Source organism: Chryseobacterium sp. PMSZPI (genome assembly GCF_002835665.1).
In the GTDB taxonomy this organism is placed as follows: Bacteria; Bacteroidota; Bacteroidia; order Flavobacteriales; family Weeksellaceae; genus Chryseobacterium.
Map to the genome: position 1 here is coordinate 57,672 of NZ_PIZV01000002.1, position 57,671 is coordinate 115,342.

48 protein-coding genes (1 of these 48 only partly in view) are annotated in these 57,671 nt (G+C 34.3%); 28 read left to right on the forward strand and 20 right to left on the reverse strand.

All coding sequences use genetic code 11. The features are described from left to right. The 3 genes from CW752_RS00485 to CW752_RS00495 form a co-directional block, all read left to right on the forward strand. Window positions 1–762, forward strand: the 3' portion of a protein-coding gene (locus tag CW752_RS00485; RefSeq protein ID WP_101237840.1) for an acyl-CoA reductase. The gene continues 273 nt to the left of window position 1, outside the view; only the last 762 of its 1,035 coding nucleotides appear in the window; the start codon falls outside the window, past its left edge; its stop codon occupies window positions 760–762. A 179-nt stretch (window positions 763–941) separates the two neighbouring features. Beyond that, window positions 942–1,406: a peptidylprolyl isomerase gene (locus CW752_RS00490; protein WP_101237841.1), complete on the forward strand. Its 465-nt coding sequence runs from the start codon at window positions 942–944 to the stop codon at window positions 1,404–1,406. 71 nt (window positions 1,407–1,477) lie between these two features. Continuing rightward, window positions 1,478–2,167, forward strand: coding sequence for a Bax inhibitor-1 family protein (locus CW752_RS00495; RefSeq protein WP_101237842.1), 690 nt, complete (start codon window positions 1,478–1,480; stop codon window positions 2,165–2,167). Between the two features lie 138 nt (window positions 2,168–2,305). On the opposite strand, the gene CW752_RS00500 is transcribed toward CW752_RS00495, so the two are convergent. The 4 genes from CW752_RS00500 to CW752_RS00515 form a co-directional block, all read right to left on the reverse strand. Continuing rightward, entirely contained in the window at window positions 2,306–2,554 is a 249-nt protein-coding gene (locus CW752_RS00500; RefSeq protein WP_101237843.1) for a DUF6952 family protein, read from the reverse strand. Continuing rightward, window positions 2,554–2,862: a thioredoxin family protein gene (locus CW752_RS00505; protein ID WP_101237844.1), complete on the reverse strand. Its 309-nt coding sequence runs from the start codon at window positions 2,860–2,862 to the stop codon at window positions 2,554–2,556. The genes CW752_RS00500 and CW752_RS00505 overlap by 1 nt, the downstream gene beginning before the upstream one ends. Before the next feature lie 171 nt (window positions 2,863–3,033). Then, entirely contained in the window at window positions 3,034–3,666 is a 633-nt protein-coding gene (locus CW752_RS00510) for a peroxiredoxin (RefSeq protein ID WP_101237845.1), read from the reverse strand. Between the two features lie 149 nt (window positions 3,667–3,815). After that, window positions 3,816–5,009 (reverse strand): pyridoxal phosphate-dependent aminotransferase, encoded by a 1,194-nt coding sequence (locus CW752_RS00515; protein ID WP_101237846.1) that lies wholly within the window; start codon window positions 5,007–5,009, stop codon window positions 3,816–3,818. Between the two features lie 272 nt (window positions 5,010–5,281). On the opposite strand from CW752_RS00515, the gene rsmG reads away from it, so the two are divergent. The 4 genes from rsmG to CW752_RS00540 all read left to right on the forward strand — a co-directional run bounded on the left by rsmG (window position 5,282) and on the right by CW752_RS00540 (window position 11,913). Next, window positions 5,282–5,917, forward strand: coding sequence for a 16S rRNA (guanine(527)-N(7))-methyltransferase RsmG (gene rsmG / locus CW752_RS00525; protein WP_101237848.1), 636 nt, complete (start codon window positions 5,282–5,284; stop codon window positions 5,915–5,917). 62 nt (window positions 5,918–5,979) lie between these two features. Further along, window positions 5,980–6,384, forward strand: a complete 405-nt coding sequence (locus tag CW752_RS00530; RefSeq protein ID WP_101237849.1) for a hypothetical protein — start codon at window positions 5,980–5,982, stop codon at window positions 6,382–6,384. A gap of 169 nt (window positions 6,385–6,553) precedes the next feature. Further along, complete coding sequence (locus CW752_RS00535; protein WP_101237850.1) at window positions 6,554–9,241, forward strand: PD-(D/E)XK nuclease family protein; 2,688 nt, start codon at window positions 6,554–6,556, stop codon at window positions 9,239–9,241. Window positions 9,242–9,546: 305 nt separating this feature from the next. Continuing rightward, the gene (locus CW752_RS00540; RefSeq protein WP_101237851.1) at window positions 9,547–11,913 is read left to right on the forward strand and encodes a patatin-like phospholipase family protein; all 2,367 of its coding nucleotides are present in this window, start codon (window positions 9,547–9,549) and stop codon (window positions 11,911–11,913) included. Window positions 11,914–12,005: 92 nt separating this feature from the next. On the opposite strand, the gene CW752_RS00545 is transcribed toward CW752_RS00540, so the two are convergent. From CW752_RS00545 to CW752_RS00560, 4 genes are all read right to left on the reverse strand, one after another. Then, window positions 12,006–13,964, reverse strand: a complete 1,959-nt coding sequence (locus CW752_RS00545; RefSeq protein ID WP_101237852.1) for a T9SS type A sorting domain-containing protein — start codon at window positions 13,962–13,964, stop codon at window positions 12,006–12,008. Between the two features lie 160 nt (window positions 13,965–14,124). Next, entirely contained in the window at window positions 14,125–15,303 is a 1,179-nt protein-coding gene (locus tag CW752_RS00550; protein ID WP_101237853.1) for an acyl-CoA dehydrogenase family protein, read from the reverse strand. Between the two features lie 129 nt (window positions 15,304–15,432). After that, on the reverse strand, window positions 15,433–16,221 hold the full coding sequence (locus tag CW752_RS00555; RefSeq protein WP_101237854.1) for an NUDIX hydrolase: 789 nt from the start codon (window positions 16,219–16,221) through the stop codon (window positions 15,433–15,435). A 16-nt stretch (window positions 16,222–16,237) separates the two neighbouring features. Next, on the reverse strand, window positions 16,238–17,431 hold the full coding sequence (locus tag CW752_RS00560; protein WP_101237855.1) for an MFS transporter: 1,194 nt from the start codon (window positions 17,429–17,431) through the stop codon (window positions 16,238–16,240). 177 nt (window positions 17,432–17,608) lie between these two features. Here CW752_RS00560 and CW752_RS00565 point away from each other — a divergent pair, with 177 nt between their 5' ends. From CW752_RS00565 to CW752_RS00580, 4 genes are read left to right on the forward strand one after another with little or no spacing between them, the layout of a single operon-like run. After that, complete coding sequence (locus CW752_RS00565; RefSeq protein WP_101237856.1) at window positions 17,609–20,524, forward strand: SusC/RagA family TonB-linked outer membrane protein; 2,916 nt, start codon at window positions 17,609–17,611, stop codon at window positions 20,522–20,524. Window positions 20,525–20,535: 11 nt separating this feature from the next. Beyond that, on the forward strand, window positions 20,536–22,065 hold the full coding sequence (locus CW752_RS00570; protein ID WP_101237857.1) for a RagB/SusD family nutrient uptake outer membrane protein: 1,530 nt from the start codon (window positions 20,536–20,538) through the stop codon (window positions 22,063–22,065). Window positions 22,066–22,068: 3 nt separating this feature from the next. Beyond that, window positions 22,069–23,487 carry a glycoside hydrolase family 30 protein gene (locus CW752_RS00575; protein ID WP_101237858.1) on the forward strand — a complete coding sequence of 473 codons (1,419 nt, stop codon included), beginning with the start codon at window positions 22,069–22,071 and terminating at the stop codon, window positions 23,485–23,487. Between the two features lie 9 nt (window positions 23,488–23,496). Next, on the forward strand, window positions 23,497–24,936 hold the full coding sequence (locus tag CW752_RS00580; RefSeq protein ID WP_101237859.1) for a glycoside hydrolase family 30 protein: 1,440 nt from the start codon (window positions 23,497–23,499) through the stop codon (window positions 24,934–24,936). A gap of 87 nt (window positions 24,937–25,023) precedes the next feature. Here the strand turns inward: CW752_RS00580 and CW752_RS00585 are convergent, their stop codons facing one another. The 6 genes from CW752_RS00585 to CW752_RS00610 form a co-directional block, all read right to left on the reverse strand. Beyond that, complete coding sequence (locus CW752_RS00585) at window positions 25,024–25,611, reverse strand: hypothetical protein (protein WP_133121630.1); 588 nt, start codon at window positions 25,609–25,611, stop codon at window positions 25,024–25,026. Window positions 25,612–25,650: 39 nt separating this feature from the next. Beyond that, the gene (locus CW752_RS00590) at window positions 25,651–28,044 is read right to left on the reverse strand and encodes a fibronectin type III domain-containing protein (protein WP_185117544.1); all 2,394 of its coding nucleotides are present in this window, start codon (window positions 28,042–28,044) and stop codon (window positions 25,651–25,653) included. A 584-nt stretch (window positions 28,045–28,628) separates the two neighbouring features. Further along, window positions 28,629–30,956, reverse strand: a complete 2,328-nt coding sequence (locus CW752_RS00595) for a T9SS type A sorting domain-containing protein (protein ID WP_101237862.1) — start codon at window positions 30,954–30,956, stop codon at window positions 28,629–28,631. Window positions 30,957–31,065: 109 nt separating this feature from the next. Next, the gene (locus CW752_RS00600) at window positions 31,066–32,703 is read right to left on the reverse strand and encodes a tetratricopeptide repeat protein (RefSeq protein ID WP_101237863.1); all 1,638 of its coding nucleotides are present in this window, start codon (window positions 32,701–32,703) and stop codon (window positions 31,066–31,068) included. 916 nt (window positions 32,704–33,619) lie between these two features. Further along, entirely contained in the window at window positions 33,620–34,432 is an 813-nt protein-coding gene (locus tag CW752_RS00605; RefSeq protein WP_101237864.1) for an enoyl-ACP reductase, read from the reverse strand. 119 nt (window positions 34,433–34,551) lie between these two features. After that, entirely contained in the window at window positions 34,552–34,851 is a 300-nt protein-coding gene (locus tag CW752_RS00610) for a hypothetical protein (RefSeq protein ID WP_101237865.1), read from the reverse strand. A 137-nt stretch (window positions 34,852–34,988) separates the two neighbouring features. Here CW752_RS00610 and CW752_RS00615 point away from each other — a divergent pair, with 137 nt between their 5' ends. From CW752_RS00615 to CW752_RS00630, 4 genes are all read left to right on the forward strand, one after another. Continuing rightward, window positions 34,989–35,546 (forward strand): DNA-3-methyladenine glycosylase I, encoded by a 558-nt coding sequence (locus CW752_RS00615; protein WP_101237866.1) that lies wholly within the window; start codon window positions 34,989–34,991, stop codon window positions 35,544–35,546. Window positions 35,547–35,802: 256 nt separating this feature from the next. Beyond that, window positions 35,803–37,083 (forward strand): hypothetical protein, encoded by a 1,281-nt coding sequence (locus CW752_RS00620; RefSeq protein WP_101237867.1) that lies wholly within the window; start codon window positions 35,803–35,805, stop codon window positions 37,081–37,083. Window positions 37,084–37,498: 415 nt separating this feature from the next. Next, complete coding sequence (locus CW752_RS00625; RefSeq protein ID WP_101237868.1) at window positions 37,499–37,927, forward strand: MarR family winged helix-turn-helix transcriptional regulator; 429 nt, start codon at window positions 37,499–37,501, stop codon at window positions 37,925–37,927. Beyond that, window positions 37,924–38,688: a hypothetical protein gene (locus tag CW752_RS00630; RefSeq protein ID WP_101237869.1), complete on the forward strand. Its 765-nt coding sequence runs from the start codon at window positions 37,924–37,926 to the stop codon at window positions 38,686–38,688. The genes CW752_RS00625 and CW752_RS00630 overlap by 4 nt, the downstream gene beginning before the upstream one ends. Window positions 38,689–39,196: 508 nt before the next feature. Here CW752_RS00630 and CW752_RS00635 read toward each other — a convergent pair. Both CW752_RS00635 and CW752_RS00640 read right to left on the reverse strand, forming a co-directional pair. Beyond that, window positions 39,197–40,051: a nucleoside phosphorylase gene (locus CW752_RS00635; RefSeq protein ID WP_101237870.1), complete on the reverse strand. Its 855-nt coding sequence runs from the start codon at window positions 40,049–40,051 to the stop codon at window positions 39,197–39,199. Window positions 40,052–40,172: 121 nt separating this feature from the next. Then, the gene (locus tag CW752_RS00640) at window positions 40,173–40,496 is read right to left on the reverse strand and encodes a translation initiation factor (RefSeq protein WP_101237871.1); all 324 of its coding nucleotides are present in this window, start codon (window positions 40,494–40,496) and stop codon (window positions 40,173–40,175) included. Between the two features lie 178 nt (window positions 40,497–40,674). On the opposite strand from CW752_RS00640, the gene CW752_RS00645 reads away from it, so the two are divergent. The 6 genes from CW752_RS00645 (at window position 40,675) to CW752_RS00675 (ending at window position 47,019) form a co-directional block, all read left to right on the forward strand. Then, window positions 40,675–41,619: a DUF2268 domain-containing putative Zn-dependent protease gene (locus CW752_RS00645; RefSeq protein ID WP_101237872.1), complete on the forward strand. Its 945-nt coding sequence runs from the start codon at window positions 40,675–40,677 to the stop codon at window positions 41,617–41,619. A 463-nt stretch (window positions 41,620–42,082) separates the two neighbouring features. Continuing rightward, window positions 42,083–43,624, forward strand: coding sequence for a 2,3-bisphosphoglycerate-independent phosphoglycerate mutase (gene gpmI / locus CW752_RS00650; protein ID WP_101237873.1), 1,542 nt, complete (start codon window positions 42,083–42,085; stop codon window positions 43,622–43,624). A gap of 150 nt (window positions 43,625–43,774) precedes the next feature. Then, the gene (locus CW752_RS00655; protein WP_101237874.1) at window positions 43,775–44,752 is read left to right on the forward strand and encodes an acyl-ACP desaturase; all 978 of its coding nucleotides are present in this window, start codon (window positions 43,775–43,777) and stop codon (window positions 44,750–44,752) included. A gap of 97 nt (window positions 44,753–44,849) precedes the next feature. Continuing rightward, the gene (locus tag CW752_RS00660; protein WP_101237875.1) at window positions 44,850–45,281 is read left to right on the forward strand and encodes a BT0820 family HAD-type phosphatase; all 432 of its coding nucleotides are present in this window, start codon (window positions 44,850–44,852) and stop codon (window positions 45,279–45,281) included. A 161-nt stretch (window positions 45,282–45,442) separates the two neighbouring features. Further along, window positions 45,443–46,252 carry a type I methionyl aminopeptidase gene (gene map, locus CW752_RS00670; RefSeq protein ID WP_101237877.1) on the forward strand — a complete coding sequence of 270 codons (810 nt, stop codon included), beginning with the start codon at window positions 45,443–45,445 and terminating at the stop codon, window positions 46,250–46,252. After that, window positions 46,252–47,019: a class I SAM-dependent methyltransferase gene (locus tag CW752_RS00675; RefSeq protein ID WP_101237878.1), complete on the forward strand. Its 768-nt coding sequence runs from the start codon at window positions 46,252–46,254 to the stop codon at window positions 47,017–47,019. Before map ends, CW752_RS00675 begins: the two co-directional genes overlap by 1 nt. Before the next feature lie 93 nt (window positions 47,020–47,112). On the opposite strand, the gene CW752_RS00680 is transcribed toward CW752_RS00675, so the two are convergent. The 3 genes from CW752_RS00680 to CW752_RS00690 all read right to left on the reverse strand — a co-directional run bounded on the left by CW752_RS00680 (window position 47,113) and on the right by CW752_RS00690 (window position 48,634). Continuing rightward, window positions 47,113–47,442: a DMT family transporter gene (locus CW752_RS00680; protein ID WP_101237879.1), complete on the reverse strand. Its 330-nt coding sequence runs from the start codon at window positions 47,440–47,442 to the stop codon at window positions 47,113–47,115. A gap of 180 nt (window positions 47,443–47,622) precedes the next feature. Continuing rightward, complete coding sequence (locus CW752_RS00685; protein ID WP_101237880.1) at window positions 47,623–47,871, reverse strand: hypothetical protein; 249 nt, start codon at window positions 47,869–47,871, stop codon at window positions 47,623–47,625. A gap of 199 nt (window positions 47,872–48,070) precedes the next feature. Then, a complete protein-coding gene (locus tag CW752_RS00690; RefSeq protein ID WP_101237881.1) occupies window positions 48,071–48,634 on the reverse strand; it encodes a Crp/Fnr family transcriptional regulator in 564 nt (187 codons plus the stop codon). Between the two features lie 225 nt (window positions 48,635–48,859). On the opposite strand from CW752_RS00690, the gene era reads away from it, so the two are divergent. The 5 genes from era (at window position 48,860) to CW752_RS00715 (ending at window position 55,353) form a co-directional block, all read left to right on the forward strand. Beyond that, window positions 48,860–49,735 carry a GTPase Era gene (gene era, locus CW752_RS00695; RefSeq protein ID WP_101237882.1) on the forward strand — a complete coding sequence of 292 codons (876 nt, stop codon included), beginning with the start codon at window positions 48,860–48,862 and terminating at the stop codon, window positions 49,733–49,735. Window positions 49,736–49,802: 67 nt separating this feature from the next. Then, window positions 49,803–50,231 carry a DoxX family protein gene (locus CW752_RS00700; protein WP_101237883.1) on the forward strand — a complete coding sequence of 143 codons (429 nt, stop codon included), beginning with the start codon at window positions 49,803–49,805 and terminating at the stop codon, window positions 50,229–50,231. A gap of 298 nt (window positions 50,232–50,529) precedes the next feature. Next, window positions 50,530–51,963 (forward strand): MBOAT family O-acyltransferase, encoded by a 1,434-nt coding sequence (locus CW752_RS00705; protein ID WP_101237884.1) that lies wholly within the window; start codon window positions 50,530–50,532, stop codon window positions 51,961–51,963. 42 nt (window positions 51,964–52,005) lie between these two features. Continuing rightward, a complete protein-coding gene (locus CW752_RS00710) occupies window positions 52,006–52,923 on the forward strand; it encodes a hypothetical protein (protein ID WP_101237885.1) in 918 nt (305 codons plus the stop codon). Window positions 52,924–52,950: 27 nt separating this feature from the next. Further along, window positions 52,951–55,353: an alpha/beta hydrolase family protein gene (locus CW752_RS00715; RefSeq protein WP_101237886.1), complete on the forward strand. Its 2,403-nt coding sequence runs from the start codon at window positions 52,951–52,953 to the stop codon at window positions 55,351–55,353. Window positions 55,354–55,444: 91 nt separating this feature from the next. Here CW752_RS00715 and CW752_RS00720 read toward each other — a convergent pair whose 3' ends face one another. Next, entirely contained in the window at window positions 55,445–56,134 is a 690-nt protein-coding gene (locus tag CW752_RS00720) for an HAD family hydrolase (protein WP_101237948.1), read from the reverse strand. 75 nt (window positions 56,135–56,209) lie between these two features. Here CW752_RS00720 and CW752_RS00725 point away from each other — a divergent pair, with 75 nt between their 5' ends. Next, complete coding sequence (locus CW752_RS00725) at window positions 56,210–56,770, forward strand: Crp/Fnr family transcriptional regulator (RefSeq protein WP_101237887.1); 561 nt, start codon at window positions 56,210–56,212, stop codon at window positions 56,768–56,770. A gap of 282 nt (window positions 56,771–57,052) precedes the next feature. Then, the gene (locus CW752_RS00730; RefSeq protein ID WP_101237888.1) at window positions 57,053–57,556 is read left to right on the forward strand and encodes a GNAT family N-acetyltransferase; all 504 of its coding nucleotides are present in this window, start codon (window positions 57,053–57,055) and stop codon (window positions 57,554–57,556) included. Window positions 57,557–57,671: the final 115 nt, after the last annotated feature.

The window sequence follows — 57,671 nt, forward strand, 5'->3', positions numbered from 1 at the left end:
GGAAATATCCCTTTAGTAGGGTTTCACGATGTGATTTCTGTGGTTTTGAGCAATCATATTCCTGTCATTAAGCTATCTTCGAAAGATAAGTATTTGATTCCGTTTTTGCTAAATAAATGGAAGTCATTTTCCAATGACCAGGTACAGTTTGAGTTTGTAGAAAAATTAGAAAATTTTGATGCGGTAATTGCAACGGGAAGTAATAATACAGCGAGATATCTGGAATATTATTTTAAAAATCATTTGAGCATTATCCGTAAAAACAGAACTTCAATTGCTGTTTTAAAAGGTGATGAAACTGATGAAGAATTACAGCTTTTAGCAAAAGATATTTTTCAATATTTTGGATTGGGTTGCAGAAATGTGACAAGAATTTTTATTCCACAGGATTTTGTGATTGATCGTTTGTTTGAAAATTTCTTAGCATTCCAGGATATTATCAATCATAATAAATATGCGAATAATTATGATTATAACAGAGCGGTTTATCTTTTAAATCAGGAAAAATTCTGGGATAATAACTTTGTAATGCTGAAAGAGGATGATAAACTGTTCAGCCCACTTTCCGTGATTAATTTCAGCAGGTATTCCTCGTTAGATGATGTGAACAATTTTATCACAGAGAATGATGAAAATATTCAATGTGTAGTAGCTAAAGACGAATTGAATCTGAATTCAATTTCATTTGGAGAAGCTCAGAACCCAGGTCTTGATACCTATGCAGACAACGTAGATACTATGAGATTTTTAGAACTGGTTTAATTCGGATTCTAAAAAACTTTTTTCATGTTTGTAAAGAATGAATGATATTGTTTTTTAATTAGTTGAAGCATCTTTGCGAGCGTGAAATAATAAAAGTGCATTTTTATTTCATATTTCAAATTTTGATTATTTAATTCTTTGTATATTCAGCATTTAATTTACGATAATCAATATATTATATGAAAAAAATATTTCTTGCATTTGCTGTTTTCGCTATTCAGCTTGGGTTTTCACAGAAAGTAACAAGCCTGAAGATTGAAAAAAGTGATAAGAAAGAACTGCCCACAGAATTGGATAAGGATAAAATAACCTCTTATAATGCCAATTTTTTTAAATTCATAAGCGCTTTAAAAGCTTCTGATAAAAAAACGATGGAAGGTTTGCTTTCTCCAAAGGCAAAAGAGGTTGTTACGGATGTTGTGTATAAAAAACTTTCAGAGGATATCGATTTTAAGAAAAGCCTCGAAGTTTATAAGTCCGGCTACAAATCTATGATGGATGGAAAGGTTTATCCTATGATCCAGTATAAATATTCTGATGATATGTCTCCCAATACGGATAATATCGTTACTGCTGTATTTGAAAATGACGGAAAAATATTAGGAATAAAGCCGAAGCGTAAGCAAGCAGTCAGTGCTAAATAATTAATAACTTATGCAGAAAAATAACCAGAGTTGATATCTGGTGCAATATTGAATAATAAAAAAATATAACTATGATGACAGATGTTTTAGTCGCTCATTCTTCGGAAGTGGAGAAAGCGGATTTTTACAAGAAGACCTATTTGCATGTTGCTTTATCGATTCTTGCGTTTATTGGAGTGGAAACTATTTTGTTAAAAACAGTTCCTCCTGAGATTATTGCTATGATGTTTGGGCAGAAATATACTTGGTTGCTGATCATTGGTGTTTTCTGGTTGGCTTCGGTATTAGCGTCTAAATGGTCGCTTTCACAAAGCAAATCAACGCAGTATTTAGGACTAGGGTTTTATATCCTGTTAGAAGCTGTGATTTTCATGCCGTTGCTTTATATTGCTGTTAATATGGCTGGCGGGGCACATGTGATCTTCCAGGCAGCGATGCTTACTATTGCTATGTTTGCCGGATTATCTGCTGTAGCATTTACATCTAAAAGAGATTTTTCATTTTTAAGAAACGTTATTATTATCGGAGGTTTTTTGTCTATTGGATTAATTATTGCCGGGGCAATCTTCGGATTTAATCTTGGGCTTTGGTTCTCTGTGGGAATGGTAATTTTAGCTTCCGCAAGTATTTTGTATGAGACAAGCAAGCTTCAAAATGTATATACAACAGGGCAGTATGTAGGAGCTTCTCTACAGCTTTTTGCATCGATAATGCTATTGTTCTGGTATATTTTAAGAATTCTGATGAGTAGAAGAAGCTAGTTAAAATATAAATAAATAAAAATCCTGATATTCTATTATATCAGGATTTTTTGTTTTTACAACCTTGGTTGATGAAAGAATATAGGCTTTCTTGCTATTGAAGTAAAGTGTATTCCTTCGGATATGATATATTTTAAATTATTTATCAATTGATCCAAGGACCTTTTGAGCAAATGAATTTAAAGCATCTTTTTCACTCATTCCGTTCTGTACATTTCCATGAACTTCAAGGGCGCCACAGATATTGGTAATTAATTCTCCTGCAACATTTAAGTCTTCTTCACTTGTTCCTCTGAATTCACAAAAGCTTTCTAAAACTTCTAATGTTTTTTCCAGGTTTTCAGGAGTTTGATTTTGATAGAATTGTCTGATAATCGGTAACTTCATTATTGTAGTTCGTTAAAAAGGTTAATTAAACTTTCTGCCTGATTAGACTGCACTTGGTTTACCAATTCGCCATTTTTAAAGATTGCGAAAGTCGGCAGGTTGTCTACTTTAGCTAATTTTCTGCTTTCAGGAAGTTTTTCAGCATCTACATATAGAAACGGAATGGCTTCGTTTTCTGAGGCTAACTTTTTAAATTTAGGCTTCATGATTCTGCAGTTTCCGCACCATGTTGCGCCATATTGAACGACTACTTTTTCGTTGTCATTTACTATATTTTGTAATGTATCTTCGGTTAATTCTGTGTACATAGCGTATGTAATTGGTTAAAGTAAATTGGATATATTTGAGTGATAAGGGTAGTTAATTGGTTTTATAGATAAAACCTTAGTAATAGAGGTTGTTCACTCAAAATAAAGAATGGTTTGAAAATTTAACAATGTAATACTCGGTATTACATTGTTAAATGTATATACTGCTAATTAGTTCTTAGCTAAATATTCTGCTGTAGAAGTTCTGTCTGCTTTCATAGCTTCTTTTCCTTCTTCCCAGTTTGCAGGGCATACTTCACCGTGTTTTTGAACGTGCGTATAAGCATCGATCAGTCTTAAGAATTCTTTTACGTTTCTTCCTAGAGGCATGTCGTTTACAGCTTCGTGGAAAATTTTCCCAGTTTCATCAATAAGGTAAGTCGCTCTGTATGTTACGTTAGAACCTGTGAAAGTTTCGTTTCCTTCTTCATCATATTCGAAATCCTGATCAACGATTCCTAATGTGTTTGCTAGCTGTCTGTGCGTGTCAGCCAATAGAGGATAAGTAACACCTTCGATACCTCCGTTATCTTTTGGAGTGTTTAACCAAGCGAAGTGTACTTCGTTTGTATCGCAAGATGCACCGATTACTTTAGTGTTTCTTTTTTCGAATTCACCTAAAGCTTCTTGGAAAGCATGAAGTTCAGTAGGGCAAACGAAAGTGAAATCTTTCGGGTACCAGAATAAAAGAACTTTTTGCTGGTTGTTTACTGCTTCGTCAAGGATGTTGATTCTAAGATCGTCACCCATTTCAGACATCGCGTCAATCGTTAAATTTGGGAATTTTTTTCCTACTAAAGACATAATTTTCTGTTTTTATATTTAAATTTCTGATGCAAATATAGAAAAGATTTATCTATCGAACAAGTTATTATTGATAAATAAAATCTATAATTGTTTTTGATGTGTTTTAATTAAAAAAGCCCTGAATTCAGGACTTTTTGTGTATTATATTAATTAAACTTTTCCAATAATTCTTTAATTCGTCTCATGGCTTCTCTAAGATCTTCTTCTGAAGCGGCATATGAGAATCTGATACATTCCGGACTTCCGAAAGAAAATCCTCCTACACATCCTACGTGGGCGTTTTCTAAAAGGAACATGGCAAAGTCGTCTGAATTTTTAATTTCCGTTCCATTTAATGTTTTTCCAATATAATGAGAGATGTCCGGGAAGAAATAGAAGGCTGCTTTGGGAAGTAAAACTTTAAACCCGGGAATTTCCTGGATCAAATCATATACAAGATCTCTTCTCTTTTTAAAAGCGTCAATCATATATTTATACTCGGAAGGATCCGTTTTTAAGGCTGTGATCGATGCTCTCTGGGCCATAGTATTTGCTCCGCTGGTCATTTGTCCTTGTACTTTTTCACAAGCTTTTGCCAGCCATTCAGGGCAGGCGGAATAACCGATTCTCCATCCTGTCATTGCAAATGCTTTAGACATTCCGTTGATTACAGCCGTTTGTTCATATACTTCCGGGAACTGTGCGATGGATGTGGTTTTGGTTTCGTAATTGATGAATTCATAGATTTCATCAGAGATAATCGTAATCTGAGGATATTTGGCAATTACTCTCGCTAAAGATTTCAATTCATCATAAGTATAATATCCTCCGGATGGATTACATGGTGAACTGAAAAGAATCGCTTTGGTTTTATCTGTAATCGCTTCTTCAAGTTGCTCTGCGGTAACTTTAAAATCGGTTACATAAGAAGTGGGAAGCATTACAGAAACTCCGCCCATCATTTTTACCATTTCATCATAGCTTACCCAATAAGGAGCAGGAAGAAGTACCTCGTCACCATCATTGATGATCGCTGCCAGGACATTTAAAATGGCTTGTTTTGCCCCATTGGAAACACAGATTTGAGTAGGTTTGTATTCCAGATTATTATCCCTTTTTAACTTATAAGCGATGGCTTCACGCAGTTCCAGAAACCCTGGAACAGGAGAGTAGTGGCTGTAATTTTGGTTAATGGCGTCGAAAGCTGCCTGTTTGATATTGTCAGGGACATCGAAGTCCGGTTCGCCAAGTGTTAAGCTGATGACATCAATCCCGCTAGCCTTCATTTCTCTGGCTTTGTTTGACATTACAAAAGTTTGTGAATATCCTAATCTTTTTACTCTATCTGAAAGTCTGTCCATGTATTTTTTGATTTAAACAAATATATAATAAAAACACCTTGTGGTGGTAATAAAAATCATCCTACTTTAAAGATTTTTATCAGGTTTATCCTTAATAATTCTAATTGAAATGGATATTGTTTTCTTAGGTAAGTTTTTGATAGAGAGTTCATACATCTTGAAGTTTTCCGGTATAATAAATAAAAGAAAATAGAAAATTGCTTTTTGATAACCTGTCTTAAAGTTTGAATAAAGCCAATAAAAAGCTATTTTTGCCAATTATAATAATTCACATGTCTACATCGTTACTATTAAAATACTTTCCGGACCTTACTGAAACACAGTTGGAGCAGTTTTCAAAACTCGAAGCGCTGTATAATGAATGGAATGAAAAGATCAATGTGATTTCCAGAAAGGATATGGAATCGCTGTATGAAAAGCATATTCTGCATTCTTTAGGAATTGCGAAGGTCATGGAGTTTGCACCAGGAACAAAAGTCTTGGACGTTGGGACAGGAGGTGGTTTTCCGGGGGTTCCTCTGGCTATTTTATTTCCTGAAGTGGAATTTACCCTGATTGACTCTATTGGGAAAAAAATCAGTGTAGTACAAGCAGTTTCTGAAGGAGTAGGTTTAAAAAATGTAACAGCAATTCACGGAAGAGCAGAAAAGCTAAAAGAAAAATTCCACTTTGTAGTCAGTAGAGCGGTAACCCAAATGCCGGAATTTTTGAGATGGCTGAAAGGCAAGTTTGAAAAAGAACAGTTTAATCCTAAACATAATGGGGTTTTATATTTAAAAGGGGGAGATCTTGCAGAAGAATTGGCTGGACTTAAATGTGAAATTTTTAATCTTAAAAACTACTTTGATGGAGAGTTTTTTGATACTAAAAAAGTAGTTTACTTATCAAAAGGTAATTTTAATTCCTAATTTTACATAAAATAGGAATAATTTTTGCTAAATATTTATTAATAATCAGAAAATTGAAGGTTATGAAAAAACTTTTAAATATTGGATTTTCAATAGGGTTGTTTGGCGTATTCCTGATTTCATGTAATGATGATGATTATCAGACAATAGAATCTATTGGTAAGATTAAGATAGATAGTGTAAAAACGATTCATGATACCATGGACGTTTTTACAGTGCAAAGTATAAAAACGTATTCTACTTATCCTTCTCATTGCGAAGGTTTTTATGGGTATGACTATATCCATGATGCTAATCTTGAAAGAACAGTCACTGCATATAAATACATTACAAACGGACCATGTGCGCAAGGAAGTTATGTGGGAGATAATCAAATCAATTTCAATCCACAGAGGAAAGGCACTTATACTTTTAAATTCTGGAATGGCGGCAACAATTGGATCACCAAAACCATTGTGGTAAAATAATAAAATTGATTGACATTTTCTGTTTTGTTGATTGCTCTGGTTAAATCAAAAAATGGAAAAGCGGTGTTGATTTGGACTTATTTTAAAAATATCCGGATAAATAAAGAAAAGCAAGAAGAAAACTAAAATCCCTGAAAAATTATACAATTTAAAAAAGTTATAAAGTCCCTTGAAATTTCTCAATAAGATTATTCACGAACTGCTAGCTCAAAACCCGGATCTTTCTGCGTTTAATATTATCTTACCCGGCAAACGTCCGATTGTATTCATCAGACAGATTTTGGAGGAGAATAACTATTCGGGGTTTCTTCCTAATTTTTTTACGGTAGAAGAATTGATCAATAAGATTGCTGATAAGCAGCCGATACAAGGAATTCCTTTGTGGCTCTTTTCATATGAGGTCTATCGCAGTCTGAATTTTATCCCTTATGAAGATTTTGCTGAGTTTTTAAAGTGGTTCCCAACCTTACAAAAGGATTGGGATGATATTTTGAAGTTTTCAGATAGTGATCAGGCTGTATTGCAATACATGTTTGATGAGGAAAGGATTAAAGAATGGGCTCAAAACCTTGGGGACGATGATGATGTCCCTAGGAAAAAGTTTCTTAATTTTTGGAGGAATATGAATGTCTTCCTTCCTGAATTAAAGAAGAAACTCCACGAAAAGAATTGGGCAACTTCAGGAATGATTCATGAGACGGCTAAAGCTGAGATTGAAAATTTTGCGAAAAATACTTCTGAACAGTTTGTGTTTTGCGGTTTTAATGCTTTTACACCGGTTGAAGAGAAATTGGTAAGAAGTTTATTGCGATGGGATAAGGCGCAATGTTTTTTTCAGGCAGATCATTATTATTTTGATGATGAAAGACAGGAGGCCGGTAAATTTCTTAGAAATCATAAAACCTGGAAAGAATTTGATGATAACAGAGCTTTCCAATGGATTGAAGATGATTTTAATGAGCCTAAAAAAATTAAAGTATACGAAGTCTCCGGAAATGTAACACAAACCAAAGTCTTACCGGAGATATTTAAAGAAATCAATAATAAAACTTATTCCAATACAGCGGTTGTATTGCTTGACGAGAACCTTTTGCCTGCAAGTCTGGATGTAATGCACGGGATCGAAAGTCTGAATATTACAATGGGTTTTCCGTTGAAAAATCTTTCTTTCTCCAATGCCGTAAAAAGATTGTTCTATCTGCAAAAACAATTGGAGAAAAACAAATCATCTTACTATTACAGGGATGTTTTTCCTATTTTGGAAGAGCTTCCGAAATCTGTTGAAGACGAGCTGATCATTAATGAATTTAAAGCAAAGATAGAAGAGCGGAATATTGTTTACATTTCCCGAAAACTTTTGCATGAGCTCTTGGCAGATTTGTCTTATTACGGATTGTTACAAAAGGCAACAGGAACGCATGGCTATCTGGATAAATTGATCGCGTTTTGCCAACAGGTAAAATGGCTGGAAATAGATGATATTCAATACGAGAATGTTTCTCATTTTGAAAATGCTTTCAGGATTATTAAAAACCAGCTAACTCCTTATGATATTGCTGTTAAAATGGAAACGCTGGAAATTCTAATCAATCAGCATATTAATTCGGAGAGTATAGATTTCCAGGGAGAACCTTTACGTGGGTTACAGATCATGGGGTTATTGGAGACCCGTCTCCTGAATTTTGACAATGTCATTATGCTTTCTGTGAATGAAGGAAAATTACCATTAGGGAATTCGCAGAATACTTATATCCCTTTTGATATCCGTAAGTTTTTTGATCTTCATACTTTTCTGGAAAATGACAGTATCTATGCTTATCACTTTTACAGGTTGATTCAGGACGCTAAGAATGTTCACTTGCTTTATAATGCTCTAAGTTCAGGGGTGAATACCGGGGAGAAAAGCCGCTTTATTACACAAATTGAGATGGAAAGTTCCCATCAGATAGAACATTTGATTATTGAGAATTCTTCAGAGCCTATTGCCACTAAACCTATAGAAATTTCCAAAACACAAATTGTAAGAGAAAAGCTTAAGAAATGGAAAGAAAAAGTATCAGCTTCACACCTTACCAGTTACCTGTATAATCCTATTGATTTCTACTTATCCAAAATTTTGAATACCTCAGAAACGGATGAAATTGAAGAAGAATTATCTGTAAAGAACTATGGAAATCTAGTTCATTATTCCCTTCAAGAAGTGTATGAGGTAATTAAAGGTAAGGTTTTAAAAGAAAGTGATTTACAGAATTCAATTGAAGCTATAGATAAGTATATAGATATTGCTATTGAAAAGCTTAAGCATCAACCGGAATTCTATGAAAAAGGGATGAACTACATCCATAAAGCTATTGCCAAAAAGGTGATTGAAAATATTCTCAATCATGATCTTGACCTTATAAAACAAGGAAACAAATTAGAGATTGTAGACATTGAAAGAAAATTTGAAAACGTAGAATTTTACCTTGAAGGAAATGATAAAATCTCGTTCTTCGGATTTATCGACAGGATTGATAAACTCAACGGAACCTTAAGGATTATTGATTATAAAACAGCTAAAATCAAAAATCTTAATGTGAAAATTGACGAAGATAATGTATCGGAATACTTCCATAATAGCGATAGAAAACAGGCACTACAGCTATGTATTTATCACTATGTTGTTCAACATCTTCCTGAATTCTGGGGATTTCCTATTGAAACTGGAATCTGGAGTTTTGCAGAAGCCCGAAAGGGAGTTGTGTCATTGCAATTCGATAAAGGTGATATTGATGATGCAATGAAATCTGTCAAGAGTCTGATTCTGGAAATTTTGAATCCGGATATTAACTTTATAGAAAATGTAAAGTCCTATTAAAAACAGTCTGAAAAGATATTATTAGCCTAAACTTTGGACAAGAAATAATTAGTAAATGAAAGAAGAAACCTGATGTTTTCTGTCGCATAAGAATATATTCTTTCAACTTTAGTGATTCTTTTGAGGGGTTGTTTAAAATTTTATCCAAAAAACAATTAACATAAAATACTTTTTTTGTTTTTTCTTAAAAGAAAGAATAGTTCATGTTTTTTTGTCGAATTTTAACCGGATCTTGCGGTATAATTGTATATTTACCGTAAACTTTCCCTTCTAAAGTTGAACTTGAATAAACTCCCGATTGTCCTATGAAAAAGCTTCTGATATTTTTAGCTATAGGTTTTTCTTTGACCCTTTGGTCCCAACAAAAAAATGATTCTCTGAATATTGCATTACAAAATGTTACTAAAGATACTAAGTTTGGCTTAGCACTTAGTGGAGGCGGAGCCAAAGGATTTGCCCATATTGGTATTTTGAAAATGATTGATTCCTTGGGAATTAAAGTAGATTATATTACAGGAACCAGTATGGGAGGAATTCTTGGAGGTTTGTATGCGATGGGATATAATGCCGATCAACTAAAGAAAAAGATCTACAAAGTGGATTGGTATAGGATTCTCAGTAATAAAATTCCTTATAATAAAGTCAATATCAGTGAAAAGGATGAGTATGATAAATACATATTGGAATTTCCCGTTGTAAAAGGAGTTCCAACACTTCCAAGTTCTTATATTGAGGGACAATATATGGGAGAAGTTCTTAATACACTTACCTTTAATGCAAAACATATCAACGACTTTAGCCAATTACGGATCCCCGTAGAGCTTACGTCTTCCGATATAGAAAATGGTGGTCTGGTGATGCAAAAAAAAGGTTCCTTACCATTGGCTATTCGTTCTACTTTGGCTATCCCGGCAGCTTTTGCTCCTGTTTATATTGATGGAAAACTTTTGGTAGATGGTGGCTTAGATCGAAACTATCCTGCAAATGAAGTTCGTGAGATGGGTGCTGATTTTGTAATTGGAGGATATACCGGCTTCAGGCTCTTTACTAAAAAAGAGATTGAAAATCCGATGAAAATGATTTATCAGACTCATGCTATCCGTTCTGTGGAAGATTTTAAACACCAGAAGGCTTTATCCAATATTTTAGTAGACTTTGTAAACCCTTTGGGAGATATCACAACAAAAGACTTTGCACAATATCGAAAGATTATTAAAATTGGTGAAATAGAAGCTAGAAAACATCTGCCGGAATTTGTGGCACTGGCAGAAGCTCAACGAAAATTGGGCATTAAATATGAGCATGAAATGATTGAAGAAGTAAAGTTGCCTACTACAAAATTTACATTCAGTGAAGAAGATGGCACACCGCTTACAGATCCCGTGGAGGTAGAAACCATCAAGAGAGAGATGGGGTTGAAAGAAGGAAAGTACTATGATGTAAAAGAGGTAAATGAGGCCGTGGACAGGGTGTTTGGAATGCGTCAATATATAAAAGTATATTATACATATACAAAGGTAGATGATGGCCTCGTGATGAATGTTTTTGTTAAAAAGACAAAAAAAGGAGCCTTCAAACTGGCACTGCATTATGACAATGAGCAATCAGTAGGGATTATTGTTAACTATACGTACAGAAATCTTTTTGCAAACAGATCTAGGTTCTTAGCAACGATAGATGTTTCAGAGCGTTTTAAAGCGAGATTAGCCTACCAACAGTTTTTAGGTACTGGTGATCGTTGGTGGTTTGATGCAGAAGCAAAAATAATTCATTTGAAAAGTAATGATTTAATCTTTAGAATGTTTGATTTCGACGAGGAAGGAGGTACTTCTAAATTCCCTAATCATATGTACAGAAATATTACAGGAAAGATTGCTTTTAATTATAATGTAAGTTCTAATGCATTTTTTTCCTTAGGAACAGAGTTTAGTGCAGAGAGGTTGTATACTTTATTGGATAAAGTAGATCAGTCTAAGGTAGATAATTTTAGTAAAAAATTGTATAGCCATAGTAACTTTAATACCTTTTTTAAATTTGAGCAAAACAGCCTGAACAAAAGATATTTTTTTACAAGAGGAAATCATCTTCAGGTGAGCGCAAGATATTACTATGGAGATCAATATGATTTATATGATTTGAAGAATGTACAACCTCAATTATACCCTCTTTTAAATCCTAATGAAGAATATTATTATATTCCTAAAAATCTTGTATCATTTTCTTTAAATGAGAATTTTGCATATCCGATTACAAGGAGATTAACAGCTAAAGCTAATGTTTTTTTAGGAACTAACTTTGGTTCAATAAGAGAAGAAGCACTTCCTTATCTTTTCCTTAATCAAAAATACAATTTAGGAGGAAGTGAATATAATTATGATATTATGAACCCGGAATTTAATGGTCTTCGTCAAAAGGAATTGCCGTTAACCTCTGTTGCTAAAGTAGGAATAGCACTGCAATACAGAATTATGAAAAAATTATATCTTACTCCTTCTGTTCATTATGGTAAGATCAGCCAAGAACTTTCCCCTTTTAATGATGAGCAAAATCTGTTTGGATATGGATTAAATCTGGGATATGAATCTCTTATTGGACCTATTAATATTAATGTTTCCAGAAATGACCAGCTTGATTTTTCAAGAATATATTTCAGTATTGGATTCAAATTTTAAACGATTTATAACAATAAAAAACACCTCATTTGAATGAATGAGGTGTTGTGTAAAAATTAACTTAAAATGATATATGAAGAGAAACTAAGGTGTTATAATTTTACTTTTTTATTGATAACTTTTCCGTTAGCCAGAGTTATTTGTACCATATAAACTCCGGAGTCTAAACTTCTGGATTCAAATTGTGGTCTATTGATTTCCTGTTGAAGAATCAAAGCACCGGAAATGCTGTAGACACTAATATTTTTAATATCATTTTTGGCCTTTGCCTTGATCTGTTGATTTTGTGTAAATATATCCGCATTGTTTTCAGATACAAGATTACCACCAATTGCTTTATTGAATTGCAGATTATAAAATGGAGTAACAATTTCAAAAGTATAGCTTTGATGATCCAAACCATTTAGATCAATTCCTCCGGCTTCGCGATATTGTTCTTTAGATATCGTTTTGATTAAAGTTTTATTTTCATCAAAAATATTTACGGAAGAAAGTTGATCCTGGTCTAATTTTAATTTTAAAACAGTATTGATTTCGGATTGTACAATCTCATTTTCTGCAATTTCTGCAGGAGTATTTTTAATGTATGGGATAAGTTTGTTTTCATTGTTTTCTGATACTTTCAATAAATACACTCCATCTTTTAATGAAGATAAATTATTATTGATCGCAGGCCTTTTAGCGGCTTTTTCTTTGTTAAAGTCGGCAACTTCAATCAGCTGCATATTTCCAAGCTCGGGTTTGATTTGGGAAGAGGATAAAGGATAAATTTCCGAAGTCTTATTTGTTGACTGTTTCCCAAAGACAGAGCCTGCAATAGCCCATTGATTTAAAAAACCTCCGCTTCTTAGTGTATTGAATTTAGCATTAGAGGCTAATACAAAAGGAACGATTCCTCCGACATGTCCGACGGGGCCCCAGTAGAAGGATTCCAGTTGGTATTTATTCAAATCCCACCAAGGATAATATCCTCTTTGTACATCTATTGTTTTTGAAGTGTTTTCAGGTGGAATCGCCAAATCTATGGTGGCATGACCTAATGTCATTGGAGTTTTATTATACCAGTTATATACATCTTTTTGTTGTAAACATTGTCTGAATATATGATTGGAATTATTGGTGACATCATTGATGAAATTATTGGTGAAAAGCTTTCTCCAAATCACAGGTCCCCACAGCAGGCCTCCATTGTCCTGAACTACATAATAATTGTATTTATCCAGGTACTCGGCAGATATCACTTCTGAAATATTGTTAGTATAAGTTTTATATCCTGCGTTATTGCAACTGTTCAGAACATTGGCCAAGAATGCTGTAAATGGATAAATATCTTTTTCTAGAACCCCCTTCTTTAAGGTAGTTTCCGACATGTCGTAAGGACCGTCACCCATATAAGCATATTTAAACTTTATATTATTAGGATTGGAAATGCTTAATCTTTTCAATGTTGACATAGCAGCATGACCTCCTTGAGAATATCCGGCTAAAAAGTATTCATCGTAGCGTTTTATTCCCAATTGTGCCAAAACTTTATTAGCTGCAGTCATGAAATCTATAGTCGCTCCTGCCTCAGTAGCATAATCTACGTAAGGATGAACGCCGTCTCCTGTTCCCATTCCTACATAATCAGGAGCCATCAGGATGTAGCCGTTAAGAACATAAGATAACTCTACAACAAAACCGGCTGTCATCGTCCCTTTAAAATTAGATGGAACATTGTTTCTGCTGTCGGTTGTTCCATGATCAGATACAACAGTTGAAAGTTTGAAGTTTACATTGGGGAACATAAGCATCCCCGTCGCTTTTACAAGGTTATTCTTTTCATTTTTAGTGTAATAAGTAATTTTATAGCCTTTTAAGCCTACATTGAAACCGTTGAGATAGCTTACAAAATCCGGAGCATTTTGTTCTCCCAGATTATTAGCGATAAAATTGGCAACTCCTTGTGGGGTTAAATCGAGTTTTTTTTCAGCGCTTACCAGGTCTCCGGCCTGCTGGGCAAAATAAAATGGAGCTGTAAGCGCTAGTAAAAATGTTGTGGTTTTTTTCATATTGACGTTTTTTTTATTCTATTAAGATATTATTTTTAATAAATCAATAATAACATTACAACATCAATAATTATTCATTGAATATAAAATCTCTGGAATGTGAGTAAAATAAAAGAGTCTGATCACGTGACCAGACTCTTTCAATATGTTTTGTTTTGATTTAGAATGCGTTAATTCCTGTAATATCTAAACCGGTGATTAACAAATGAACATCGTGAGTTCCCTCATAAGTGATTACAGACTCTAAATTGGCTGCATGTCTCATCATTGGGAATTCACCCATAATTCCCATTCCTCCAAGAATCTGTCTTGATTCTCTGGCAATATCAATAGCCATTCTCACGTTGTTACGCTTAGCCATCGAAATTTGGGCAGGGGTTGCTTTATGGTCGTTTTTAAGATTTCCTAATTGAAGACATAATAATTGAGCTTTTGTAATTTCCGTTAAGAATTCAGCAAGCTTCTTCTGTTGAAGCTGATAAGAACCAATTGGCTTACCAAATTGCTTTCTTTCTTTGGAATATTGAACAGCAGTACAATAACAATCAATTGCAGCACCGATTACTCCCCATGAAATACCATATCTTGCAGAATTCAAACATGATAAAGGTCCTTTCAATCCGGTTACTCCCGGAAGTAAGTTTTCTTTCGGAACTTTTACATTATTAAATACCAATTCTCCTGTTTTTGAAGCTCTTAAACTCCATTTATTGTGAGTCTCCGGAGTAGTGAAACCTTCCATTCCTCTTTCAACAATTAATCCTTGTACTTTGCCTTCTTCATTTTTGGCCCAAACTACAGCAATATCACATAAAGGAGAATTGGTGATCCACATTTTGGCACCATTTAAAAGATAATGGTCTCCCATATCTTTAAAATAAGTCTCCATAGAACCCGGATCAGAACCGTGGTTAGGCTCTGTCAGCCCGAAAGATCCGATCATTTCGCCTGCAGCAAGTTTAGGAAGGTATTTCTTTTTCTGTTCTTCAGAACCGAATTCGTTAATAGGAAACATCACCAAAGAACTCTGTACGGACGCAGCAGAACGTACTGCTGAATCTCCTCTTTCCAACTCCTGCATAATCAGACCATAAGAAATCTGGTCTAGTCCGGAACCGCCATATTCAACCGGGATATAAGGACCCAACGCTCCAATTTTCCCTAATTCTCTCATAAGGCCCGGAAGGTCTGTATGGTTTTGTGCGGCCTGATCAATCTGCGGCATTACAAAACTTTCAACCCAGTCTCTTACAGATTGGCGGATCAGTTTATGTTCTTCAGTAAGTAAAGCATCAATTCCGTAATAATCAGGGATGCTTGTAAGAGGATAATATGACATGATTTTTTGATTTTGTTAAAAATAACATTTTTCGTGGTGTTCTGAAAATTTTTTTGAAAACTTATGTTATTGTTGGTTTTCAATTATATACCGCCTTGTGAGGCATTTCCGGTATCAGGTTTGGCGCTTTTAAGCTTCCTCATCATTGGATATAGGATACTGATTGGTAGCATTATGGACCTTGCTTTTGAATTTATACAAGTAAGGAGCCTTATTGGCAGATCCGTCGTAAAGCTTTTCCAGTCGATCCAAAATGTTTAAACTTAATATTTTACGCTGGAAATTGTTTCTCCTGAATTTCTGTCCTAAAATGGTTTCGTAAAGCAATTGAAGGTCCTTCATGGTAAATTTCTCAGGAAGCAAATTACTGGCAGCCACTTCGGTATTGATATTCATTCTTAAATATTCCAATCCGGTTTCTATGATTCTGTCATGGTCAAAAGCCATTTGGGGTAATTTGTTGACCTCAAACCATTCACAACTTTCATTAAAGGCATCAGGAAATGTATTAGCCATTGAAAAATCAATAAGACTACAATATCCAACCGTAATAAATCTCTGAAAGATCCAGTGATCTTCCGGAACCTCTATTCCTTTGTTTTTAAGAAGAATCTGATGAACATTGTTTTCAGTACGGTCTATTCTCCCAAATGTATGGAATTGTTTTAAAAATAAGTCTTTAAGATGGGTTCTTTCGTACAAAACCCTTTCTGCAGCTTCACGGAGATCTTCATCATTGAAAACAAAACCACCGGGAAGTGACCATAGATCCAAATCATGATACTTTAAAAGCAAGACTTTCAAAATATTATTATGAAATCCGAAAATGGTGCAATCCACTGATATATGGGCAACAAAATCTTTGGTGTCGATAAGTTCCCGAAGTGTTTCTTTGCTTTTTGTGTCTTTGATTTTCATGGCAGTAAAAATAAAACTATTTTCTATATTTTCTTTTTGAGATGTTAAAATATATCAAACTAATGATAAAAAGAACTGTTACAGAGGATAAAATATATAAAGGATAAAAATTGAGCAATTGTTTTCCAAACAGTACTGCCATAATAATGGAGCTGACGGAACTTCCCAGAGATGAAAAAATTACAATGAGTGAAGTGAAGAGATTCACTTTATCTTTATCAATTTGTGCAATCATTTTTGAATTGATCACAGGATAGAGTGGTGATAAAAACAAACCTATCACCGGAAATAAAAAAAGTATCACCCCGGAATCTGCGGATTCGAAATATTGTATTCCTACGATGACACCCAATAAAACGATAATTAAAGCCATACATGACATATAATATCCGGATAATGGAAATCTTCGAATGATATTAGCTGTTATTGTCCTGCCCGCATACGAAAATACAGCCAAAAAAGAAGTGGCCTGAAGCGCAAAAAATGATCCTACCTTTAAATGATTTTTATAAAAAGAAGGAAGCCAGGAGTTGAACCCTTGTTCTACAAAAACAATAAAAAATATAACCCCTAGAAATAATAGTACAGAAGGTGTTGAGAATCCTGACAACTCAGAGATAATGCTCTTGTTTTCTGTTGGTTTTGCTTCCGATATTGTCATTCTCGCAAATAGAAAAATTGTTATTGCAGAAAGGAGCGTGATTAATAGAAAACCAAATTTCCAGAATTCTGAATATTGACTCGATATCAGCCATCCAAAACAAGTGTTTACAACAAAGATTCCAATCATAAAAGAAGCTTCAACGCTGTTCATGGTTTTAGCCAAAGACTTTTCATCGGAAATATTGTTTCTGATAATTCCAAAAACGCAAATTTTACCAATGGCAAAACAAGCTCCGATGATGGCAAACCATAATTTATAAAACCAAAAAACTTCTATAAAAGGTAGGAGAGAAGAGCAAATTCCAACAATAACCAAAGCCAATATTAATGCTTTTTTAGTACCAGTTTTATTGATAAAACTTACGGCAAAAAGGGAAATAAAAGCAATCGGAAGATCCTTGAATGATTCTAAAAGTCCTAATTCTCCATAGGTTATTTTTTCTTCGGATAACTGCAATATAATTAATCCCATGCAATTTAAAACCATTGAAAAAATCAGAAAAGTTAGTTTTAATGGAAGTGAAATATGAGAAAGTTTAGAGGTCATTTTGGGGATCAGCTTTATTGTTTTTTTATAATTTTTTCCGGATTATGATATGAAAATTGTGGCTTTCAGCCCTCAAAAATAAAAGAAAAATTAAAATATTTATGAATCTAATGTTAATTAATTGGAAAAAAATATATTTTTATTGTCTCAATTTGAGAATTAAAATAATAACTATATATGAATGTAAGAATATCAAGAAGCTTAGGAATGGTAGCCGCCCTCTATTTTACGGCTAACTTTAGTGCCCAGACTAAGGTGAAGGACAGTCTTTCCAAGGAAAACAAAATTGATGAGATCGTCATGATCGGTTATGGTACGCAGAAAAAAAGCAATGTAACCGGTGCGATATCCAGTGTGAGGGCAAAGGATATTGAAGACATTCCTGCCGGTAAGCCCGAACAAGTGCTTCAGGGAAGAGCCGCAGGGGTTTCTGTAGTAACCAATTCAGGACAGCCGGGATCAGCCGCTACTGTAAGGGTCCGTGGGATTACCAGCTTTGGAGCGGGAAGCAATGATCCGTTATGGGTAGTAGATGGGATTGTTGTAGATAATATAGCATGGCTCAATCAATCTGATATTGAAAATATTGAAATTCTAAAAGATGGTGCTTCTTCTGCGATCTATGGTGTTTCTGCTGCTAAAGGAGTGATTTTGGTAACAACTAAAAAGGGTAGGAAAGGAAGAATGAATCTAACCTATAATGGTTTTTACGGTGTTGGATCAGCTTCAAAAAAACTTGACCTCCTGAATGCCAGTCAATATGGAATGATTATCAACGAAGCATTAACTAATGCAGGAAAAACACCAAGATTTACCAATCCTCAATCTTTTGGAACCGGAACAGATTGGCAGGATGTCATATTCAATACTGCGGAAAGAACTTCTCATGAATTTAGCCTGAGTGGAGGAAATGATAAATCCACTTTTTATACTTCATTTGGTTATTACGAGCAGGATGGTATTGTATTAAGAGATATTTCCAATTACAAGAGAATGAATGTAAGGTTGAACTCAACGCATAAAGTCTTTGACTTCCTTACAATCGGACAAACTTTGTCTTATACGCATCAAAAAACAAAAGGAATCAATGCTAATGACGAATATGGAGGACCGTTAAGCTCAGCTATCAATCTTGATCCTATAACCCCGGTAGTAGCTACTGATCCGGCTTTATTGAATACCAGTCCATACAATAACGCATTGCTTTCTCCTTATTTGATGAGAGATGCCTTTGGGAATCCTTACGGAGTTTCCACTATTGTAGAAAATGAAATGACGAATCCCCTGGCTTTCCAAAAAACTCAACTTGGAAAATACAATTGGTCTGATGACTTTGTTGCCAATATATTTGCAGAATTAAAGTTTCTTGAGCATTTTACATTCAAATCTACATTGAACGGAAAGCTTTCTTATTGGGGAAAAGAACAATTTACGCCTAAGTATTATCTGAATACCAACTCCAGAAATACTGTTTTTAATAGCTTTTTAAGAGAAAGCAATAGAAAACTGGAATGGAATACCGAGAATACATTAACCTATCAGAATAAGTGGGGTGCTCATAATTTAAGTGTATTGATAGGACAAGGTGCTTATTTTTATAATATAGGCTCCGGAAATAATACGACTTACACGAATCTTCCGGTAGATAATTGGGAAGATGCTTCTTTTAATTTTGATGTACCTCAGGAAAATCGTGCTACAACAGCTTATGATGGAGTAGAAACCCATAAAGCTTCTTATTTTGCAAGAGTTATTTATGATTATAACGATAAATACCTTTTCACAGGAACAATCCGTAGAGACGGATCGTCCAAATTTGCAAAAAACAGACATTGGGGAAATTTCCCGGCATTCTCGTTAGGATGGAATGTTTCCAATGAAAATTTCTGGCCGGAAAATAAAATTGTAAATAGTCTGAAATTAAGGGGAGGCTATGGAGTACTGGGAAATGATGCTATTGAAAACTTCAGATTTGCCAATTTCCTTAAATCAGGAAGCAATTATACGTTTGGAGATAATAATATTATCATCGGATATGCTCCTACAACCCTTGAAAATCCGGACTTACGTTGGGAAGAAACGTCTCAGCTGAACATAGCCGCTGATTTGAAATTAATTCAGAATGTTACTTTAACGGTAGATTGGTTTAAAAAGAAAACCACAGATATTCTTCGTCAGGTAGATATCCCGGGATATGTAGGTGCTCCCGACAGACCTTGGAGAAATGTAGGTGACATGAATAATACCGGAGTAGAGATTAGTTTAGGATATAAAAAGAACTGGTCCGATTTCGGAATCTCAGTCAATGGTAATTTCTCATATCTAAAGAATGAAGTAACCCGACTTGAGGATAACAAAATATACGAAAATGCAGCCTCGTTTATGTCTATGGGACCGGTTACCAGATTCCAGGTTGGCGCTCCATACGGTGCTTTCTACGGCTATAAAAATATGGGGATTTTCCAGACTCAGGAAGAGATTGATGCTTATAGAAACGCTAAAGGAGATTTAATTCAGCCCAATGCTAAGCCCGGTGATTTTAAAAGAATGGATGTAAATGGTGACGGCAAAATTAATCAGGATGATTATGAATATTTAGGAAGTTCCGTTCCCAAGTTTACTTACGGGCTGACAGTCAATCTTAATTATAAGAACTTTGACATGATGATCTTTGCGCAAGGGCAGGGAGGAAATAAGATTTTTCAAGGTTTAAGAAGATTAGATCTTTTCTATGCCAATTATCAGACTGCTATTCTTGATCGCTGGACGGGACCGGGAACTTCAAATACTATTGCAAGATTGGATGCGGACGATAAAAACGACAATTATACAAAAATGTCCGATTATTATCTTCAGAAAGGAGATTTTGTAAGGATTAAACTGATTCAACTAGGATATACATTACCGGCAGATGTTTCGAAACGTTTTGGTGCTAATAAAGTAAGATTTTATGTAACCGGGGAGAACCTTTTCACATTTACAAAATACACCGGCTATGATCCTGAAATTGCTGCGAATGATTCATATGGTATAGACCGAGCTTACTATCCACAAGCCAGAACATTTTTATTTGGAGCCAATATTCAATTTTAAAAAACAACGACATGAAAAACAGATTCTATAAAACAATAGTATTGGCCGCTCTTACCTCCGGCGTTGCATTCAGTTCCGTATCTTGCGGTAATGAATTTATTGAGGATGTAAAAAATAAAGGAGCTTTTGACTCGAATAACTATTTTCAAAATGAAGAACAGGCTTTCAGTGCGCTCGTGTCTGTATATGATTTGCTTAGAAAATATTCAGGAGGATTTGAAAATACCGTAACCTTTTTCAACGCTGGATCTGATGATTTTTATTCAGGAGGAGGAAGTTCTACGGATGGTGCCGGTATACAGGGGTTTTCAAACTATTCAATTGATCAGATTACCGTTCCTAAGACTTATTGGAACGATTTTTATCAGGGAATTGCTAGAGCTAATCTTCTGCTGCAAAGGATTCCGAATACTAAAATGAACGACCAGACTAGGAACAGGTTTATAGCAGAAGCCAAGACCTTAAGAGCGCTGTACTATTTTGAGTTGTTGAAAATGTTTGGGAATATCCCATTGATTTTACAGCCTATTTCTGCAACGGATAATTATTATGATGTTCCTCAGGTGGAGCCACAGAAAGTATATGATCAGATAGAGGCTGATATATTGGCTTCTATTAAAGATTTACCATTATCTATTGCTCCTGCCAATAAAGCCGAAGTAGGGCGAATCAGCCAAGGAACGGCACGTGCTATTTTGGGGAAAATTTATCTGTATAATAATAAAAAAGATCTTGCTGCTGCTCAGTTTGCTGAAGTGAACGGAACTCCCGGACAGGTAAGCCAATACGGATATAAATTAGTAGCCGATTATAATGATTTATGGAAAGCAGGAAGTAAGTTCACTACAGAATCCATTTTGGAAGTGATGCATACCAACAAAGGGAATTCCGATTGGCCATTCTGGGGACAAGGGAAGGATGAAGGAAACTCAATCTGTATTATGATAGGACCAAGAGGATATAACAGACTGAAACCTACTGCTCCGGATATTGTTTCCGGCTGGGCTTTTAATACGGGAACAGATGATCTTTTCAATTTTATGAAAGATGATCCAAGGCTGAAAGCTACTTTATTAAATGCAAAACAGCTGGTGGCAGACAGCATGATTACTTATACACCGGCTCACAATGATACAGGGTATTTCCTTAATAAATATCTTCCGAACAGGGATGAGGTTTCTACGCTTCCGGGAGCTCCTGAACTTAATTACAGCAGAAATTACATTGTAATCAGATTGGCAGACACTTATCTTATGGAAGCAGAAGCACTCAATGGTTCCGGAGCAAGAGCTCAGGCATTATTGGATGCTGTAAGAGCCAGGGTAGGGTTGTCTTCAATACCTGTTTCTATGCAGGCGATAAAAGATGAGCGAAGAAGAGAATTGGCGGGGGAAGGACATAGATGGTTTGATTTGGTAAGATGGGGAGATGCTCCTTCCAGATTGGCTTCGAGAGGGTTTAAGTCCGGTAAGAATGAGCTTTTGCCTATTCCTTACAATGAACTTATCAATACAAAGATTAAGCAAAACCCGGGCTATTAAAATATGAAGTTTTTCAACTTATATAGTTTCTTTAAAGGTGCCGCACTACTTAGTGGTGTGGTACTTTTTCCTTTGTCTTGTACAGCACAAAACCATAAAAATAAAGTTCAATACTGGCTTACAAAAGGGGATGAAAGTGTAAAATTAGAGCTTCAGGCTCCTATACGATTTGTAAATAATTCCAATAGCCTTCAGAATATTGAAATTGATGAAACTCAAAAGTTTCAATATATTGATGGTTTTGGATATACATTGACAGGTGGAAGTGTTGAGGTTATTAACCGTTTGTCACCATCAAAAAGGAAGGCTTTACTGTATGAGCTTTTTGGAAATGATAAAAACTCAATATCCATAAGTTACCTAAGATTGAGTATTGGAGCTTCTGATTTGGATGGAGAAGTATTTTCTTATGATGATTTGCCGGAAGGGGACACTGATGTTTCACTTTCAAAATTCAGTTTAGCGAAAGATAAAGCTCTTATAGTGATGTTAAAAGAAATTTTAACCATTAACCCTAAAATTAAAATCATTGCTGCTCCTTGGTCTGCACCGGTTTGGATGAAAGATAACGAGAAGTCAAAAGGCGGAAGTTTAAAACCTGAATTCTATAGTGTTTATGCCCAATATTTAGCAAAATACATTCAGGAAATGAAGAAAGAAAGCATTGTGATTGATGCCATCACTCCTCAAAATGAGCCTTTACATCCCGGAAATAATCCTAGTTTATATATGCCTTCCGAGCAGCGGGGAGATTTTATTAAAAACCATTTGGGTCCTGTTTTTAAAAGGGAAGGTATTAAAACTAAAATTGTGATATATGATCATAATTGCAATAAACCGGAATATGCTATGGATATTTTAAAAGATCCTGATGCCTATCAATATATTGACGGATCTGCTTTCCATTTGTACGAAGGTGATATCTCTGCATTGAGCATTGTTCATAAAGCCTTTCCGAAGAAAAATTTATACTTTACGGAGCAGTGGACAGGAGCGAAAGGAACTTTTAATGAAGACTTCAATTGGCACACGAAGAATGTGATTATCGGATCCATGAGAAACTGGAGTAAAACTGCTTTAGAGTGGAATTTGGCCAATGACTCGAAATATGGTCCGCATACTGTTGGTGGCTGTACGGAATGTAAAGGAGCGATTACGGTTTCTGATAGTGAAAATTTTACCAGAAACGTTTCATATTACATTATTGCCCATGCTTCCAAATTTGTCCCTACAGGCTCTCAACGGATTGCTTCGACACAAACGGAAAAGCTTTCAACCGTGGCATTTAAGACGCCTGAGGGAAAAACGGTCTTAATTGTACAGAATGGAAGTCCTTCAGATGAAAGATTTAGTATTAAATTTGCCGGAAAAACCGCTTCTGTAACAATCCCCGGAAGTTCAGCAGCAACATATATTTTTTAAATTAAAATCATGAGAAAACTAATTGTAAGCTGTTTTGTAATAGGTGTTGTTTTCAATGCCAATGCTCAAAACTATTGGAAAAAAAATGAAGGAAAAACAGCTAAAGTAATTCTTACCAATTCTAAGGTCAGCGAAAAAATGGTTGACAAAGGTGCTGTAAAATTCGAAAAATTCGGACAACCGAAAGAAACAGATGCCTGTATTTTTGTGGCACCAAGTTTTAAATATCAAAAATTAATAGGAATAGGAGGAGCCATCACTGATGCTTCCGCAGAAACTTTCTATAAAATGCCAAAGAATAAGCAGAAAGAAATTCTGGAAGCTTACTTTGGTAAAAACGGTCTGGGATATACAGTGGTACGTACCAATATGAACTCCTGTGACTTCTCAAGCGATTCCTATACCTATGTAGAAGATAACGATACTTCTCTGAAATCTTTCAATATCTCACATGATGAAAAGTATAAAATTCCAATGATTCAGGAAGCCAAGAAAGCAATAGGAAATAATTTTACATTCTATTTCTCCCCATGGAGTCCACCGGCCTGGATGAAATCTAATAAAAGTTTGTACAAAGGAGGAAGACTTGAAAACCAGTTTTATCAAACCTGGGCAGATTATTATATCAAGTTCATTCAGGAATACGAAAAAAGAGGAATTAATGTCTGGGGACTTACGGTTCAGAACGAGCCTATGGCAACACAAAGTTGGGAGTCCTGCATTTATACAGCGGAAGAAGAAGGTGATTTCCTGAAAAATAATCTGGGACCAACCCTTTGGAAAAATGGATATAAAGATAAAAAAGTAATGATCTGGGACCATAACAGAGATTTGATTTATCAAAGAGCCACCACCACTTTAAGTGATCCTGAAACTTCAAAATACGCTCACGGAATCGGCTATCACTGGTACGAAACCTGGAACAATAAAACACAGCTTTTTGATAATCTGGCAGAAACTCACAGAGCTTTTCCTGATAAATTTCTTGCATTTACCGAAGGTTGTAAAGAACAGTTCAAAATGGATAAAATCTATGATGTAAGCTTAGGAGAATTATATAGTAAAAATATGCTGAATGATTTCAATAAAGGTAACGCATTATGGACGGATTGGAATGTTTTATTGGATGAAACTGGCGGGCCTAACCATAAAGGGAACTTTTGTTTTGCCCCAATTATTGCAGATACTAAAACAGGAGAAGTATACTATACCTATGAGTATTATTATATAGGTCATGTTTCAAAATTCATCAGACCCAATGCTCAAAGAATCGGAAGTTCTTCTACCAGAGCAGCCTTGACTTCTACTGCTTTCATGAACGAAAATGGACAATTGGTAACAGTTATTATGAACGATTCTGATAATGATATCGATACCAATCTCTGGATTGAAGGAATGGCGGCTAAATTGACTGCTCCTGCACATTCTATACAGACCGTAGTTTTATAATATCATATTAATATTATTTTGTAGAAGAATCGGCGGCCTCGAAGAGGCCGCCGATTTGATTCCAATCAATTTTTTGTAAAGATGCGATCAGAAGAATATATAATAATCATCTAATTCAAGCAGTTTATTCTCTTTTCCAATTTCAGTTAAAAATTCTTTTAAGTCAGCATAAAATTTTCTTCCTTCTTTTCCATACATAGGAAGGTCAAGAGGAGTAATTTTTAAATAATTTCCATTATTCATATAAAAGCCGACATAGCACACGATTGGGCCTTTAGGGGTTCGGGGTGGAATTCTCATGCTTACTTTAACAATAGAGTTCCAAGTAAATTCTTTTATAGGTAACGATGAATTCCAAAGAGTTTTATCAATAATTTTAATTTCACCATTATAATAAAATACTATTTTTCTTTCTCGTCTGACATAAAACATAGAATAAATGACACCCCCGGTTGATAGGAGAAACATAAAGAAGAGTAATGCTAAAAACTGATTATAACTTCCATGAATTTCATCTTCAGATATAGAAACTACGATTATAATAATTAAAATATTAAACATAAAGAAAAATATAGTCATAGGTAAAACAAAGTAATTTCTACCTACAGTACATAAATTTCCATTATCTAATCTATTGGTTCGGAACCCAATCCAATGAGGAAACGTTGATTTCATCAAATTCTTAAAAATCTTATTATTTAATTAAACTAAATCTTATTCTTTAATAAACTTCTTTAAAATATTTGTTTCCCCATCCTGAATGTCAATTACGTAAACTCCTTCCAATAAAGAACTTATGTTAATTTTGTTGTTGAGGATTATCCCATTTGATACTAACTCACCGGCCAAATTGTAGATTTTGTAATTAACTTTTTCACTAATGTTTTTAATGTGTAGTATAGATCTTACGGGATTGGGATAAATTAGAATATCACTTTGGTTAATCGGATTATTAATCGGAGCCTTAGAAATTTTTACAGTATAATCTTCTACCTCCCCATCATTAAAATTCGTACAGTTTATAGGAATTCCATCTTTTTGTAAAGCCACCCTCATTACAACATATTTGTAATCTGTCATACTGATGAAAGCATCTGTTGGTATATTGAATTTACCCTCTATGGTTGTACTACTGTTTGGAGAGGAGACCAAAATTCTTTCATTGATATCAAAAAAACCATCCCTGTTGAAATCAATCCAAGCAGCAATACCTGCTTTATTGTTATTATTTAAATTTTTTTCAATAATTATTTCATTACCAGCTGAGCCCTGAATCAACTCAATAAATTTACTTGAGTCTCCTGTGTAGTTTGTATAAAGGGACGCTAATGATGTATTTTCCATTATTGGTTTTCCATTAGGTTTTACAGTAACTTTTGAAATATACCCGCCTGCTGAGGATTGTGCGGACATATCACAATATATTATTGTAGGGGTTGTAAAGAAGAATAAATCTGTATAATTACCCAAAGTACCATTACAGATATTGGCGACCTGCATTTCATATTTTGTTAATTCTAAAAGTCCGGTTAATGTATATGTATTTGTTGGAACAGGAACAGTTGTCCAACTTGGAATACCTGTTTTCCTATATCGTAATATATAAGTTGAGCCAGGGAAAGGATCCCAATTCACTACTGCTGTAGTTGTTGTTAAGTTGGTAATTGTTAATCCTGGAGGAGGGAGCTCGCATGTCCTTTCAGTGGTAAATACTTTAGGGTTTGAATAAGGATTGGGTGCAACCTCTCCATCACAAATGCTTGCCACCTGTACTTCGTAGGCTGTATAAACATCTAATCCTGTGATAGTATAGGTGTTTCCCGGTATCAGAGGAATATTGTTTACATCAATCCATGTTGAGCTTCCTACTTTTCTGTATCGTAATATGTAGGTTGAATTTGCAGAAAGAGGGGACCATGTTACTATTGCCGAATTAGTTGTTATATTATCGATTGAGACATTTGGAGGAGTGGGATCACATTTTGTTGAAAATTCATTGTGTGAATAGGTTCCTTCTATTCCATCACACACAGCTGCGATCTCTATCTCATAAATAGTCCCAGGCAACAAGGTTCCAGTTAAATCTAATGTATTTACAGTCAAAGGAGGAGTTGCTAAAGGTAAATTAGTTATAATCCAATTTAAAGAGCCAACAGGTCTGTATTTTACTATATAAGATGAATTGCCACTGTTTAAAGGCCAATTTATTGTTGCAGAATTATGGGTTATATTATTTATCGTTACCGTTGGTACTGAAGTGTTGCAAATAGTTGTACTAAAACTAGGAGCTGCGATCCAAGGACTTCTGTCAGATGCGGAACATACAGAACGAAGCCACCAATAATAAGTTGTATTGGACGATAATGAATTTACATTTGCAGATAATAAAGTGGAGTTTCCGGTGGGGGGTGTTGAGTTATCCGGGGGAATATTTACTGTTGAAATATAATAATCATACCCACCATTAGGAGTAGACGGTGAAGCTAGCCAGTTTAATGTAGCAGTATTAGGTGTTATTCCGGATACTGACATTCCACCAGGTATGCGACAAGTTGTTAATAAAATATTATCTACCGAAGCAGGAGGTTGAAGGCCATTATTATTGTTATTCGTCCATTCAAATACAAGACGCATATTTAAGCCGGCAAAGCTACTCAAATTTAGATTATCATTAAGATACGTCTGCCATTCGGCTTTTTGATTAAAATCACTGCCAACCTGAATCCTGCCACTTCCTACAGTAATAGGGCTTCCCGGTATGGGAGTATAGGATGTCGGAACGAGCCATACTTTTAAATAATCTTGTTGATCTTCTCCTGCAGCGCGCCAGTCAAATGATAAGTTAGAAATAATTGTTCCAGGGGGAATAGCAACATCTTTGTAAGTATGGGTAATACTGGTTTCATTGATATTATAAGAATTTGAAATTCCATTATTATTTGAAATATAAATTGAATTTACAGGATTTCCCGTTGCATTCCCATAAAACCAGTTGTTAGATTGTGCCGAATTCATAAAGACAAAACCTCCGTTATTGCTATTAAAATTTTCAACTATTGGAAGAGATGGTAAAGGATTGCAAGAATTAACTACTAACCAAGCAATCATGGTAAAAAAAAATTTTGTCAAAAGAGAATAGTTTTTCTGCATAATTTATATTATTAAGTTTGTTTCTGATTTTTAATTTTTAATTAAGTGGTTGATTTTTAATTTATTAAAATATGTTGTGATCCTTAATTGTATGAGTTGTGACAAATAAAGATGCTTATTTTAAAAAATTTATTGTGAGAAAATAATCAGTATTAATTATTCTATGCTGCTTGAAATAATCCCAAAGTTTCGCATTATATTATAAAGAAGAAATGGAAGTGTTCTATGGTATCTCATATTTATTTCATCCTAATTACAAAACTAGGAATACTTTCTTATTAATCAATATGAATATATGAATTTAATATATTGTAAATCAACAACATATACAATGAAGTGTATTTGAAGTATAAGCGTTTTTTTTGTTGTAATACTTAGCTGTCTGCTTATCTGTGATTTACTTACTCTTGAGTGTATGATCGGGATAGGTGGTTTTAAAAAGTCTACCCACAAATATTATGATATAGTTGAACTATGATAAGCCTTGCATAGGAATAAAAAAAGCCTTCCCAAAAGGAAGGCCGGTCATTAAACTTTAACTGCTATTTTTTGATGATCTTTTTTATAATGGTACTGGTTTTATCCTGATCAATTTTCAGAAAATATACTCCTTTTGATAATCTGGAAATATCAAGACTTGTTTTATTTTCTGTTTGTAAAAGCAGCTGACCTGCTGTATTGTAGATGCTTATATTAAACTTAGAAACGTTTTTACCTAATTTGATGTTAACGAAGTCCTGAACAGGATTTGGATAGATGCTAATGTCATCTTTTGTGATACCAGGTTCAGAAGTTCCTAATGAAGAGAAGTTGATAACATCTTTTAAAATTCCTAATGAATAGGTTGTCAGATATACTTCGATAGTTGTTGAATTTACAAAACGTGCATCACCGTCTAATACATAAGTGTTGAAATAATTAGAAGAATTTTTTTCTTGCCAGGTAACACCGTAATCATTACTGTAAACCACCTTTGATGGAGAGGTTGGGGTTGTATTTGTAATTCCTATGATTTGTCCTTTTTGTGCAGTAGAATGTATTACTTTAGTGACGCGGTCATTATACAATTGAGTCCAAGTATTTCCGGAATCCGTAGAGGTATAGATACCATTTGTTGTAGCTACAGTATATTGAGTTGTATCTAATGGATTTTGAGTAAAGTCAGTGATGTAATCAGGAAGGTTTAATCCGGGTATTGTGGTTTCATTCCAGGTAGTTCCGCCATCTGTTGTTTTGTAAATACTGTTTCCAATCGTTACCATAGCTGTATTTGAGTTGGTAGGATTGATTTTAATTCCCGAAATAGAATAATCATAAGGATATTGCGGGAAATTCAGATCTGTAATAATAGGATTGGAAATGTTGGTAAAGTCAATTTTTGTAACTGGGGTACCACCATTATAAGTAGCTGCCCAGACAATATTAGGATTGGAAGGATCTGTTCCAGTTGCTGTAAGACGATTGTCATAGGTCTCTAAAATCTGGGTACTGGTGGCGCCATAGTCATTGCTGAGTTTAATGGCTCTGGGGAAAGAAACATTATCAAAAATATAGCTTCTGCCCGGAATATTTTTATCAACGAAGAAAGGTGTGATAATTTGCCCAAGAGGGAACGATCCAAGCGGATATACTGTGGTTGGAGTTTCCTGATTAGTGTTGAGGTTTCGAACAGCATATCCGTATTGTACACCATAGATGAGGTTATCTTGTACAATATTGATGTTTCCCATATTAGTATAAAAAGGATTAGGGATAGTTGTAAGAGTGACTCCACTATTAGTTGAGCGTTTAGGAAAACGTTCATTAGCAATCATTACCTGATTCGTGTTGAATGGATTAAATGTAGCGCCAAAACCATAGAAATACGATGTTCCATCTACAAGTCCATCATGGAAAGTTGTTGTCCATGTATTGCCTGCATCGGTAGTAACTGCAATTTTGTGCGCCCCCAATGCCAAAACATGACTAGTATTATTGGGGTTAATCACCATTTTTATGTTTCTTAAAGTACCTAGCGGATCGTTTGAACTCCAGTCTATTCCTGTCTGTTCTGCCCACGTAGAGCCCCCATCGGTACTTTTATAAACGGCCTGGTGCATACTCGGCATTGCTGCGGCAACAAAGTGAGCAGTACTTGTATAGAGGATACCTTGATTTTTAGGATCTACATCTAATGATTCTAGAATGACACCGTTTAAGGTTTCTGTCCAAGTCGCTCCTGCATCTGTTGATTTGAAAAAACCTCCAATAGTACTGCCTGGACCTGTTCCGCGAGCAATATATATGGTTTGTGGGTTTTTGGGATCTAATTTGGCGTCAGATAAAATAAGTTGATCGGAGTCATAAACATTTGACCAGGTAGTTCCCCCATTGATCGTGTAGAATAATTTTCTATTATAGGCAATAGGCCCACTGCTGCTATCCTTTACAATTAAAATAGCTGTATTCATCGTTCCATCATCATAAATGGAATACCCACCAATTGCATTTATTTCACCAGGAGGAAGATTAAACTGTTTAATGATATTTAATGAGTTTAAGCTAAGTACACTTACTTTACTTAAACCAGTTGCTCCAAAATCTTCAATGAAACTTAATGCCGTGCCATTATTAGTGAGTTGCATTTGCCTGATATTTGGAGCTTGTGTTGGATAAGGAAGGGTGTATAGTACATTCCATGTAATTCCATTGTCATTAGAAACCAAAATGTGTTTATCAACATTTGTGGTTGCATAAATCTTATTGGCTATGGTATCGTCGTACACAAAGTTTTGCATACGTCCATATATAGGATTTCCAACAAAGTTTACTTGTGCAAATGAGAGTTGAAGCCCTAAAATACACATCAAAATTAATAATACTTTCTTCATAATATTGTTTTTACAATTTATTAAACAAACTTATTTATTGAAGAAAGATTTAAAGAAAATACAGAAGGAAATAACAGGACTCATTGGATAAAAAGTGTGACAATTTTATCTAAATTACTGAAATGTAGTTATATAATTCGTTTGAGTTGGAGAGGTTCATTTTCTTCGAAATTCTTTCTTTTCTTTTTCTGCAGGCTTCAATTGTAATATTAAAAATAGAAGCAATTTCTTTGGTTGAAAGATTCATGTATAAATAGCAGATAAATCGAATGTCATTTAAACTAAGATCCGGGTGTTTCTCTTTAAGACCAGTTACAAATTTGCTGTTAGTCTTTTCAAAATGGATTAAAAAATTATCATGTATATCCTCTTTAATGAGTATAGATTTAAGCTGATCCAATTGGCTGGAAAGTAAATCGTTTCTTAGGATTTCCAGATTTCCTTTTAACTTTAGGATATATTCTTCAATTTTATCATTTCTTTGAGCAACATGAATGGCGTTAGCTGCTAGTTTCCGATTTTTGTTTTCAAGTTCATTTTTTAATTTTTCTTTTTCCAAAAGAGTTTCAGTTTCTTTTTCTTTAATTTGCTTTTCAAGTAAAAGATTATCATTTTCTCTGTTTTTTAATTCCAGACTAATAATTTGTTCATTTCTTTCTGCTATAATTCTTTTTTGTTTATTTTTTAAATAAAGAATTCTAAATAGACAGCTTAGTAATCCAAGGATTAAAACGCAAAATCCAATAATATAAAATTTTAATTTCTTTTCACTTTTCAATTCTTTTTGGGTATCCTGAAATTTTAACTTTATTTCGCTATTCTGATACATTGCTTGATTTCTGATGGCATTCAGTGAATCTTTTACAATAATCACCGAATCCTTATATTTCATTGCTTTATCATAATTTTTTGTGGTGAAGTAAAAGCTCGAATATTGGTTGTAAATATCTTTAAGATTATTATAATTCAGGTTTTCCTTTTGGGCTTGTTTTACATAAAGCAGGGAATGATCTTTTTGCTGCAGAGCCTGATATACTTTAGAGAGAACAAGAAGTGCCGCAATTTTATTATCATTATTCTCAGGAACAGTTAATTTATCTATTAATGGAGAAACAATGAAAAGTGCTTTATTGTAATCTTTTCTTTGAAGATAATTTTGAGCTTCACTAATGCTAACCTCCATCAATGTCCTTTTGTCATTTTTCACTATTGCCATTGTTTTTGAAATAGCCACATATTCTAAAGCTTGGTTGAGGCGGTTAGTCTTATTGTATAAATTGGCTAAATTATTAGCATAAATAGCAATTCCCAGAGTATCTTTACTAGCAATGGCCAGATCATAAGCTCTCTTTTGATGCTTTTCGGATTCATTATATTTTCCCTGTTCATAATAGACAAGAGCTATATTATTCAAAATTGTTTTTTCCTTGTCCTTACCCAGATGTTTTAATGCGATAGAATAAGCAATAAGGTAATAATCCAATGCTTGACTATAATCAGTCATTTGATAATAATTAAGACCAATACAATTGATGGCTATATATTGTTGATTATACCATTTATTTTGTTCTGAAATACTTTTAACTTCTTCAAATATTTCCATTGAAAGCGTATGGTCTTTTTTATATAATGCATTTACTCCTTTTTCAATCAGGGTATTACAATATTCAATGGTATTTTCTTTTTGAGCAATAATATTACTTAAAGGAGTAATCAATAAGAATAAAGATATAAAGTGTCTCATCATGGAACATTTTTTTGTTTTGACTTTCAGATATTTAAAGAATTGATTACTTGCGAGAAAGACAAATAGGGACAAAAATTTATAAATAAAAGTAAAACTACATTTTTAATGAAATTATAATGGGTTGAAAATTAATAAAATATAGGATGAAGTACATTTGAAGTATCTGGTAATTTTATTTTTTTTCTTAATATTGGCTTGTATTTCACTTAAATAGGATTTTTCGCCTAATTGCATGCGTTCATCGCAATTGCTTGTTAAGTTTTTTAATGTTTGTAAAGACAAATTCATGATTCGAAATGTACAAATCAAAAAGGATCAGTCCCAAAAGTTGTGGACTAAGCAAAAAGTTTGATTAATCTAAAGAGGAAAAATGGGATCAGGTGCAAAACTTGAGGACTTAGGTAAAAAATTAGTTAATCTGAAGAAAAAAAATGAATTATCTTTTTACTCCTCTAAGCTTTATATTGAAATTTAATTTCAACGCAAAGATAAGATTCAATTCATTATTGATAAGAGAGCTAAGAAAGCGACAAAAGTTGCTGATGAAGCGATGTAGATATGCGTATGCTTAGAAAGAATCAATACAATTGATTCAGCCTTTGCTTCCTAAAATACAACCCCGGATAATAGAAATCCTTTGCGTTACATTTTAAAATTAAACAGATCTAAATATTCTTAGCCTCACAACTTTTGCTCTTGTTCCATCAAAAAGAATTTTTACCTAAACCATTAACTATTAAAATTGATGAAAAAAGCTTTGACAGTTTTAGAACAAGCAGAGGAAATGCAAACATTGCCGTACTAAAAAATGAAATATTTTGAATTTGAAAATAAAAAAACCGCAATACGTTTACAGATAGCGTATTGCGGTTTCAAATGAAGACCTCTTAAAGGTTTTCGATTTTTTTATCTAAAATTAGTTTTCAGAATCATATTTGCTGATCACTTTCTGAGTAACTCCTGAACTGCTGAAGCCTCCATCGTGGAAAAGGTTTTGCATGGTTACCTTTTTAGTAAGATCAGAGAATAGAGTAACACAATAGTTGGCACAGTCAAGAGCTGTAGCATTTCCTAGAGGAGACATATCTTCAGCATATCCAAGGAACCCTCCGAAGCCTTTTACACCACTACCTGCCGTAGTAGGTGTAGGTGATTGAGAAACGGTGTTAACACGCACTTTTCTTTCACCCCAATAGTTTCCGAAAGTTCTTGCGATACTTTCAAGATAAGCTTTGTTATCAGACATATCGTTATAATCAGGGAAAGTTCTTTGTGCTGCAATGTATGTCAAAGCAAGGATGCTTCCCCATTCATTCATACAGTCTTTTTCCCAAGCCACACGCATTACTTTATGGAAAGATACAGCAGAAACGTCCCATCCTTTTTCCAACCAGTCGTAGTTCATATCTGTATAATGTTTTCCTTTTCTTACATTTACAGACATTCCTATAGAGTGAAGAATAAAATCTATTTTACCAAATTTGGCTACAGCGGCATCAAAAAGCTTTTCAAGATCTTCTATAGATGTAGCATCAGCACCTATTACTTCAGAACCAGTTTTTTCAGCTAAAGCATTCAATTCTCCCATTCTCATTGCGATAGGAGCATTAGATAAGATAAACTCTGCACCTTCTTCATGACATCTTTCAGCAACTTTCCATGCGATAGATTGTTCATTAAGGGCTCCAAAAATAATTCCCTTTTTGCCTTTAAGTAAACCGTATGACATAATTTTTTAATGTTTATTGAAATACAAATGTAGCAATAATTGTGGTTATGACATAATAAAAATGGAGCCTTATCAATTTAAGACTCCATTTTCTTGAAAATATTTATATGACTGAAATTTTAATTGGTTTTCTTGTTCCATTCCGCTTTTACATCTTCAGCGGCATCTTTAGTTTTTTCCCAGGCTTCATCAGCTTTATCTTTGATATCATCCCAGGCATCGGACATATTAGCTTTTACCCTGCTGAGCCAGTCTTCCTGATTAGCTTCCTGATCATTACCTCTTTTTTCATTAATATAATCTTTAGCTCTGTCGGCCAATTCATTGATTTTCCATTTTGCCTTATCCGCTGCATTCTGTAAAGAATTTTCTACATTGTTTACTGCATTTTCTGCTTTGTTGTACTCTGAATTGTTCATACTATTAAAATTTGGTTGATGTAGTAGTAAATAAACAATAACCATTCCTAAAATGAAGTGTTATTGTTAAACTTTTCATAATATTTTGTTGTATTTTTCTAAATCAATATAACTTTATCCTAATAAATAATAATCATATGGAAAAAATTCGTTGTGGCTGGTGTGAAAAAGATGATCTCTATAGAAAATATCACGATGAAGAGTGGGGGAAACCTATATATGACGATGAGACTATTTTTGAATTTTTAATTCTTGAAAGTTTTCAGGCAGGACTAAGCTGGTATACTATTCTTGCCAAAAGGGAGAACTTCAGGAAAGCTTTTGATCATTTTGATTATAAAAAAATTGCAGGATATTCTGATCAGAAAATTGAGGAACTTATCAATAATGCTGGGATCATCAGGAACAGGCTTAAAATTTTGGCTACTATTACTAATGCAAAGAAATTTGTTGAAATTCAGAAAGAATTCGGAAGCTTCTCCAACTATATCTGGGGCTTTATTAATGGTAAGCCAATAGACAATAAACCAAAAGCTTTATCAGATGTTCCGGCAACCACGGAAATTTCAGATCTTATTTCTAAAGATTTGAAAAAAAGAGGTTTCAAATTTATGGGTTCCACTGTTATTTATGCTCATATGCAGGCAACGGGAATGGTAAATGATCATCTTGAAAGTTGTTTCATCAGAAAGTGATGTATTGGTTTTTATTCAATTTTTAGTGATGTTTTTTGATAATAATGTAAGTGGTTTTTATGCTTGTTGAATTCTGGATGTTGGTCATTGCTGATGATTACTTTGTTTGCTAATGTTTTGGTTTTTAGTTGTTTTTCATTTGTTGGTGAATAGGTTTTGTTTTAATCACTGAAGAGTGTTTTTATTTATGAAATTTATAATAAAATTGCTTATTTATTAAAAATTTGTATATTTGCACCTCCAAAAAACAGAGGTGATGCAAACAAAATATAAATTTCAATTCAGTCTTTTATTTTTAGTCTTTACTATTCTCTTGTACGGACAAGTAGGGATTGGTGTTTCTAGTCCGGATCGCTCAGCGATGTTGCATATTGAGGCAAAAGATAAAGGAGTACTTCTTCCAAGTGTGGCTTTAAAATCATTAACAGATAATGTAACCGTATTATCTCCGGCAGATGGACTTATCGTATGGAATAATGGAAACGGAAGTTTAACAGAAACAGGATTATATTATTGGTATAGTGCTAAATGGAACAGGCTTTCTACCGGTGCAGGAGGTAGCATTAACAAGGATACTGATGGAACAGGATGGAATACAACAGGAACTAATAGCGGAAACTATGGAGGAGCGAATACAAACCTGTCATTAGGGACAAAGACCAGAGATGATTTAATTTTTAAAGTAAATTCTGCCACCGCAGGAAGACTTGGTGTTGATAACTCGGTGAGTTTTGGGCTTGGAGCCGATGCAGGACAAAATGGAATTGCTATTGGAAGTTCTAGTTCTGCCTTTCAGGGAATATCGATCGGGAGTGCCGCTTCTGTTTCAGCTAATGATGGACTGGCAATCGGTAATAAATCTACTGCCGGCGCATTTAAATCAACAGCCATCGGATATAATGCACAAACGACAAAAAACGAATCTACAGCGATTGGAAATAATGCTTCTGCAGGAGGATTTCAGTCTATAGCAGTAGGATATAATGCTAAAACAAACACAAACAGTGAAACAGCTTTAGGATATAATACCGTTACCAATAGAGAAAATTCTACTGCCTTAGGGGCAGGAGCTAATGCTTTGGGACAATATTCTACAGCAATAGGATATGGAGCAACAACCTCACAAGCCAATGCCATTGTGCTGGGGAACAATAATGCGAATGTCGGCATTGGTACGGGGGCTCCAAATACTTCTGCAAAATTAGATGTTAGCGGACAATTTAAAATGGGTGAAAAGGGGAGTGTACAGAAAAATCAAATCAGTTTTGAAGTATGGCCTGGGGTGTCTATCGGTAATTTACCTCCTGGAAAATCTGTAACATTGGATATTGCTATCCCGTCATCTTCACAGCCAGGTTCTACAAGAGCCGTTGTTGTGGTTTCTCCGGCAGGAGATTTTGCAGGCAATTCTTCATTTTCCATTTCCAATCCAAGAATGACGTCTACCTCAAGTATTACGATTAATCTTACGAATATTTCAGGGAGCACAAATAGCTTGAATTCCGGACATTTTTATGTAATGATTAATGAATTTTAAATAGGATAATAAGTTTTATTATAGTTGATATGGTGTTAAGGGCTTCCAATTTGGAAGTCCTTTTGTTTTTCCTGGTTACACAAAAACTTAATGAATTAACGAGTTTTAATCGTAAAAGTTGTTTAAACTTTATAAACCACAGAGGCTTTTATTTTAAAACACTTTAGTTCACTTAAGTAAGTTTGTTTAAAACGATTTCGTAGAAAAGTTCACATCACATGAAAATCAAAGATTTTCACAAAGCTTAAGTGGCCTTATTATGCATAGGATTTGGCTCTAAAAAACTTAAGTGGTGAAGCCTTTGTTGTTAAAAATAATCAATATAAAAGTTTAAATAGCTTCGTATTTTAAAAATATTTTAAACAAAAATATTGTGCACAAAATAATTTGAGTATTTTTAACATTCAAAAAATTGATGATGGATCTATCAGAACACTTATGTTTTAAAATGTATGCCTTTTCAAGATATATGACAGCGTTATATAAACCTTATTTGGATGAAATTTCATTAACTTATCCTCAATATCTGGTGATGGTTGTTTTATGGGAAAACGATGCAGTAAGTATTGGGAAAATTGGAGAACAGCTCCATCTGGACAACGGAACCCTTACTCCTTTGTTGAAAAGGATGGAAAAAAACGGACTTCTCAGCAGAACCAGAAGTAATAAGGATGAAAGAATAGTATTGATTACCTTAACTGAAAAAGGGAAATCTCTTAAAAGTAAAACTCAACATATACCGGAAGAAGTGCAGAAATGTATTCATATCAATAGGGATACGAAAGCCCAACTTATGAAAATTTTTGATGAAATGGTATTAAATCAACCCCAAATTCAAAGATGAAAAAGATCGGAATAATAGGATATGGATGGCTGGGAGCCAGGATTGAGGCTTCATTGCACAATACATATACTTTTAGTGTTACTACAACTACCCAGGATAAAGCGGATGAATTGAAGAACCGGGGAATTAACCCAAGAGTTGCAAGCTTTATGGATTATCAATTGGCTAGTCCATTATTGCCGTGGGATGAAATTAAAACACTTGATGTGATCATTATTACTATTCCTGTTTCAGAAAAAAGCTGTTGTGTAAGCTCTTTGTACAATAGAATCCAAAACTTATCGTCATTTATCGGAGACTTTGAGGGCCAAATATTTTTAATGAGTTCCACAGGGGTTTATCCAAATACTGAAAAAGAGTTTATAGAAGAAGATATCGCTGTTAATAGTATCTCTGGGGAAAGAATGATCAGAAACAAATACCCGCAGGTTAATATTTTGCGATTAGGAGGATTAATGGGGGATAACAGGCTTCTAAAAAATTATAATATAAGTAATTTGGATCATGCGGTTAACCATGTTCATTATGCAGATATCGCTGGTATTATCTCAAAAATGATTGAAAGGAAATTGGAATCGAAAACATACAATGTGACAGCACCTGCTCATCCAACAAAAAGTCAGGTGATTAATGCTCAGAAAAATATAAATGATACAGGAGAGGTAATGGAAGTAAAAGGTAAGAAAGTTTTGTCTTCGAAACTCATTTCAGAGTTGGAATATGTTTTTCAATATCCTGATCCACGTTTTTTTCACTTGTAATTTAGTCTCTCGCGGATAAAGCTGATTTTTGCAGATTTATATTTATGTTTTTTTAAGTTAAGCTTAGAAATAACAAAAGTGCTCTAAGAAATAGTTTGTGAGATAAGTTGTAATAAATATTATTTAGATTCTTTCAGAATGACAAAAAGCAATTGGTTTCACTAAATAACATGATACATACGAGTATTGTCATTCCGCAGGAATCCAAATATTTTATTTTGTTTATATTCACCTGTTTATGTGGTGTTTTGTTAGAGTACCAAAATAGTGGTAAACAAACCAAATGAAATGCCCCTGCAAAAGAGATTATTCAAATTTAATTACAATATAAGATACCGAGTAATAAAAACTGCTTAATCAGCAAAATCAGCGAGCAAAATATTCAATAGAAATAGGCTTTAACCCATTCAACAAAGATGAAATTTCCAATGACTTTTAGCTAAAACCTGAAAATAATAAAGCCATTCTCACTGAGAATGGCTTTACGTATATTAAATGGTAGTGGATTTTATTTAATAATTCTTTCCAATACCCATTCGATCAATTTTTTCTCAGAATTATGATGGTCTGAAGTGAACTCACCACGTCTTCTGTTGGCAATTACATTATTTACGGTAATAGCTTTGTGACCTAGCAATTTAGAAAGAGCATAGATGGCAGAAGTTTCCATTTCGAAATTGGTAATCCCAAGATCATTTAATGTTTCAAGGAATTTATCATCTACAGCTTTTAAACGTAGTTGTCTTCCTTGTGGGGCATAGAACCCAGGGAATGTTGCTGTATTTCCGTGGTATTTAGCGTCTTTATAGTAAGTTCCCATTTCTTCAGCCCAATCTGAGAAATAAAGCATTGGCTTGATTCTTTCGTAAGGGAATTTTTCTATGAAATTTTTAGAAAATTCATTTTCAAAATTATAATCCTGATAGAAATGCATAAGACCGTCTAACCCAACTACATTTTGAGTAACTAGCATATTATCTACCTGAACATCCGGGTTTACAGTGCCACAAGTTCCCATACGGAATAACTCAAGAGCTTTATGTTCGGTTTTAAATTCCTTATTTTTAAGGTCAATATTTACCAAGGCATCCAGCTCGTTCATTACGATATCGATGTTTTCAGTTCCGATACCAGTAGACATTACTGTAATTCTTTCCCCACGAAGCGTTCCTGTATGCGTATAAAATTCTCTTTTATTTTTCTTAATTTCTACGGTGTCAAAATATTTAGAAACCTTAGATACTCTGTCCGGGTCACCTACAAGGATGATTTTGTCTGCGATATCTTCAGGTAAAAGGTTTAAGTGGTATACACTTCCGTCTTCATTCAGAATAAGTTCTGAGTCAGCAAGCTTATTTAGCATAATTTATATTTTTTTGTTTTAATCAATGGAAATAGCCTTTTTAGGATTCTATAGGTAGAATCATTTTTTTAGCCTAGAGTATTAGAATACATTTTCAAGGCTTACAAGTAAGGCTTATATTTTATCCGCCAACGCGTTTGGTTTTATATCCCATTTCCTTAAGGATATTCATTATTTTATCACGGTTGTCTCCCTGAATGATGATTGTTCCATCTTTCTCAGAGCCGCCTATGCCTAAAGTGGTTTTTATTTTCTTTGAGATTTTTTTCAGGTCTTCTTCACTGCCTTCCCAGCCTTCAACGATAGTTACCGGTTTTCCGTTCCTGCCTTTTTTCTCAAATTTGCATACTAAAGGCTCTTTCTGCTTGAATTTTTCTTCAGGCATCTCAAAATCCTGCTCTTCATGGTCAGGAAAAAGATTCTTCAATTGATCACGTAAGTCCATAAAGCAAAATTAAAAAGAATTGTGGATTAATAGATGCAAATATTGATGAAATTTATAATCCGGATTTTAAAATAAAAGTATAATTTTTAAAATAAAAGTCAGAACGATTATATCATCAGATTAGGAAAGGTAAAGTTTTTATATTTTTGAATCATTCAATAAACTATAAACATCAGCCATGAAAATAAAAATAGAAATAAACTTTTTGCTAGCTTCTGTATTTTTAACTTGTGGCCTTACAAAAGCTCAGAAGACAGAGTTTTCAACAGATCCTTTAAACGCTGTATTTGAAACGAAAGACACCGATCGTTTCTGGAAAGCGTTTGATAAAATGGAAACTTCCAAAGAAAACCCGTTTGCAGACTATGTAAAAAATGGTTCGCCGGGAGTGAAAGGCTTTACAGAATTCAGGATTATCAATGCTGATTCATTATACTCAAAGGTAAAAAAGAGGCGGGAAGATTATTTGAAAAGCCGCAATGTGCTGGCCGGAATAGGGCAAAAAGAAAAAAGAACAAGAGCAATCTACAGTGCTTTAAAATACTGGTATCCGGAAGCAAAATTCCCACCTGTGTATTTTGTATACGGAAGGTTTAATTCCGGAGGGACCTCTTCTAATGATGGAATTATCCTCGGAACCGAAATGCTTAAAAACCTTGACGGAGTTACAGGGCTTATTGCTCACGAATTGATTCATTTTGAACAGAATGTTGAAGGAAAAGATACTTTACTGAAACAGTCTCTGGTTGAAGGAGGTGCTGACTTTATTGGAGAATTTATTTCCGGAGAACATATCAATCCTGTTCCGTTTCAATATGGTGAGGCCAATTCTGACAGGTTGTTTAAAGAATTTGTATCTATCCTAAAACAGGAGGAAAAGCAAGATTGGTTATACGGGGTGAGCAAAAAAGATGATCGTCCCAATGACCTGGGATATTGGATAGGATATAAAATTACTGAAGCTTATTTCAATAAACAAACCGATAAACATAAGGCCATCCATGATATTCTGAATATTAAAAATCCTTTGCTATTCCTGAAAGAAAGTGGTTTTCTGGATAGCTATATCAATGAATATACAAAGAAGAATAAAATGAAGTTTGACGACTTTTTTAAAGATTAATTCATTTTAAGGTTTAAGAGCCTTTGTAGAAAGCATAGATTATCTTAGTCTGTGAAATCAGCAAAATTTGTGAGGTTATTATTTTTTTTAAAAAACACAAAGAACACTAATCGTTTCACAAATATCACAAATTTTTACACATAATTTGAAGCTCACAGATTGTGCAGATTTTTAAAGCTTAAGTGCTCTTCTCAATGTAATATTTTAACTTAAAAAAACTTAAGTGTTTAAAATCTTTTGTGTCTTTTGTGGTTTGATTTGCCCACAGGTAACCAAACGTAATTATTGCGCCGACGGATATGCGGAACCCGCGAGAGATTATTTTGGCACAGCATCGTATTTATAATAAAATTGGCAAACTGACTTGATAAAGCGCAAATTTTTCTTTCAATAAAATTCGGAATTTAAAATTCTTCTATTCATAGGAAAATAGGTAAATTTGTATAACAAAAAGTTTTACAAAATGTCAAAAAAAGCAATACTAGCAATCCTTGACGGATGGGGATTGGGAACAAACCCTGATGTTTCTGCCATAGATAAAGCCAATACACCATTCATAGACAGCTGTTACAAAAAATATCCTCATACCACACTTGAAGCAAGCGGTTTGGCTGTTGGTCTGCCTGCAGGACAAATGGGTAATTCTGAAGTAGGACACATGAATCTTGGAGCAGGAAGAGTCGTTTACCAAAATTTGGTTAAACTGAATATGGCTGTTGAAAATGGAACGTTGGGTCAGGAAAAAGTCATTCAGGATGCTTTTGAATACGCTAAAAAAGAAAATAAAAAAGTACACTTCATAGGATTGGTATCTAATGGAGGAGTGCATTCACACATCAATCACTTAAAGGGGTTATTAACGGCTGCTAAAGAATTTGGATTGAATGAAAATGTTTTTGTTCATGCATTTACAGATGGTAGAGATTGTGACCCGCATTCAGGATTAGGATTCATTGATGAACTTCAGCAACATATGGAAGCTACTACAGGGAAATTAGCTACCGTTGTGGGAAGATATTACGCGATGGATAGAGATAAGAGATGGGAACGTGTAAAATTGGCTTATGATGCCCTTGTTGAAGGAATCGGGTTTGAAACTACTGATGCATTGGGCGCTATCAAGGCTTCCTATGAAAATAATGTGACTGATGAATTCCTGAAACCTATCATTTTAATGAACACTACTGCTACAGGAAATGTTGTTCCCGTAGCAAAGATTATCGATAATGATGTCGTAATCTGTTTCAATTTCCGAACAGACAGAGGAAGAGAAATTACAGAAGTACTTTCGCAAAAGGATTTCCCGGAGTTCTCTATGCATAAACTAAACCTTTATTATATTACATTAACCAACTACGATAAAACATTCCAGAATGTTCAGGTCGTTTTTGACGAAAATGTTCTCACAGAAACAATGGGTGAAGTGCTTGAAAAGAATGGAAAAACCCAGATCAGAATCGCTGAAACAGAAAAATACCCACACGTTACCTTTTTCTTTTCAGGAGGAAGAGAGCAGGAATTTAACGGTGAGAAAAGATTACTGTGTCCGAGCCCAAAAGATGTTCCTACTTATGATCTGAAGCCGGAAATGTCAGCATATGATATTACCAATGCGATTGTTCCGGAACTGGAGCAGGGAACAGCTGATTTTGTATGCTTAAATTTCGCTAATACCGACATGGTTGGACATACAGGTGTTTTTGAAGCAGCTGTAAAAGCCGCTGAAACAGTAGATCAGTGTATTGAAAAAGTTGCGACTGCTGCATATGAAAATGGATATGCTGTTTTCATTCTTGCCGATCACGGAAACTCTGATGTAATGATCAATGCAGACGGAACACCTAATACTCAGCACTCAACAAACCTGGTGCCTTTCATCGTAATGGATAAAGACCATAATTGGAATTTAAAACCCGGAAAATTAGGCGATGTAGCGCCTACCATCCTGAAAGTAATGGGTGTGAAAATACCAGATGCTATGACGGGTGATGTTTTGGTTGATTAAAATTCAATAATAATCATAAAAAAATGCCGTTATATTTGTATATCGGCATTTTTTTATGATTTATGTCAGATAAGGTATGAGTTGCATACTTTATTATGCGCTAAATAATAAATAAATCATATCTTTGCTAATTAAAAACTGAATAGTAAAATGTATCAAAAGCTTGTTAGAAAAGAAGTAATGGGAATATTGGAAAAGGAAGTAGGTTCTTTTCTTGAGAAATTTTTAACGCCAATTGAAAAAATTTGGCAGCCTTCTGACATGCTTCCTGATCCTTCAAGCGATGAATTTAAACATGATTTAGAAGAAATTCAGACTTTTGCCCGTGAGATGCCTTACGATCTTTTCGTAACCCTGATCGGAGACTGTATCACAGAAGAAGCTCTTCCTTCCTATGAGTCTTGGCTCATGGGAGTAGATGGGATCAATCAGGAAGAAAAAGTAGGATGGGCTAACTGGGTAAGAGCTTGGACGGCAGAAGAAAACAGACACGGAGATTTATTAAACAAATACCTTTACCTGTGTGGTAGAGTCAACATGAGAGAAGTTGAAATTACTACTCAGTACCTGATCAATGATGGTTTCGATCTTGGAACAAGCATGGATCCTTACAGAAATTTCATTTATACAAGTTTCCAGGAAACAGCTACCAATATTTCTCACAGAAGAGTAGGTACTCTGGCAAAACAATCCGGAAACGGGAAATTGGCTAAAATGTGTGGGGTAATCGCAGCAGATGAAGCCAGACATGCCAAAGCTTACAAACATTTCGTAGCTAAAATCCTTGAAATCGATCCTTCAGAAATGATTCTTGCCTTTGAAGATATGATGCGTAAGAAAATTGTAATGCCTGCTCACCTAATGAGACAGTCAGGACAGAAAGCAGGAGAGCTTTGGGGACATTTCTCAGATGCTGCACAAAGATGCATGGTATATACCGGACAGGATTATATCAACATTATGAAAGACTTGTTGGACGAATGGAAAATCGAACACGTAAAAGGTCTTACAGAAAAAGCGGAAAAAGCTCAGGAATATTTAATGAAACTTCCTGCAAGGTTACAGAAAATTACAGACAGAGTTTCTACTCCGGATCTTCAGTTCCAGTTTAACTGGGTTAAAAGCTAAGAACCCATATTATTATTTAAATTATAAAAGTATTGAGTGCCTTTCTTTTTTGGCACTCTTTTTATTTCTTATCTTTGCAAAGCTAAAAAAAAACAAAATGTTAAATAATAAAAAAATTGCTGTTGATTTTGACGGAACCATTGTAGATGATGCTTACCCGGGAATTGGAAAAGCTAAGATCTTTGCTTTCGAAACTTTAAAAAGACTTCAATCTGAAGGCTATAGATTGATACTTTGGACTTACAGACACGGAAAAACGTTAGACGAAGCCGTAGAATTCTGTAGAGAAAACGGAATAGAATTCTATGCCGTGAACTCAAGTTTTGAAGGTGAAGTGTTCGATTCTGCAAACCAATCCAGAAAGTTGGATGTTGATTGGTTCATTGACGACAGAAATTTAGGTGGATTCCCTGGATGGGGTGAAATCTACAATATTATTCAGGAAAGAATAGAATTCCGAGTAGAAGGCGGAGAAGTTCTGGCCTATTCAAAATTAAAAAAAGAAAAGAAAAAAGGACTTTTCTGGTAAGATATAGAAGTTAGAAGCCAGATATTAGAAACCAGTTTTTTGATATCAGGGGCTTTTGATCTTTTATAGTTTATAATAGAAAGTTCAGAAGATGATTGGAAGTAATAAGCATAATGCTGTAATCTGACTTCTAACATCTAATATCTAACATCTATACAACAATGATTCAATTAAAAACGATAGACGAATTACGTCTGATGAAGGAGAGTGCCCGATTAGTTTCTAAAACATTGGGAATGTTGGCTAAAGAAATTAAACCAGGGATTACCACTTTATATTTGGACAAACTGGCTCATGATTTTATCAAAGATCACGGAGCTGAACCTGCATTCTTAGGATATGGAGGTTTCCCGAATTCTTTATGTATTTCTCCAAATGAACAAGTAGTTCATGGGTTTCCAAATAATGAAGTCGTAAAAGAAGGGGATGTTCTTTCTGTAGACTGTGGAGTTATTCTGAACGGTTTTGTAGGAGATCACGCTTACACTTTTGAAATTGGCGAGGTAAAACCTGAAGTTAAGAAATTACTACAAGTTACTAAAGAATCTCTTTATAAAGGGATTGAGCAATGTATCAGAGGAAAAAGAATCGGAGATATTTCCCATGCGATCCAGGCACATTGTGAAAAAGAAGGATATGGTGTAGTGAGAGAACTCGTAGGACATGGGTTGGGAAGACAAATGCACGAAGATCCACAAGTTCCTAACTATGGAAGACAAGGAAGTGGTAAAGTGATTAAAGACGGTTTAGCCATTGCTATTGAACCAATGATCAACCTTGGAACTGAAAAAGTAAAATTCCATAATGACGGATGGACGGTTACGACTCAGGATAACATGCCATCTGCTCACTTTGAGCACGATGTAGCGGTTATCAATGGTAAACCGGTATTGCTTTCAACGTTTGAGTACGTTTATGAGGCTTTAGGTATTGTAAGTGATGAAGAAAAGCCGTTCCAACTGGATTTTTAATGAAAAAGTTAACTAAACTTTTACTCAATAAAATTCCGCGTCCGATGCTTATTAAGATGAGCATCTGGGCAAGACCGCTTATCTATCAGTTTTTTAAAGGAGAAGCATTTTACGATCCTATTGATGGAAGGTCTTATCGTAAATTTCTACCTTATGGATATGGTAAACAGAGAGAAAATGCTCTTTCTCCGGGAACTCTAAGTTTGGAAAGACACCGCCAGATGTGGTTGTATCTTCAAAACGAAACTGACTTTTTTATTAAAAATTACAAAGTTTTACATATTGCTCCGGAGCAGGAATTTTTAAGAAAGTTCAAAAGAATGAGCAATCTGAATTACATTTCTGCGGATTTATATTCTCCGATTGTAGATGTAAAAGCTGATATTCTTAATTTACCTTTTGAAGATGAAAGCTTTGATATTATTTTCTGTAATCATGTTTTGGAACATATTGAAGATGATGCAAAAGCAATCAGTGAATTATACAGGGTAATGAAACCCGGAGGCTGGGGAATTCTTCAGGTTCCAATGAAAAATTCACTGGAGAAAACATATGAAGATTTTACAATTAAAGATCCTAAAGAGCGTCAAAAACATTTTGGACAATATGACCACGTTCGTTGGTATGGGATGGATTATTTCGACCGATTAAGAAAAGCCGGTTTTGAGACAGAACCGAATTTTTATTCAAAGAAGTTTTCTGAAGAAGAAATCAAAAAGTATGGGTTGAGAGAGAATGAAATCTTGCCAATAGTTTATAAAAAATAAAAAGGTGAAAGCTTATAAAGCTACAAAAGCCAAAAAAATAAACCGTCTTCATTATGAGGGCGGTTTTATTTTTAGATAAAAGTTTGTTTTAATTTAGTGAGAAGAAACAGCTTTTAATCCGATCACGGAACCAATCAAAGTGATAATGAAGAATACCCTCCAAAAGCTTACAGGATCTTTAAAAAAGAAAATTCCCATTAAAGCCGTTCCTACAGCCCCGATTCCGGTCCAAACGGCATAAGCAGTACCGATTGGTAATGTTTGGGTAGCCTTAATCAAAAGTAGCATACTGATGGTCATAGTAACCAGAAACCCGGCAAACCAATAATAAGATTCTGTTCCGGATGTTTCTTTCGCTTTTCCTAAGCATGATGCAAAGGCTACTTCAAATAATCCGGCAATAATTAAGATGATCCAATTCATTTTTTAAATTTTTCTTCTGCAAATTTCAGAAATTAAGAGGGAAAAATATTTTACAATTGTTAAAAAATGATATTTTAGACAAGGAACGGGAAGAGGGAAGTTACGATAGTCTGTGTGTGAGATAGCCTATAATTTTACCAACGAAAAAATTATTCAGGAAAGAAGTACCTGCTTTTTCTTTTAGTACGTTATCATCAATATTAATTTTACATCCACGACCTTATCAATAGGAGAGGCTGTTTCAAAAGTGTCATTCTGAACATAAACTGAAAGTTTACGAACGTAGTTCAGAAATGCAGTGAAGAATCTCATATAATTGGTTGTCAAAGAGATTCTTCCTTCGTCAGAAATCGAAGATTCGACGTAGTCAATGACAAAAGCCAAATTATTTGACTTTTGAGACAGCCTCCCTTCAAAATAAATATCCATTCCATTGGCTTTAGCCCAAACTTAAAATATCACTTATTCTACATTAAGTTGTTGAGATTAATTAAGAAAAAAATCAAAGATTTTTATAAGCAAAACGTCTTAAAGCGGAGCTTAAACTTAATATTCTAAAAATCTTAAGAGCCTTAATGGTGAAACTTATTCGTAATAAAAAAAGTAAATTAATCCATAAAATCACTACTTATTTTATTTCTGCACGAATCCTGCTCAAACTCACCTGTGTAATCCCAAGATAGGATGCAATATAACCAAGCTGGACTCTTTTAAGAAGGTCGGGTTGGTACTGTATAATATCTTTATATCGTTCCAAAGAAGTTTTAAATTGCCTTGAGATAATCAGTTCTTCAGATTTTATCATTTCATTTTCAGCAAGCTTTCGTCCCCAGTTGGCAATATGGATGTCCTCATTGAACAGTTTTTTAAGGTGTTCCGTTTCCAGCATATAAAGATCACAATCTTCGAGTAATTCAATACTTTCATAACCGGGTTTGTCTTCTACATAGCTTTTCATAGAAAGTATACATTGACCTTCACTTCCAAACCAAAAGGTGATATCATTATCAGAAGTAGAAGAGTAGGCACGGGCAATTCCTTTTCTTATAAAATAAAGGTAGGGCACTACTTTCTCAGCTTCCATCAGACAATAGCCTTTGGGGTGGGAAACTTCAGTAATATACTGTTTTAGGTTGTTTTTGGATGTTTCCGGGAGTATATAAATTTGGTCGAGAATCTGATCTATATTCATGAAAATGAATTCTAATATTCAAAAATATCAGTTTTAGGTAATGCAATACAAAATTATCTTGGTGTTTTTTTATTTTTTCTAAATTCAATTACAATATATCTCAGACAATTTCCCTTTATAACATAGTATATCATTATATAAGTCTCTTTTTTCTTTTAAATATTGAGATTAGTTCTGAAGACCAATTTTGTTTTACTAACTTTGCATTTCGTAATTATTATTTTTATGCACAAAGCAGGATTTGTAAATATAGTTGGAAAGCCTAATGCCGGAAAATCAACTTTACTCAACCAGTTGATGGGAGAGAAGTTGGCAATTGTAACGCAGAAAGCTCAGACAACCCGCCACAGAATTTTTGGGATTTATAATGAAGATGATCTTCAGATTGTATTTTCTGATACTCCCGGAGTATTAGATCCAAAATATGGACTTCAGGAGAAAATGATGGATTTTGTAAAAGATTCATTACAAGATGCTGATGTTTTCTTATTTATTGTAGATGTTACTGATAAAGCAGAACCATCAGAGTTTTTAATTGATAAACTGAATAAAATCCCGGTACCTGTACTTTTATTATTAAACAAAGTGGATCAAACTGATCAGGCAGGTCTTGAAAAGTTGGTGGAAGATTGGCACAACAGAATTCCTAAAGCGGAAATACTACCTATCTCTGCCCTTAATGCTTTTAACACAGAAATCATTTTACCTAAAATAAAATCTCTATTACCTGAAAATCCACCTTATTATGATAAGGATCAGTTTACGGACAAACCTGAAAGATTTTTTGTGAATGAGGCTATTCGTGAGAAAATTCTTTTGAACTATGAGAAAGAAATTCCGTATTCGGTGGAAGTGGTTACAGAGCAGTTTAAAGAAAAAGAAGGAATTATCTTTATCGACTCCATCATTTATGTAGAAAGAGATACACAAAAAGGGATCATCATCGGACATAAAGGAGAGGCCATTAAAAAGGTAGGAACTGATGCAAGGTTAGATCTGGAGAAATTCTTTTCTAAAAAAATTCACTTAAATTTATTCGTAAAAGTGAAAAAAGACTGGAGAAAGAATGATAGAGACTTGAAAAATTTCGGTTACAGATAAACTAAAAATGCCGTAATCCCGTTGTATTACAAAGATTTTTATTACCTTAGTCTAAATTTTTTAGTACATGAACTATAACAATTCAAATTCCGGCTCAATACTTAAAGATATTATTTTATTAGTAGTGAGAGTATTTGTTGGTTTTGCAATGCTTTCACACGGATTCCCTAAACTACAGATGTTGTTGGCCGGTGGTAAAATCGAATTTTTTGATTTTATGGGTATGGGCCCTGTGGTTTCATTGGTCCTTACTGTTTTTGCGGAATTTGTATGTTCTATCTTATTGATACTGGGACTTTTTACAAGAGTTTCTTTGGGATTCCTGGTATTTACAATGGCTATTGCTGCTTTCTTTGTTCATGGAGCAGATCCTTTTGAGAAAAGAGAAATGAGCCTTATTTATCTTTCTGTCTATCTTTTATTGATGGTATGTGGGGCAGGAAAATTTTCAGTAGACTATATGATAGAAAAAAGGAAAAGAGCTTCCGATTGGTAGATCATTATCTTCTTCTATAAAATATAATAAAGGCTATTTCGCAATGTGTGAAATAGCCTTCTTTATGAGATTTTAAATGATTTTAGGATAAATGTAAATTCTATTTTTTATATTTGAGAATTGAAATATAAATATGAAAAACTTCCTTTCCCATGTTGCAATCACGCAAAATATATCATTTTGTTCCCATAGCGCTCAATTACATTTGGGTAAAAACTATTTTTCGTACAATTATATCATTTGAAATACGAGTTCGTTGAGTTCATAAATTATTGTATAAGATAGTTTAAAGAAAATTATGCTATTTAATTCCCTTGCTTTTTTAATCTTTCTTCCTATAGTTTTTATTTTGTACTGGCTTGTATGTAATAAGAATTATAAATTTCAGAATTTTCTTTTGCTGGCAGCCAGTTTTTACTTCTATGGTTGTTGGGATTTTCGTTTTCTCTTTCTATTAATGTTTTCCATTGCTTTGGATTTCTTTTCCGGAATTCAGATTGAAAACAGTAAAACAAAGAGAGGTGCCACTATCTGGCTAACCATAAGTATTGCCATCAATCTTGGATTCCTGGGCTTTTTTAAATACTATAATTTTTTCATTGATAATTTTGCAGAATTATTAAGAGCATTGGGATTTGGAGTGAATATGTGGACTCTGAAGGTTATTTTGCCGGTGGGTATCTCCTTCTATACTTTCCATGGATTATCATATGTCATAGATGTTTACAAAAAAAGGATTCCTGCAGAGAAAAATTACGTAGATTACGCTGTATTCGTAAGTTATTTTCCTTTATTGGTTGCCGGGCCTATTGAAAGGGCTACTCATTTGCTTCCTCAGATTCAGAGAAAAAGATCTTTTAGCTATGAAAATGCAAAAGATGGAATGGCCCAGATTCTTTGGGGCTTTTTCAAAAAAATGGTGATTGCAGACAATTGTGCACCGATCGTTAATGAAATATTTAACAATGCCCCAACAGAAAGTGCCAGCAACTTGGTTTTAGGAGCCGTACTTTTTGCATTTCAAATTTATGGTGACTTTTCGGGGTATTCTGATATTGCATTAGGAACATCAAGATTATTTGGAATTGAACTATTAAAAAACTTCTCCTATCCGTATTTCTCCAGAGATATTGCAGAGTTTTGGAGAAGATGGCATATTTCGCTTTCGTCCTGGTTCAGAGACTATCTTTATATTCCGCTGGGAGGAAGTAAAGGCGGATTATGGATGAAAATCAGAAATACTTTTATTATCTTCCTGGTAAGTGGTTTCTGGCATGGTGCCAACTGGACCTTTATTATTTGGGGAGGATTGAATGCCGTATTTTTTCTTCCATTGTTATTGGCGCGAAAAAATAGAGAGAATTTAGAAGTTGTAGCAGCTGGTAAATTAATACCTTCATTCAGAGAGGTCTTTAGCATTTTAGTTACTTTTACATTAACTTGTTTTGCCTGGATTTTCTTTAGAGCAGAAAGTGTTTCTTCAGCAATTCAGTATATAAAGGGTATTTTCAGTAATAGTTTGTTTGTTTTCCCTACAGAATTCAGACCTGTTTTATTAGGACTTGTTATGGTTATGCTTGGAATGGAATGGCTCAACAGAACACAAGACTATGGACTGAAAATTCATAGAAAGAAACCAATGGTACAAGCTGTTATTTATATTGTAGTGGCTTATTTGATCCTGAATTTTGCCAATTTCGGTAGTAATGAATTTATCTATTTCCAGTTTTAAATGAAAAGATTTGTATCGCTAGTCTCATTATTTATTTTTATCATGTTCATTATTGGATTGATAAAGATAGCTCTTTACCCTAATAGAAATTATTCATATCCTTTTCTTGACGCAAAACTAGAGTATCTTAAAAAACATCCTGAATATAATGTATACTTTGTAGGAAGTTCAAGGGTTAATAATCAGATTGATTGTAAATTAATTGATAGTAAAATAAATGGGATTAAGTCCTATAACCTGGGAGCCAGTGCAAGTTTTGATCTTGAAAGTTTCCAAACGATGGAATATATTTTGGAGAATCCTTCATTTAAGCCTAAGTATATCGTTATGGAACTTCAGGATAGGGTTAAAATTACAAAGCTTAATTTGAAAACCGAAAGAAGTTTTGGCGTTTTCAATTATGATAATACCCTTTTTGCGGTAGAATCTCAACAGGAAGCAAAGAACTATAAACAAATTGCTTTATCGCTTGTTTCTTTTGTTTTTAATGTTTTTCATTTTAATAAAAAACCGGATGAAAGAGAAGTTCAGAAGGCTCATAATTATTCTATAGATCAGAATCAGGGTTTTTCTCCTTTAGATTCCAGTGGTATTCCCAGAACGAAAGAAGCGGAGTTGAATAAAGTTATTAAGAGGAGACTGAATAACTATTATGCAGATCATGAAATTTATAAACCTAACAGTGTTGTGGTTAAAAAGATTAATGAACTTGCGGAAAAATGCAGAAAGAGAAATATTCAGCTCATCATGTTTATTCCGGGACCTGCCGAGCCAAACGGGAAAAAACTTCAGGCTTATATCAAGGTATTAAACACTCCTGTTATTAATTTTATGAATCCGGCTGAATACCCTGAATTATATTGGTATGAAAACAGATGGGATTATGGACATTTAAATGAAAAAGGTGCTAAAATTCTCTCCTCGAAAATGGCTCCTTTGTTAGAAACAATCGTAAAATAATTGTAACTTTCGTGGAAAATGAATTAAATGAAGATAAAACTGACTATCTGCCTTCTGGCGTTTCTCAATTTTTACGATGCACAGGAAAATATAACTTATCAAAAGCCTTCTGCTGAAATTTTAAAACTAGCAGATTATGAAAGACCTCCTGGTGTGCTGATGAACAGCAAAAAAGATTGGGTTGTTTTTACATATCGTCCTACATATAAGACTTTAACAGATCTTAGCCAGCAAGAAATGAAATTGGGAGGTTTGAGAATCAATCCTGTTACCAATATTGCAAGTACGGTAACGTATTTGAATAACCTGAAGATCAGAAAAATCAATGATAAAAATGAAATTCAGGTAAAAAACCTACCGTCAGGTGCTAAGATTACCTATACTTCTTTTTCTCCGGACGAGAAAAAATTAGCTTTTACCAATACAACTAGTAAAGGAGTAGAGCTTTGGGTGGTAGATATGGAAACCGCTACTGCCAAAAAAATTACATCGGACAACCTGAATGCCAATTTGGGAATGCCTTATGTATGGTACAATGATTCACAAAGTCTACTGATCAGATCTTTACCTCAGAATAGACCGGCCCTTATTGATTCCAGTAAGGACCTTCCAACAGGACCAATCGTTTCAACAGCCGATGGAAAAGTTTCACAAAACAGAACGTATCAGGATCTTTTGAAGAATCCTCAGGACGAAAAAAACTTCGAAGTTCTTACAGCTTCTGAAATTTATAATGTTGATCTGAACGGAAATCTTAAAAAAGTAAAGGACCAGGATATGTACGCAGGTTTAAGCTTCTCTCCTGATGGAAACTATTTAATGACATCTGTAATTAAAAAACCTTTCTCTTATATTGTTCCTTTAAGCAGATTCCCGATAACAACTACAGTTTACGATATGAAAGGTAATACCGTAAAAGTAGTAAATGAGGTTCCATTGAATGAAATTATGCCTAAAGGTTTTTCGTCAGTAAGAACAGGGAAAAGAGATATGATGTGGAGAAGTGATGCTCCGGCAACATTGGTTTTCGCCGAAGCATTAGACGGTGGAGATCAATCTAAAACAGCTGAGTACAGGGATGAAATCTTTATGTGGGAAGCTCCATTTACGGCTGTTCCGAAGTCTTTCTTTAAAACAAAACAAAGATATGACGGTATAGACTGGACCAATGATCATTATGCTGTAGTTTCAGAAGAATGGTATGATACAAGAAATACAAAATCTTTCCTGGTAGACCTTAATAATAATGAATCCAAAGTCATTGATGACAGAAATTCTCAGGATGTTTACAGTGATCCGGGGCATTTCAATACAATGAAGAACCAATATGGAAGAACGGTTATTGATATGAAAGATGGAAAAACCTATCTGATAGGAGAAGGATTTACAAAAGATGGACAACATCCGTTTATTGATGAAATGGATATCAGATCTTTGAAGAAAAAGAGAGTGTATACTTCCAATCTGAAAAATGCTAAAGAAGGAATTATTGATATTCTTAATCCTGCAAAAGGAGAAATCCTAACTACCCAGCAGTCTTCAAGTCAATATCCGAATTATTTTAAAAAGAATATCAAATCAAATAAAGCTGAAGCGGTAACGAATTTTGCCAACCCTTTTGAAAGCATCAAAGACGTTTACAAAGAAGTGATTACTTATAAAAGAAACGATGGTGTTACTTTAACGGGAACTCTTTATTTGCCGGCTAACTATGATAGAAAAACTAAAAAAGAAAAGCTCCCTTTATTAATTTGGGCGTATCCGACGGAATATAAAGATAAAAATACGGCAGGGCAGAATACTCAAAACCCAAATGATTTTACTTTCCCGTCTTATGGATCTTTTATCTACTGGACAACCAAAGGATATGCTGTATTGGATGATGCAGCTTTCCCTATCATTGGAGAAGGAAAAACAGAGCCGAATGATACTTTTATTCCTCAACTGGTAGCTAATGCTGCAGCAGCAATTGATGCGGTAGATCAGTTAGGATATATTGATAGAAAGAAAGTGGCTGTAGGAGGGCATTCTTATGGAGCTTTTATGACCGCAAACCTTTTGACTCATTCTAATCTTTTTGCTTGCGGTATTGCGAGAAGTGGGGCGTACAATAGAACATTGACTCCATTTGGGTTCCAGAGTGAGCAAAGAAATTATTGGGATGTTCCGGAAATTTATACTACAATGTCTCCATTTATGCATGCTGATAAAATGAAAACACCCCTTCTTTTGATTCATGGTGATGCAGATAATAACCCGGGAACGTTCACTTTGCAGACAGAAAGATATTTCCAGGCTTTGAAGAACCTGGGTGCTCCGGTTAAAATGGTTCTTCTTCCGAAAGAAGCCCACGGATACCAGGCAAAAGAAAATATTCTACATCTTTTATGGGAACAAGATCAGTTCCTTGAAAAGTGTTTGAAAAAATAAAATACAAAAGAGATTGCTTATCGAAAGCAGTCTCTTTTTTTAATTAAAAAATAGATAAGAAATTTTAGGAGTTTATTAATAAAGATGGTTTCTAAAGATGTTTCAGAATTTCATCAATACTCTTGAGTTCCATAAAATTAGAATGTTCCAGATGAACATCATGCTGCTCATGGCTCCATATCACATGATAAGGGATATGCGCGGCAGAACCTCCGATTTCCAATACCGGTAAAATATCCGATTTTATTGAATTTCCAAGCATTAGAAAATTTTCAGCTTTGCAGTCGAGATGTTTCAATAGCTTTTGATAATCTTTCTCTTTCTTATCGCTCATAATTTCAATATGATGGAAATATTCCTGTAATCCCGAGTTTTTAAGTTTACGTTCCTGATCCAGTAAATCCCCTTTTGTGGCAACAACCAGCCTGTATTTTCCCTTTAAGCTTTCAAGGGTTTCGGTAACACCATCCAGAAGTTCGATAGGTTTTTGAAGGAGCTCCTGTCCAAGTTGGATCGCTTTGTTTACCAATGCAAATGAAGCGGTGTTATTAGATACTCTGCCGATGGTTTCAATCATACAAAGCATAAATCCTTTTACTCCGTACCCGTACAAATGAAGATTTTGCATTTCTGTTTTAAATAATTCCTGAGATACAGAATGTTGAGGCAGGTAGTCTTCAAGCAATATACAGAACTCCTTTTCGGCTTCCTGAAAATAAGGTTCATTGATCCATAGGGTATCATCAGCATCAAAGGCAATCGTTGTGATATGATTATTCATTTTTGTTTTGTAATTTTCTGCTTCGAATTTCAATATAAAAAATAAAACAAGAAAGGACAATTGTCCCGAACGAATATGCTACGTACCAATCAATCGTTTTTACATTATCTTGAAGGACTTTATCATCAACAAAAAGGAGGTGATATCTTACTCCGGTATTTTTCTAAAGGAGAAACGTTACTCACTCAGGATGCACCGTTATCCAAAGTGATGTTGATTAAAGAAGGTATTGTCAAATGTTATTTCACAGAGGAGAACGGGAAAGAATATATAGTCGAATTTTTAGGAAGTGGTGAAATCTTAGGAGAAGTGGAATTGATTAAAAATATTTCCTGTTTATGCGGTATTGAAGCTTTAACGGATGTTACAGCGTATATCATCAATCTGGCCTATTTTAATAATTTGATTAAAAATGATATTGCTTTAAATCATTTACTACTGAATTCTTTTGCAGAACGTATCATTAATACTTCAAGCAGAGCTTCTTATCAGCAGCTTTATACGGTAGAGCATACATTGGCGCAGCTACTTATCATGCAATCGAAGCAGAATATTCAGATTTCAAAAGAAGATATGGCTGCTTACCTGGGAATTACAGTAAGAAGCTTGAATAGGATTTTAAAGAATATAAAGTAAGCCATTTAAAAATGAGTTTCAATTTTTGCCATAAATACACTAATAAAATAAATTTGTGTATTTATGGCAATTAAAAATTCTCTCGCAGATCTCACAGATTTCGCAGATTTTTATCAATATCAATGGAAATCTTAGATTTTAAAAATTTATTTATTAAATAATCATTTCGTTTTTTACGGGGGTGTTGTTTAATTTAATATTAAAATTTAATAAACTGACTGATATTTTGTGGGGTGTTTTTATAATTTATTATTTTTGTATTTGAAAATTGAATGTAAATTAATGGAAGAAATAAAATTCAGAAATGCCAACCAGACTGATTTGAACAAAATTGTAGAAATATACAATTCAACCATTGCTTCAAGAATGGTAACTGCTGACGTAGAAGAAGTTAGTGTTGAAAGCAAACAGAAATGGTTCGAAGAGCATAATCCTGAAACAAGACCGCTTTTGATGGTGGAAGACACTTACGGGCAGATCGTAGGATGGGTAAGTTTCAGTTCTTTCCATGAAAGACCGGCTTACAGTGGAACGGTGGAAGTCAGTATTTATCTGGATGAAAGCTGCAGAGGAAAAGGATATGGTAAAACAATTTTACAATATTGTATTGATAATGCCGGGAAGTTTGGAGTGAATAATCTGGTAGCGCTTATTTTTCTTCATAATGAGCCAAGTATTAAGTTATTCAGACACTTTGGGTTTGAAGATTGGGGAACGCTTCCGGATGTTGCGATCTTAGATGGAGTTGAAAGGAGTTTGAAAATTTTAGGGAAAAGAATCAAATAAAATAAAATAAAATAAAATAAAAGATTACGAGATACCCTTTTCTCTTAAATATCTCTCGCTGATTTAATAGATTAGGCTAATATTAGGGCAAAACCTTTGAGGTCTTCGTACTTAC

Bases quoted from the DNA above. Each gene is read 5' to 3' on its own strand.
- CW752_RS00490 (WP_101237841.1), top strand. From the start codon at position 942: ATGAAAAAAATATTTCTTGCATTTGCTGTTTTCGCTATTCAGCTTGGG.
- CW752_RS00495 (WP_101237842.1), top strand. From the start codon at position 1,478: ATGATGACAGATGTTTTAGTCGCTCATTCTTCGGAAGTGGAGAAAGCG.
- CW752_RS00500 (WP_101237843.1), bottom strand. From the start codon at position 2,554: ATGAAGTTACCGATTATCAGACAATTCTATCAAAATCAAACTCCTGAA.
- CW752_RS00505 (WP_101237844.1), bottom strand. From the start codon at position 2,862: ATGTACACAGAATTAACCGAAGATACATTACAAAATATAGTAAATGAC.
- CW752_RS00510 (WP_101237845.1), bottom strand. From the start codon at position 3,666: ATGTCTTTAGTAGGAAAAAAATTCCCAAATTTAACGATTGACGCGATG.
- CW752_RS00515 (WP_101237846.1), bottom strand. From the start codon at position 5,009: ATGGACAGACTTTCAGATAGAGTAAAAAGATTAGGATATTCACAAACT.
- rsmG (WP_101237848.1), top strand. From the start codon at position 5,282: ATGTCTACATCGTTACTATTAAAATACTTTCCGGACCTTACTGAAACA.
- CW752_RS00530 (WP_101237849.1), top strand. From the start codon at position 5,980: ATGAAAAAACTTTTAAATATTGGATTTTCAATAGGGTTGTTTGGCGTA.
- CW752_RS00540 (WP_101237851.1), top strand. From the start codon at position 9,547: ATGAAAAAGCTTCTGATATTTTTAGCTATAGGTTTTTCTTTGACCCTT.
- CW752_RS00545 (WP_101237852.1), bottom strand. From the start codon at position 13,964: ATGAAAAAAACCACAACATTTTTACTAGCGCTTACAGCTCCATTTTAT.
- CW752_RS00550 (WP_101237853.1), bottom strand. From the start codon at position 15,303: ATGTCATATTATCCTCTTACAAGCATCCCTGATTATTACGGAATTGAT.
- CW752_RS00555 (WP_101237854.1), bottom strand. From the start codon at position 16,221: ATGAAAATCAAAGACACAAAAAGCAAAGAAACACTTCGGGAACTTATC.
- CW752_RS00560 (WP_101237855.1), bottom strand. From the start codon at position 17,431: ATGACCTCTAAACTTTCTCATATTTCACTTCCATTAAAACTAACTTTT.
- CW752_RS00565 (WP_101237856.1), top strand. From the start codon at position 17,609: ATGAATGTAAGAATATCAAGAAGCTTAGGAATGGTAGCCGCCCTCTAT.
- CW752_RS00570 (WP_101237857.1), top strand. From the start codon at position 20,536: ATGAAAAACAGATTCTATAAAACAATAGTATTGGCCGCTCTTACCTCC.
- CW752_RS00575 (WP_101237858.1), top strand. From the start codon at position 22,069: ATGAAGTTTTTCAACTTATATAGTTTCTTTAAAGGTGCCGCACTACTT.
- CW752_RS00580 (WP_101237859.1), top strand. From the start codon at position 23,497: ATGAGAAAACTAATTGTAAGCTGTTTTGTAATAGGTGTTGTTTTCAAT.
- CW752_RS00585 (WP_133121630.1), bottom strand. From the start codon at position 25,611: ATGAAATCAACGTTTCCTCATTGGATTGGGTTCCGAACCAATAGATTA.
- CW752_RS00590 (WP_185117544.1), bottom strand. From the start codon at position 28,044: ATGATTGCTTGGTTAGTAGTTAATTCTTGCAATCCTTTACCATCTCTT.
- CW752_RS00595 (WP_101237862.1), bottom strand. From the start codon at position 30,956: ATGAAGAAAGTATTATTAATTTTGATGTGTATTTTAGGGCTTCAACTC.
- CW752_RS00600 (WP_101237863.1), bottom strand. From the start codon at position 32,703: ATGATGAGACACTTTATATCTTTATTCTTATTGATTACTCCTTTAAGT.
- CW752_RS00605 (WP_101237864.1), bottom strand. From the start codon at position 34,432: ATGTCATACGGTTTACTTAAAGGCAAAAAGGGAATTATTTTTGGAGCC.
- CW752_RS00610 (WP_101237865.1), bottom strand. From the start codon at position 34,851: ATGAACAATTCAGAGTACAACAAAGCAGAAAATGCAGTAAACAATGTA.
- CW752_RS00615 (WP_101237866.1), top strand. From the start codon at position 34,989: ATGGAAAAAATTCGTTGTGGCTGGTGTGAAAAAGATGATCTCTATAGA.
- CW752_RS00620 (WP_101237867.1), top strand. From the start codon at position 35,803: ATGCAAACAAAATATAAATTTCAATTCAGTCTTTTATTTTTAGTCTTT.
- CW752_RS00625 (WP_101237868.1), top strand. From the start codon at position 37,499: ATGATGGATCTATCAGAACACTTATGTTTTAAAATGTATGCCTTTTCA.
- CW752_RS00630 (WP_101237869.1), top strand. From the start codon at position 37,924: ATGAAAAAGATCGGAATAATAGGATATGGATGGCTGGGAGCCAGGATT.
- CW752_RS00635 (WP_101237870.1), bottom strand. From the start codon at position 40,051: ATGCTAAATAAGCTTGCTGACTCAGAACTTATTCTGAATGAAGACGGA.
- CW752_RS00640 (WP_101237871.1), bottom strand. From the start codon at position 40,496: ATGGACTTACGTGATCAATTGAAGAATCTTTTTCCTGACCATGAAGAG.
- CW752_RS00645 (WP_101237872.1), top strand. From the start codon at position 40,675: ATGAAAATAAAAATAGAAATAAACTTTTTGCTAGCTTCTGTATTTTTA.
- gpmI (WP_101237873.1), top strand. From the start codon at position 42,083: ATGTCAAAAAAAGCAATACTAGCAATCCTTGACGGATGGGGATTGGGA.
- CW752_RS00655 (WP_101237874.1), top strand. From the start codon at position 43,775: ATGTATCAAAAGCTTGTTAGAAAAGAAGTAATGGGAATATTGGAAAAG.
- CW752_RS00660 (WP_101237875.1), top strand. From the start codon at position 44,850: ATGTTAAATAATAAAAAAATTGCTGTTGATTTTGACGGAACCATTGTA.
- map (WP_101237877.1), top strand. From the start codon at position 45,443: ATGATTCAATTAAAAACGATAGACGAATTACGTCTGATGAAGGAGAGT.
- CW752_RS00675 (WP_101237878.1), top strand. From the start codon at position 46,252: ATGAAAAAGTTAACTAAACTTTTACTCAATAAAATTCCGCGTCCGATG.
- CW752_RS00680 (WP_101237879.1), bottom strand. From the start codon at position 47,442: ATGAATTGGATCATCTTAATTATTGCCGGATTATTTGAAGTAGCCTTT.
- CW752_RS00685 (WP_101237880.1), bottom strand. From the start codon at position 47,871: ATGGATATTTATTTTGAAGGGAGGCTGTCTCAAAAGTCAAATAATTTG.
- CW752_RS00690 (WP_101237881.1), bottom strand. From the start codon at position 48,634: ATGAATATAGATCAGATTCTCGACCAAATTTATATACTCCCGGAAACA.
- era (WP_101237882.1), top strand. From the start codon at position 48,860: ATGCACAAAGCAGGATTTGTAAATATAGTTGGAAAGCCTAATGCCGGA.
- CW752_RS00700 (WP_101237883.1), top strand. From the start codon at position 49,803: ATGAACTATAACAATTCAAATTCCGGCTCAATACTTAAAGATATTATT.
- CW752_RS00705 (WP_101237884.1), top strand. From the start codon at position 50,530: ATGCTATTTAATTCCCTTGCTTTTTTAATCTTTCTTCCTATAGTTTTT.
- CW752_RS00710 (WP_101237885.1), top strand. From the start codon at position 52,006: ATGTTCATTATTGGATTGATAAAGATAGCTCTTTACCCTAATAGAAAT.
- CW752_RS00715 (WP_101237886.1), top strand. From the start codon at position 52,951: ATGAAGATAAAACTGACTATCTGCCTTCTGGCGTTTCTCAATTTTTAC.
- CW752_RS00720 (WP_101237948.1), bottom strand. From the start codon at position 56,134: ATGAATAATCATATCACAACGATTGCCTTTGATGCTGATGATACCCTA.
- CW752_RS00725 (WP_101237887.1), top strand. From the start codon at position 56,210: ATGCTACGTACCAATCAATCGTTTTTACATTATCTTGAAGGACTTTAT.
- CW752_RS00730 (WP_101237888.1), top strand. From the start codon at position 57,053: ATGGAAGAAATAAAATTCAGAAATGCCAACCAGACTGATTTGAACAAA.